Below are 40,563 nucleotides of genomic sequence, written 5' to 3' on the forward strand. Positions count from 1 at the left end.
TGATTGATAAGAGCCAATTGTTCCCAAAATCAACCAAGGAAGATACTTGTAATACTTATTTAGCATAAGAGCATACCTCCTATATTCTATTTCAATGTTATTATATTCCTTTGTCTAACACAATGCAAGCGATTACACAAAGGTGATGTAAAAATAGGACTCTTATCTAAAAAATTTTCTATTTTTCTGTTTTATTACGAATAGAAATAGTAGAGAGAAATTTTTTAAAATAGTTTCTCTAAATAGTTGACAGATTCAAGGCTCAATGTTACAATTATATTACAAAAAGATTTCCTAACATTTCAAAAATGTTACAAAGGAGTAGAAAAATGAAAAAGAAAACCTATATCAAATTGATGGCAGCGACTGTATTGGCTTCTACCTTGCTACTAGGAGCTTGTGGAAATAAAAACGAATCCACTCAAACCAGTAGCTCTGCAAAGACAAGTCAATCATCAAGTTCTAAAGCAGCTTCTTCTAGCAAAGAAAGCAAGACACAAAAATCTTCAAGCTCAGCTTCATCTGAAAAAGCTCAGGCATCTTCTGGTCAGTCTTCTACAACGGCAGATCAGTCACAAGCGAAACCAGCACCTGAATCAAGACAAGAACAAGCAGCTCCTAGTCAACAAGCCCCATCTCAGGCACCTTCAACTCAGCAAGACTCTCAAGCCCAGTCTAACCAGTCAGGCTATGATCCAACAACTGACCGCCAACTTCAAGACAAGCAAGCAGAACACAACAAACGCTACAAGGGTGTTTTAACCATGGTCGATGGTGACTTCTCAGCAGCTGCAGGCAACTGGAAGGGAGCAAATGGCGAAACTATTACGGTTTCATCAGGGGGCCAATTTACAGTAGAAACTGCAGATGGAAAGAAAGAAAACTATTCTATCAGAGGCTACTCTTACACCCTTGATGATGGCAAGTATAATGCCAAAATCGGTGGAGGAAAAATCATCCAAATTACAACAGGTGCGGATGGTAAAGTTTCGAGCGTTGCCTTGATTCAATAATAGTACCTAGGTTTTCCTAGGATCTAAAAAACCGTAAACTCCAAGTGAGTTACGGTTTTTTTGTGTATTATGCTTTGTCTAATTGCAAGAGGGCTTCAATCTCTGCTAGGGTGCTAGCTTGTGAAATGGCTCCACGAAGTTTGGCAGCGCCAGATGTCCCCCGGAGGTAGTGAGGAGCGAGGCCGCGGAATTCACGAACGGCTACGTTTTCTCCTTTGAGGTTAATCAAGCGTTTCAAATGTTCGTAGGCGATTTTCATCTTGTCTTCAAAAGTCAAATCAGGGAGAATTTCTCCTGTTTCAAAGTAGTGGTTGATTTGATTGAAGAGGTAGGGATTTCCCATGGCTGCGCGACCAATCATGACAGCGTCAGCACCGACTTCTTCGATACGCTGTTTAGCTTCTTGTACCGTACGGATATCACCATTTGCGATAAATGGAATCTTGGTCAGAGCTTGAGCGACCTTGTGAAGAGTCTCAAGGTCTGCGTGACCTGTGTACATTTGTTCACGGGTACGGCCGTGCATAGCGAGGGCAGAGACACCTGCAGCCTCAGCTGCGAGGGCATTCTCCACGGCTAGGGATGGATCAGACCAGCCAGTGCGCATTTTGACAGTGAGGGGGATATCAAGGACAGATTGGACCTTGTTGATAATAGAGTAGATCTTGTCTGGATCCTTGAGCCACATAGCACCAGCTTCGTTTTTCACGATTTTGTTGACAGGGCAGCCCATGTTGATATCAACGATATCAGTTTTGGTATTTTCTTGGATGAATTCTGCTGCGCGTGCTAGGCTGTCTTCATCGCTACCAAAGAGTTGGATAGAAACGGGGTTTTCGCCTTCATCGATGTGAAGCATGTGTAGAGTTTTTTCGTTGTTGTATTGGATTCCTTTGTCAGAGACCATTTCCATCACAACGAGTCCAGCCCCGAGCTCTTTTGCGATGGTACGAAAGGCTGAGTTGGTGACACCAGCCATGGGTGCTAAAACAGTACGATTGGGAATCTCAACATTGCCAATCATAAAAGGTGTATTAAGATTTGTCACGAATGAGTTCCTCCAGGTCGTTTTCATTAAAGTTATAAGTTGTTTGGCAGAATTGACAAGTGATTTCTGCCCCGTGGTCTTCCTCTTTCATTTCTTCAAGGTCTGAATTTGGAAGGCTGGCAAGAGCGTTCATAAAACGGTCTTTGCTGCAGTCACATTGGAAACGAATTTCTTCTTCAGATAGGCGTTTGTAAGATTCGTCACCATAGATGGCCTTGAGAAGGGATTCGATATGGTCATCGCTTTCTAGAAGGGTTGAGATGGCTGGCATTTCTTGGATGCGTTTTTCAAAGCGGGCAATCTCTTCTTCCTTGGCCCCTGGCAATACTTGGAGAAGGAAACCTCCGGCAACTTTGACCTTGTCGTCTTTATCCAAAAGAACATTGAGGCCGACTGCTGAAGGGGTTTGTTGGCTTTCAGTAAGGTAATAGGCCAAGTCTTCACCGATTTCCCCAGAAATGAGAGGAGTCATGGAGTTGTAAGGATTTCCAGTACCGTAGTCTGTGATAACGAGAAATTGACCGTTTCCAACAAAAGGTCCGACTAGGACTTCACCCGTTGCAGTCTTTTTGATGTCAACGCCTGGATTTTGAACGTAACCTTTGACGTTGCCCTTGGTATCTGCGACCGTGATGATGGCACCGAGAGAGCTGGTTCCAAGAACTTTAACAGTTAGTTTGGTATTTCCTTTTTCATTGGCTGCGAGAATTTGGCTAGCGATAAGGGTACGGCCAAGTGCAACGGTTGAACTGGCTTGAGTTTGATGTTTTTCTTGAGCAGTGCGGACGGTTTCAGTGCTATCAAGGACAAAAGCACGAAAGGCGCCGCTTTCTGATATAGTTTTAATAATTTTATCCATAGCTACTATTTTAGCATAAAAATGCCTAAAGGGGGAGTCGTGTGTTTGCTGTTTCTCTGGAATAATGACGAGGAAATCAACTTTAAAATAAAATGAGAAACAGATTATTTCCGCATTTCTAAGATTTATGCTATTCTTGTAGGAGAAAATGAAAGGGGTAACAAATGTATTTAGGCGATTTGATGGAAAAAGCAGAATCTGGTCAATTTTTAGTCCTTTCCTTTCTATTACAAGATTCGCAGACAACCGTCAAGGAAGCCATGGAAGAAACAGGTTTTTCAAAGGCGACCTTAACCAAGTACATTTCTCTGATTAACGAAAATGCCTTGGAAAGAGGTTTAGAGCTGACCATCCATTTGGAAGATGAAAATCTGCGTCTGTCGATTGGTGCAGCTACCAAGGGGAGAGAGATTCGGAGCTTGTTTCTAGACAATGCCATTAAGTACCAAATTTTGGTTTACCTTCTCTATCACCAACAGTTTCTAGCTCATCAGTTGGCTCAAGAATTGATGATTAGCGAGGCCACGCTTGGTCGCCACTTAGCTAGTCTAAATCAGATTTTGTCAGAGTTTGACTTATCCATCCAAAATGGCCGTTGGCGAGGTCCGGAGCATCAGATTCGCTATTTCTATTTCTGTCTTTTCCGCAAGATTTGGTCCAGTCAGGAGTGGGAAGGTCACATGCAGAAAGCTGAGAGAAAACAAGAGATTGCTACCCTAGAAGAAATCTGCGGTGCTAGCTTGTCTTCGGGGCAGAAATTGGACTTGGTTCTCTGGGCTCATATCAGTCAACAGCGTCTTCGGGTCAATGCCTGTCAGTTTCAGGTTATAGAAGAAAAAATGCGAGGGTATTTTGACAATATTTTCTATCTTCGTTTGCTTCGAAAGGCTTCGTCCTTTTTTGCTGGGCAACATATCCCTCTAGGAACTGAGGATGGTGAGATGATGGTATTCTTTTCATTTCTCCTTTCCCATCGTATTTTGCCCCTTCATACTATGGAGTATATCCTTGGTTTTGGTGGGCAATTAGCTGATTTGCTGACGCAATTGATTCAAGAGATGAAGAAGGAGGAGCTGCTGGGGGACTACACAGAGGACCATGTCACCTATGAACTCAGCCAGCTCTGTGGTCAAATTTATCTATACAAGGGCTATATTTTACAAGATCAGTACAGATACCAGACAGAGAATCGCCATCCCTATTTGCTGATGGAACATGATTTTAAAGGGACTGCAGAGAGAATTTTTCATATCTTGCCAGCCTTTCATCAGGGAACGGATTTGGATAAGAAAATTCTCTGGGAATGGCTCCAGTTGATAGAGTATATGGCAGAAAATGGTGGCCAACATATGAGGATTGGTCTGGATTTGACATCTGGTTTCCTTGTCTTTTCTAGGATGGCTGCCATTTTGAAACGGTATTTGGAATACAATCGTTTCATTACTATTGAAGCCTATGACCCCAGTCGACATTATGATTTGTTAATTACTAACAACCCTATCCATAAGAAAGAACAAACACCTATCTACTATTTGAAAAATGATTTGGATATGGAAGATTTAGCTACGATCCGTCAGATGCTATTTGCCTAAAAGACCTGAGTTTTCAGGTCTTTTTTGTGAAATTCGCACAATCTCCTCACATTTTTTTAAAATTTAAAAAAAATTGATAAACAAGAAAGCGCTTTATTTTGTATACTAGTTACTGTAAAGAGGAACCCCCTCAAGATTTTATCAGGAGGACAGCACATGTCACAAGAAAAATACATCATGGCCATTGACCAAGGAACTACCAGTTCTCGTGCCATCATTTTTAACAAAAAAGGAGAAAAGGTCAGCTCTAGTCAAAAAGAGTTCACTCAGATTTTCCCTCAAGCAGGTTGGGTTGAGCACAATGCCAATGAAATTTGGAACTCTGTTCAGTCAGTTATCGCGGGTGCTTTCATCGAAAGTGGTGTGAAACCAAGTCAAATCGAGGCCATCGGGATTACCAACCAGCGTGAAACAACTGTCGTCTGGGATAAGAAAACAGGTCTCCCTATCTACAATGCTATCGTTTGGCAATCACGCCAAACTGCTCCTTTGGCTGAACAACTAAAAAGCCAAGGTTATGTGGAAAAATTCCATGAAAAGACTGGTTTGATCATCGATGCTTACTTCTCTGCAACCAAGGTTCGTTGGATTTTGGACCATGTAGAAGGCGCTCAAGAGCGAGCTGAAAAGGGTGAATTGCTCTTTGGTACCATTGATACTTGGCTGGTTTGGAAATTGACTGACGGCGCAGCTCACGTAACTGACTACTCAAACGCAGCTCGTACCATGCTCTATAACATCAAGGATCTTAAATGGGATGATGAGATTTTGGAAATCCTCAACATTCCTAAGGCTATGCTTCCAGAAGTTCGTTCTAACTCTGAAATCTACGGCAAGACTGCTCCATTCCATTTCTACGGTGGAGAAGTGCCAATTTCAGGTATGGCTGGGGACCAACAGGCAGCCCTCTTCGGTCAGTTGGCCTTTGAACCAGGGATGGTCAAGAATACTTATGGAACAGGTTCTTTCATCATTATGAACACTGGTGAAGAGATGCAGTTGTCTGAAAACAACCTTTTGACAACCATTGGTTACGGAATCAACGGCAAGGTTTACTATGCCTTGGAAGGTTCTATCTTCATCGCAGGAAGTGCCATTCAGTGGCTTCGTGATGGACTTCGCATGGTTGAAAATTCACCAGAGTCTGAAAAATATGCTCTCAATTCTCACAACAATGACGAAGTTTATGTCGTACCTGCCTTTACAGGTCTAGGGGCTCCATACTGGAATCAAAATGCTCGTGGTTCAGTCTTTGGCTTAACTCGTGGAACAAGCAAAGAAGACTTTATCAAGGCTACTCTGCAATCCATCGCTTACCAAGTACGCGACATCATCGACACCATGCAAGTGGATGCGCAGACAGCTATCCAAGTCTTGAAGGTAGATGGTGGTGCAGCCATGAACAACTTCCTCATGCAGTTCCAGGCTGACATTTTGGGAATCGATATTGCCCGTGCTAAAAACTTGGAAACAACTGCCCTAGGTGCAGCCTTCCTGGCAGGATTGTCAGTGGGTTACTGGAAGGATTTGGATGAGTTGAAACTCTTGAATGAGACAGGAGAACTCTTCGAACCATCGATGAACGAATCTCGTAAGGAACAACTTTATAAGGGCTGGAAGAAGGCTGTGAAAGCAACTCAAGTCTTTGCGGAAATCGATGACTAATACTGGAAGAATAAAGCGACTCAGTTAGAAAGTGTGTAAATATGGAATTTTCAAAGAAAACACGAGAATTATCAATTAAAAAAATGCAGGAACGCACCCTGGACCTCCTGATTATTGGTGGTGGGATTACCGGTGCTGGGGTAGCCTTGCAGGCGGCAGCCAGTGGTCTTGATACTGGTTTGATTGAAATGCAGGACTTCGCAGAAGGGACATCCAGCCGTTCAACAAAATTGGTCCACGGAGGCCTGCGTTACCTCAAACAATTCGACGTAGAAGTGGTGTCAGATACAGTTTCTGAACGTGCGGTGGTTCAACAAATTGCTCCACATATTCCAAAACCAGATCCAATGCTCTTGCCAGTTTACGATGAGGATGGAGCGACCTTTAGCCTTTTCCGTCTCAAAGTAGCCATGGACTTGTATGACCTTTTGGCAGGTGTTAGCAACACACCAGCTGCTAACAAGGTCTTGAGCAAGGATCAAGTCTTGGAACGCCAGCCAAACTTGAAGAAAGAAGGTTTGGTAGGAGGTGGGGTTTATCTTGACTTCCGTAACAACGATGCGCGTCTCGTGATTGAAAACATCAAACGTGCCAACCAAGACGGTGCTCTCATTGCCAACCATGTTAAGGCAGAAGGCTTCCTCTTTGATGAAAATGGCAAGATTACAGGTGTTGTAGCTCGTGATTTGTTAACAGACCAAGTCTTTGAAATTAAGGCTCGTCTGGTGATTAATACAACAGGTCCTTGGAGCGACAAGGTGCGTAATTTGTCTAATAAGGGAACCCAATTCTCACAAATGCGTCCAACTAAGGGAGTGCACTTGGTAGTGGATTCAAGCAAGATCAAGGTTTCACAGCCGGTTTACTTTGACACAGGTTTGGGAGATGGTCGTATGGTCTTTGTTCTCCCACGTGAAAACAAGACTTACTTTGGTACAACGGATACAGACTACACAGGCGATTTGGAACATCCAAAAGTGACTCAGGAAGATGTAGATTATCTACTTGGTATTGTCAACAACCGCTTCCCAGAAGCCAACATCACCATTGATGATATCGAAAGTAGCTGGGCTGGTCTTCGTCCATTGATTGCAGGCAATAGCGCTTCTGACTACAATGGCGGAAATAACGGAACCATTAGCGACGAAAGCTTTAACAACTTGATTGCGACTGTCGAAGCTTATCTATCGAAAGAAAAAACACGTGAAGATGTTGAATCTGCTGTCAGCAAGCTTGAAAGCAGCACATCTGAGAAACATTTGGACCCATCTGCAGTTTCTCGTGGTTCGAGCTTGGATCGTGATGATAATGGTCTTTTGACCCTTGCTGGTGGTAAAATTACAGACTACCGTAAGATGGCTGAAGGAGCTATGGAGCGCGTAGTCGATATCCTCAAAGCCGAATTTGACCGCAGCTTTAAACTCATTAACTCGAAGACTTATCCTGTTTCAGGTGGAGAATTGAACCCAGCAAATGTGGACTCAGAAATCGAAGCCTTTGCTCAACTTGGAGTTTCACGTGGTTTGGATAGCAAGGAAGCCCACTATCTTGCAAATCTTTACGGTTCAAATGCACCGAAAGTCTTTGCCCTTGCTCACAGCTTGGAACAAGCGCCAGGACTCAGCTTGGCAGACACTTTGTCACTTCACTATGCAATGCGCAATGAGTTGGCTCTGAGCCCAGTTGACTTTCTTCTTCGTCGTACCAACCACATGCTCTTTATGCGTGATAGTTTAGATAGCATCGTTGAGCCAGTTCTGGATGAAATGGGACGATTCTATGACTGGTCTGATGAAGAAAAAGCAACTTATCGTGCGGATGTTGAAGCAGCCCTTACTAACAACGATCTAGCGGAATTGAAAAATTAAGAGAAACTAGAAGAGAGGGAGACAAGCCTTCCTTGCCTTCTCTCTCCTTCTTTTAAATGGAGACAAAGATATGATGAAAGAATTATTTGGAGAATTTTTGGGGACCTTAATCCTGATTTTCCTAGGAAATGGTGTTGTTGCAGGTGTGGTTCTTCCCAAAACTAAGAGCAACAATTCAGGATGGATTGTGATTACTATGGGATGGGGAATTGCTGTAGCCGTTGCGGCCTTTGTATCTGGCACGCTCAGTCCAGCCCACCTAAATCCAGCTGTGACGTTTGCTATGGCCTTAAAAGGAACACTCTCTTGGGGTTCTGTTTTCCCTTATATCCTAGCCCAATTCGCAGGAGCGATGGTGGCTCAGATTTTGGTTTGGTTGCAATTCAAACCACATTATGAGGCAGAAGAAAATGCAGGGAATATCTTAGCGACCTTTAGTACTGGACCAGCAATCAAGAATACAGTATCCAACTTGATCAGCGAAATCCTTGGAACCTTTGTTTTGCTCTTGACAATCTTTGCCTTGGGGCTCTATGACCTTCAAGCCGGTTTAGGGACCTTTGCAGTGGGGACCTTGATTGTTGGTATCGGTCTTTCACTAGGTGGGACAACGGGTTATGCCTTGAACCCAGCCCGTGACCTTGGACCTCGTATCATGCACAGCATCTTGCCAATTCCAAACAAGGGAGATGGAGACTGGTCTTATGCTTGGATTCCTGTTGTAGGACCTATCCTCGGAGCGGCCCTAGCAGTTCTCGTATTTTCACTTTTCTAAGATAAAAGAGTTATTGGCAACAGAGTTTGAGATGAAAATCTCAGGCTCTTTTTTGATGGCCAAAACATTAATATTTTAACTTATCTTAAAATAAGCTAAAACCAATTTTTAAGTTATGGTAAACAGTTGAAAAAAAGGTTGATAAAGTGGTAAAATGTTAGGAAGATAAGATACTAACAATACATACTGATAGTTAATAGAAATAATATATTAATGGATAGCTTATGAAAAAACAACGAAATTTACATGTATTCTTAGGCCGGACGGCTCTATATTTTGTAATCTTACTTGGTTTGCTTTATTTTTTTAGTTACCTTGGTCAGAGCCAAGGCACCTTTATTTATAATGAGTTCTAGTTTAAAGGAGAAGAGGAACAGTGTTTAATAAACCGATAAAAGATATGATTGAAACGATTGAGCACTTTGCTCAGACACAAGCCAGTTATCCAGTTTACAATGTTTTGGGGCAAGAGCATACTTATGGTGATCTGAAGGCTGATTCGGATAGTTTGGCTGCAGCTATCGACCAACTAGGCTTGCCTGAGAAATCTCCAGTCGTCGTTTTTGGTGGTCAGGAATATGAGATGTTGGCTACCTTTGTAGCGCTAACTAAGTCAGGCCATGCCTACATTCCAATTGATAGCCATTCGGCCTTGGAACGAGTTTCTGCTATCGTAGAAGTTGCAGAACCGAGCTTGATTATTGCTATTTCAGATTTTCCATTAGAGCAGACAAGTATACCAATACTGAATTTAGAGCAAGTCCATGAAGCCTTTGCTCAAGCTTCTAGCTACGAGATGACCCATCCAGTCAAGGGAGATGACAACTACTACATCATCTTTACTTCTGGTACGACTGGTAAGCCTAAAGGAGTGCAGATTTCCCATGACAATCTCCTCAGCTTTACCAACTGGATGATTACAGACAAGGAATTTGCGACGCCAAGTCGTCCACAAATGCTGGCTCAGCCACCTTATTCTTTTGACCTGTCTGTCATGTACTGGGCGCCGACCTTGGCACTAGGTGGTACGCTCTTCGCTCTTCCTTCAGCCATCACTCAGGACTTTAAGCAACTCTTTGCGACCATCTTTTCATTGCCAATCGCTATCTGGACATCAACACCATCCTTTGCGGATATGGCCATGTTGTCTGAAGACTTCAACAGCGAGAAAATGCCTGACATCACGCATTTCTACTTTGATGGGGAAGAATTGACAGTCAAAACGGCTCAAAAACTGCGCGAGCGATTCCCAGATGCCCGTATTATCAATGCCTACGGTCCAACAGAAGCGACAGTAGCTTTGTCAGCAGTTGCCGTCACTGATGAGATGTTGACGACTCTCAAACGCCTGCCAATCGGCTATACCAAGGCGGATTCTCCGACCTTTATCATTGATGAGGAAGGTAAGAAAGTTCCAAATGGTGAGCAAGGAGAAATTATCGTTTCAGGGCCAGCTGTTTCAAAAGGCTATATGAATAATCCTGAAAAAACGGCAGAAGCTTTCTTTGAGTTTGAAGGACTACCAGCCTACCACACAGGGGATGTAGGAACCATGACAGATGAGGGCTTGCTTCTCTATGGTGGACGCATGGATTTCCAGATTAAGTTTAATGGTTATCGCATTGAGCTTGAAGATGTCTCTCAAAACCTCAACAAGTCTCGCTTTATCGAGTCTGCTGTTGCTGTCCCACGTTATAACAAGGACCACAAGGTGCAAAATCTATTGGCCTATGTCATCCTAAAAGACGGTGTCCGTCAGCAGTTTGAACGTGATATCGATATTACCAAGGCTATCAAAGAAGACCTAGCAGATATCATGATGTCCTATATGATGCCTTCTAAGTTTCTTTATCGAGATAGTTTGCCGCTAACGCCTAATGGTAAAATTGATATCAAGAGCTTGATTAACGAGGTAAACAGTAGATGATGGAGCTTTATAAACAGCTACCTCATTTGGAACCTTATGGTGATCTTCAGTACTTTTTATACGTAATTGTTGCAACTTTACCTATCTTTATCGGTCTTTTTTTCAAGAAACGTTTTGCCTTGTACGAGGTGCTCGTTAGTCTCTTCTTTATCGTCACCATGTTGGTTGGTGGAAAGACGAATCAAATAAGCGCTTTGATCCTTTATGTTATCTGGCAAGTACTTCTTGTATCTTTCTACAAAAGGTACAGGAAACAACGGGATAGTAAATGGATATTTTACCTGGTTAGTTTTCTATCCCTATTGCCTATTGTCTTTGTGAAAGTATCTCCTGCTATTCATGGACCTCAATCTTTGTTTGGATTTTTAGGGATTTCTTACTTAACCTTTCGTGCAGTTGGGGTTATCGTTGAGTTGAGAGACGGTGTCATCAAGGATTTAACGATTTGGCAATTCTTACGTTTTCTTCTCTTTATGCCGACTTTCTCAAGTGGTCCTATTGATCGTTTTAAACGCTTCAATGAAAATTACGAGACCATTCCTGAGCGGGATGAGCTGATGGATATGCTAGAAGAGGCTGTCAAATATATCATGCTTGGCTTCCTCTACAAGTTTATCTTGGCTCACATTTTAGGAGAGACATTATTGCCTCCGCTGAAAAATTTGGCCTTGCAGACAGGTGGTTTCTTTAACCTCTACGCTTTAGCGGTCATGTACACCTTTGGTCTGGAGCTCTTCTTTGACTTTGCGGGCTACTCTATGTTTGCCTTAGCCATTTCAAACTTGATGGGTATTCATAGTCCTGTCAACTTTAACAAGCCCTTTTTGTCAAGGGATTTAAAAGAGTTTTGGAATCGCTGGCACATGAGTCTGTCTTTCTGGTTCCGTGACTTTGTCTTTATGCGGATGGTCATGGTGTTGACCAGAAAGAAGGTCTTTAAAAATCGCAATGTGACCTCAAGTGTAGCCTATATTCTCAATATGCTGATTATGGGATTTTGGCATGGTGTGACCTGGTACTACATCGCCTACGGACTTTTTCATGGGATTGGGCTGGTCATCAATGACGCTTGGGTTCGTAAGAAAAAAGCGCTCAATAAAGAACGGAAAAAAGCTGGAAAGGGTTCCTTACCTGAGAATCGCTGGATTCAGTTGCTTGGCATGGTTGTCACCTTCCATGTCGTGATGGTTTCATTCTTAATCTTTTCTGGATTTTTGAATGATTTATGGTTTAAAAAATAAAAGGATATAAAAAATGGATATCAAATCAGAAGTTATTGAAATTATTGATGAGTTGTTTATGGAAGATGTTTCTGACATGATGGATGAAGATCTTTTTGATGCCGGTGTCTTGGATAGCATGGGAACGGTTGAATTGATTGTGGAGATTGAAAACCGTTTTGACATTCGTGTTCCAGTGACGGAGTTCGGTCGTGATGACTGGAATACGGCTAATAAAATCGTAGAAGGTATTACGGAGTTGAAGAATGCTTAAACGCTTGTGGCTGATCTTCGGGCCTATCTTCATTGCTGGATTTTTGGTTCTTCTACTCATCTTTTTTTATCCAGGTACAACAAGCCATAATCTGACGGAGGAGAAATACTCGGCGGCTTCTGTTAGTGCAGAGAGTTTTAAAGAGAGAAGCCAAAAAGTAAGGGCTCTTACGGATCCAAATATGCGTTTTATTCCTTTTCTAGGGTCCAGTGAATGGATTCGATTTGATAGTGTCCATCCAGCTGTTTTAGCAGAAAAATACCATCGTCCCTATCGTCCTTACTTTCTAGGTCAAGCAGGAGCAGCCTCTCTCAATCAATATTTTGGTCTACAGCAAATTTTGCCAGAAATAGAGAATAAGCAGGCTGTATTTGTGATTTCGCCTCAGTGGTTTACGGAGACAGATTATGAACCCGCAGCGTTTCAGAGATTTTTTAACAGTGACCAATTAACAGCTTTTTTGGGAAATCAATCTGGTGACATTGCTGCAAAGCATGCGGCTATTCGATTGTTAAAGCAGAATCCTAATGTTGCATTGAAAGGCATTGTTCAAAAACTGTCAAAGGGTGAAGAATTATCAGATGTTGATCAGGTTGCTATTGATATTTTTGCGCGATTCAACGAAAAACAATCCGCTCTCTTTGGACAATTCTCCATTCGAGGACAACTCAAGTACAAGGAACACGTGGAGAACTATTTAAAAGATCTTCCGGATCAATTTTCTTATGATGAGTTAGAAAAAATTGTTCGTAAGGACGCAGAAGCAAATACGACCAATAACGATATGGGGATGGAAAATCATTTCTATACGAGAGAGATTCAAAAGGATTTAAAAAAATGGGAAGGGTATCAAAAAAATTACAACTTCCTCAAGTCCTCTGAATACAATGATTTGCAGCTGGTCCTCAATCAATTTGCTAAGTCGAATGTCAATGTGCTCTTTGTCATTCAGCCGGTTAACAAGAAGTGGATGGAGTACACAGGGCTCAGTGAAGAGATGTACCAGCATGCAGTGGAGAAAATTCGTTACCAATTAGAAAGTCAGGGTTTTACCAATATTGCTGATTTTTCAAAAAATGGAGGGGACCCTTATTTTGTTAAGGATACCATTCATCTAGGATGGTTAGGTTGGCTAGCTTTTGATAAGGTTGTCAATCCTTTCTTGACGGATCCGAAACCAGCTCCAGACTACAAGATGAATGACCGCTTCTTTAGCAAGGACTGGGCGACCTATGATGGGAACATCAAAGATTTCAAATAGAATGGTCTAAAAGTTTGGGAATTAAACCCAAGCTTTTTTGTTTAAATGGCGAATATTTAAGATGAAAATAGGTCAAAAGTTTCAAAATTTTTAGAAATAGCGTATAATATAAAAGAGAAAAAGAAAAGAAAGGGATTTTAAAATGAACAAACGTTCTTTATTACCTGTCTTATCGACAGCCCTGTTAGCTCCAGCCTTCTTAGCTGGACAGGTCTATGCTGAAGAAGCAACTGCCCCTGCAGAAAGTCCTGCAGTTATAGCAAATCCAGCAAATTCAGCAACTTCAGAAACTCCTGCAGCTCCAACAACAGAGGCGGCAAGTCCTACAAGTGCTGAATCGACGGAAGCAAAGGAAGCTCCTGTTGAATCTCCTAAAAGCGAAGAAAAAGACACCGTTATCTTACACACCAATGATGTTCATGGCCGTATTGTAGAGGAAAAGGGCGTAATTGGAGATGCCAAGCTAGCGACTGTCATTGAGCAGGAACGTGCGAAATCAACTCAAAATACTCTAGTTGTTGATGCGGGAGACGCTTTCCAAGGTTTGCCGATTTCCAACTCTACCAAGGGTGAAGCGCGTGCTGAAATTCTCAATCAGATGCAGTATGATGCCATGGCAGTAGGAAATCATGAGTTTGACTTTGGTTTAGACGAAGCTAAGAAATACAAGGAAATCTTGAAATTCCCATTACTTAGCTCAAATACTTATGTCAATGGAGCTCGTCTTTTTGAAGCTTCTACAATCGTTGATAAAGATAAGACTGTGGAAGGTGATGAGTTTGTTGTAATCGGCGTGACAACACCTGAAACAGCAACCAAAACTCACCCTAAAAATGTCAAAGGGGTAACTTTTACAGATCCAATCTCTGAAGTCAATAAGGTCATCGAAGAAGTTCAAGCCAAGGCTCGTGCAGAAGGTAAGGACTACAAACACTATGTTGTGCTGGCTCACTTGGGTGTGGATACCACAACCCCAGTAGAATGGCGTGGTTCAACTTTGGCAGAAGCTCTCTCTAAAAATCCTCGTCTCAAAGGCAAACGTGTGACAGTTATTGATGGGCATTCTCATACAGTAGCTTCCACAACTTATGGCGACAATGTTACCTATAACCAAACAGGAAGTTACCTTCATAATGTTGGGAAGGTTATCTACAAATCACGTCAGCTTTTGGGCAATCCAACTCAGATTCCGGCTGCTGATGCTAAAAAATTACCAGCCAATCCAACAGTTGAAAAACTAGTCAAAGACATTAAACAAAAATACGATGCTGAAAATGCAGTTGAGATTGTTTCAAACAGCCCTGTAGAACTAAACGGTGATCGTGAAAATGTTCGGGTCCGTGAAACCAACCTCGGAAACGTCGTGGCAGACTCGCTCTATCAGTATGGTCAAACAGGATTTAGCCATCCGACTGACATCGCTGTGACAAATGGTGGTGGCTTGCGTGAAACCATTGCAAAAGGCAAACCGATCACTAAAGGAAATGTCATTGCCGTTCTTCCATTTGGAAATACCATCTCACAAATACAAGTGACTGGGCAACAAGTATTGGATATGTTTGAAAAATCACTCGGATCTATCTTGCAGGTCGATAAGGATGGCAAGAAGGTCTTGGATGAGAACGGGCAACCATTGTTGGAGCCAAGTGGTGGTTTCTTGCAAGTTTCAGGTGTGAAGGTCTACTATGATACCAACCTACCATCAGGCAAACGTGTCTTGGCCATCCAGGTCAAAAACCGCACGACTGGTCGTTATGATCTTCTAGACCTTGCAAAGACGTACTATCTTGCAACCAATGATTTCTTAGCTGCGGGTGGTGATGGCTACACGATGTTAGGTGGTGCGCGAGAAGAAGGTCCTTCTATGGATGCTGCCTTTGAAGAGTATCTGAAAACCGCTGATTTGACCCAGTATGAAAAGATCAATCCGAACTCACGGACGATTTCTGTGGATTCTAAAAACTTTAGTCTACCAGTAGAAACGCCTCAAACGAATGCAGCTGCTAGCGATGCGACTACAAATGTGCCATTGACTTATGAGGTGGCAGGTCAATTTAGCAAGAAGGCAGTTGTCTCAGAAAAGGCCCTCCCAAATACAGGAAGCGAACAGTCCATCTTCTTGCTCTTGATGGGAATGGTAGCTGGTTTGGCAGGTATCTTATCGAGTCGAAAACCAAAGCAAAAATAGGTTAAATTTTACATCTAGAAGAGTCTAGGGAAACGTTTTTACGCCTTTTTCCCTTGACTCTTTTTTGGTTTATGATATAATTAACCAGTAAAGAATCGGTGGCTATCTATGTTTTTTTACGAAAAAGATAGCTAGGGAAGGAGTAACACATGAGACAGCTTGCGCAGGAAATCGATAACTTTTTAAACGAGGTGATCTTGAGATCTGAGAACCAGCATGAAATTCTAATCGGGCATTGCACGAGTGACGTTGCCTTGACCAATACTCAGGAACACATCCTCATGCTCTTGTCAGAAGAATCCCTAACCAACTCGGAGTTGGCCCGTCGCCTTAATGTCAGTCAGGCGGCAGTGACCAAGGCTATCAAATCTTTGGTCAAAGAGGGTATGTTAGAGACATCCAGAGATCCCAAAGATGCGCGTGTGATCTTTTATCAACTGACAGAGCTGGCTCGACCAGTGGCAGAGGAACACCACCATCATCATGAACACACGCTCTTAGCCTATGAACAAGTGGCAAGTCAGTTTACTCCAAATGAACAAGAAGTTATCCAGCGGTTTTTAACTGCTTTAGTAGGAGAAATCAAATAATGCGGTATATTACAGTAGAGGACTTGTCTTTCTATTATGACAAGGAACCTGTCCTCGAGCACATCAACTATAGTGTTGATAGTGGGGAGTTTGTCACCCTGACTGGTGAAAATGGAGCTGCCAAGACAACGCTTATCAAGGCGAGCCTAGGCATCTTGCAGCCAAGATTTGGTAAGGTAACCATCTCAAAGACAAACACTCATGGGAAAAAACTTAGGATAGCTTATCTTCCCCAGCAGATAGCCAGTTTTAATGCTGGTTTTCCAAGTACGGTTTATGAATTTGTCAAGTCGGGTCGTTATCCGCGAAAAGGCTGGTTCCGTCGCTTGAATGCTCATGATGAGGAGCATATCAAGGCTAGTCTAGACTCAGTTGGTATGTGGGAACATCGTGACAAACGAATTGGTTCCCTCTCGGGAGGGCAAAAGCAACGAGCAGTGATTGCCCGGATGTTTGCTTCTGACCCAGATATTTTTGTCCTGGATGAGCCGACAACAGGGATGGATGCTGGAAGCAAAAATGAATTTTACGAACTCATGCACCATAGTGCCCACCATCATGGTAAGGCTGTTTTGATGATTACCCATGACCCTGAGGAAGTCAAGGACTATGCGGATCGCAATATTCATCTAGTTCGTAACCAAGATTCGCCATGGCGTTGTTTCAACGTTCACGAAAGCGATCAGGAGGTGGAACATGCTTAGTTTGTTATCTTATGATTTCATGCAGCGTGCCTTCTTGGCGGTCATTGCCATGAGTCTCTTTTCTCCAGTTCTTGGGACCTTCCTTATCTTACGTCGTCAGAGTCTCATGAGTGATACCCTCAGTCACGTTTCTCTATCAGGAGTAGCCTTTGGTCTGGTTTTGGGAATTTCTCCAACCATTTCAACCATTGCCATTGTCTTGATCGCTGCGGTCTTTTTGGAGTATCTCCGGACAGTCTATAAGAACTTTATGGAAATCGGAACTGCCATCCTCATGTCAACAGGACTTGCAGTGTCTCTGATTGTCATGAGTAAGGGGAAAAGTTCGAGCTCCATGAGTTTGGACCAATATCTCTTTGGTTCGATTGTGACCATTAGCCAGGAGCAGGTGATTTTCCTCTTTGCCATTGCTGCGGTCGTTTTACTCTTGACTTTCTTATTCTTGCGACCAATGTATATCCTGACCTTTGATGAGGACACGGCCTTTGTGGATGGCTTGCCCGTTCGTACCATGTCTATCCTCTTTAACATGGTGACAGGGGTGGCCATTGCCCTTATGATTCCTGCAGCAGGAGCTCTTCTGGTATCGACCATTATGGTCTTGCCAGCTAGTATTGCCCTTCGTCTGGGGAAAAACTTCAAATCCGTTATGTTACTAGCCAGCGCTATTGGCTTTTTGGGAATGGTGGCAGGACTTTATATTTCCTACTATGCGGAAACCCCTGCCAGCGCTAGTATCACCATTATCTTTGTAGCTGTCTTTTTGTTAGTCAGTCTACTGAAACGTTTTATCAAATAGGAGAATGAAATGAAAAAACTGAGCTTACTACTAGCTAGTCTATGTGCCCTGTTTTTAGTGGCTTGTTCCAATCAAAAACAGGCAGATGGGAAGCTAAATATCGTGACAACCTTTTACCCTGTCTACGAATTTACCAAACAAGTCGCAGGAGATACTGCTAATGTAGAACTTCTCATCGGTGCTGGTACAGAACCCCATGAGTACGAACCGTCTGCCAAGGCAGTTGCCAAAATCCAAGACGCAGATACCTTTGTCTATGAAAATGAAAATATGGAAACTTGGGTTCCAAAATTGCTAGAATCCTTGGATAAGAAAAAAGTGAAAACCATCAAGGCAACAGGTGATATGTTACTTTTGCCAGGTGGTGAGGAAGAAGAGGAAGGGCATGATCATGGTGGTGAAGGTCACCATCACGACTACGATCCCCACGTTTGGCTTTCACCAGCACGCGCCATCAAACTGGTAGAGCATATCCGTGACAGCTTGTCAGCAGATTATCCTGATAAAAAAGAGACTTTTGAGAAGAATGCAGCTGCCTACATTGAAAAATTGCAAGCATTGGATAAGGCTTATACAGATGGCTTATCTCAAGCGAAACAAAAGAGCTTTGTGACCCAGCACGCTGCCTTTAACTATCTTGCCTTGGACTACGGTCTCAAGCAAGTATCCATCTCAGGTCTCTCACCAGATGCAGAACCATCAGCAGCACGTTTGGCAGAATTGACAGAGTATATCAAGAAAAACAAGATTTCTTATATCTACTTTGAAGAAAATGCTTCACAAGCCCTCGCCAATACACTCTCAAAAGAAACAGGTGTCAAACTAGACGTGCTCAATCCGCTAGAAAGTCTAACAGAAGAAGCAACCAAGGCTGGTGAGGACTATATCTCCGTGATGGAGAAAAACCTCAAGGCTTTGAAACAGACAACGGACCAAGAAGGACCAGAAATCGAACCAGAGAAGGAAGAAAATACCAAGACAGTTCACAATGGTTACTTTGAGGATGCAGATGTCAAGGACCGCACCTTGAGTGACTATGCTGGCAACTGGCAGTCTGTCTATCCTTTCCTTGAGGATGGAACTTTTGATCAAGTCTTTGACTACAAGGCTAAGTTGACTGGTAAGATGACCAAGGATGAGTATAAGGCTTACTATAGAAAAGGCTATCAGACAGATGTGACCAAAATCAACATCACGGATAACACTATGGAATTTGTTCAAGGTGGCCAAAGCAAGAAATTCACCTATAAGTATGTCGGCAAGAAAATCTTGACTTATAAGAAAGGCAATCGTGGTGTGCGCTTCCTCTTTGAAGCGACAGATGCGGACGCTGGACAGTTCAAGTATGTTCAGTTTAGTGACCACAATATCGCCCCAGTCAAGGCAGAACATTTCCATATCTTCTTTGGAGGCACAAGCCAAGAAGCCCTCTTTGAAGAAATGGATAACTGGCCAACCTACTACCCAGATAACCTATCTGGTCAAGAAATCGCCCAAGAAATGTTAGCGCATTGATGCAAGAGAGAATCCCGCAAATCTGCGGGATTTTTTGCTGGAAACGATTAGGTTGTTAGGTATTATAGTACCACAGTTGTGCTGTTCACAATGTGATAAAGAGGTCATTTTCTACTGGCTGATTCTCACTAGCTGGCGAATGCAAAAGCTACGATTGTACAAATTATAGAATCTTTTCAGGGGATTTAGGAAGGGATCTTAGTCATATTGACGTTGCTATCGATTTTTGTTATAGTCAAAGAGAGCAGTCTGGAACAATAGTTTATGCACAGTCTGTGGATAAGTCTAGGGGGAACAGGACATTTAGCTAATATCCTAGAGGGGTCTTGAGAATTGCCCCGGAAACTAGTAACGGGCTAGCTTTCTAGTAGAAATCTTAGTCTAGTAGGGATTTGAGCAGGTCTGCCTGAGGGTGACAGGTTCAAAGTCTAAGAGCTAACTTCTGGAGAAGCTGATTTTTAGGCATGTTTTCTTATCCACAAGTTGTGGATAACTGTAGAGAGTCAGCTTGTGAATCAACTTCAAGTCCAAGTTTCATAAAAGAAGAACCTTTGCGCGATGCAAAGGTTCTTTGGGTTAGGAGTGGTTTGGTAGCCAGCTGAGGGTGAAGGTCAGTTGCTCAGCTTTCAAGAGGTCTTGGTGTTGAATGCTAGATACTATGGTCTTGTCCAATCGACATTCTTTGACAAAGTTGAAGTGGCTGTGGTTTTGTTCAGCATGGATATCCAACCATTTATCTTCCTTAGCCAGGTAGATACGGAGATGGTCAAAGATAGGGATTCCGAGGTCGTAGCTGGGTTTGCCTGGACAGGTCGGGTAGAATCCAAGAGCTGACCAGATGTACCAAGCAGAGAGACTGCCATTATCCTCATCGCCAGGATAGGCTTGCCAGCTTGGGTGAAAGGCTTTCTGACTTATCGACTTGATGAGTAGGGCAGTGTAGTCAGGGTAGTCACTGTAGCGGAAGAGATAAGGGATGTGGAAACTAGGTTGGTTGGAAATAGCCATTTGCCCAAAAGGAGCTGTAGCCATCTCGCTCATCTCGTGAATCTCATAACCATAGCCAGTCGTCTCAAAGAGGGGAGCATCTTGACAGGCTTTCAAAAGATAGTGGCTAAAGGTTTCCTTTCCACCCATAAGCTGGATTAAGCCTGGGATGTCGTGGAGGACGCCTAAGGTCGCTTGAATGGCAGAGCATTCGGCGTAGTCGCGTCCCCAACTATAAGGAGAGAAGTCGGGGCGGAAGTTGCCTTGGCTATCTCGCGCACGCATGTAGCCCGTCGCAGTGTCAAATAGATGGTGGTAATTTTGTGACGAAGTTCTATAAGTTTCCGCGATGTCATTCTGACCAAGCTTTTCGGCACAGCTGGCGATACAAAAGTCGCTATAGGCATAGTCAAGGGTGTGGCTGACGCTTTCGTGGTGGTCGGTAGAGAGATAACCTAATTCTTGGTATTGTGCCAAACCGTGACGGCCATTGATGCCGAGAGGGTCGGACTTGCTGGCTGTTTCAAGCATGGCTTGGAGGAGTTTTTCTTCCAAATCGATAGCCATGTCCTTGCAGGCGCTATCTGCGATAATGCCGTCTAAAAGAGTACCAGGCATCATGCCATGCTCGTCTGGGGCCAGCCATTTTGGCAGGAAACCAGTATTGCGGTAGCTATTGAGGAAACCTTCTAAAAAGCGGTGATAGTGTTCTGGTATGACAAGGGCAAAGAGGGGGAAGGTGGTGCGGAAGGTATCCCAGAAACCATTGTTGCTAAAGAGGACGCCGGGCTTGACAGTACCAGTAGCCAGATCCATGTGGATGGCTTGCCCTGATTCGTTCACCTCATAAAAAGTCTGTGGGAAGAGGAAGAGTCTGTAGAGGCAGTGGTCAAAGAAGGTTCGGTCAGCTTCTCCTGTCTCCATGATATCAAAACGATGGAGGAGATTTTCCCAGTCCGCTTTCGCATTTACTTTACAGCTGTCAAAGTCCTTTTGAGGTAGATTAAGCAGAGCTTGAGAAGGCGATATGAAAGAAGTTGCTAGTTGAATCTCGGCTTGACTGCTTGCTAAGTCAATTCGCCAGTCTCTCTCTTCTTGTGTGATAGCAAGAATATCCGTATTCATTTGTAAAGCAGTAAACAGTATCAGAGGATTTTTGGTAGTCTCAGTTTTACCTTCTTGTCTTAGGGCAAGAGTCCGCTTATCTAATTGCTCTACGGTCAGTTCATCTGCTGCGTGAAGATAGAGGGAGAGGTCTTTGCCTTGCTTTTGCTCCAAACGAATAGAAGCGCCATAGCAAGTCGGTGTGAGCTGGGTTTCAATCTGATAGCGCAGGGAGAAAATCTTCAGATAGTGAGGTTGGAAGGAGGCCTTATCTAGGTCATAGGAAGACTGACGATGGAAGAGGCTGTCTCCACCTAGCTGGCCTGTAACAGGTGTCAGAAGGAGCCAAGAGTAGTCGCCAATCCAAGGACTGGGTTGGTGGGTTAATCGAATCCCTTGAAAGACGGGCAGATGCGGATCGAAGAACCAAGCTCCCTCCTGGTCACTGGTCTGGGGAACAAAATAATTCATCCCAAAAGGAACGCCCGTGTAGGGCAGGGTATTTCCTCGAGAAAAGGCATGCTTGCTAGCAGTCCCAAAGCGGGTATCGATGGTTTCAAGTAGTGGTTTCATAAAAAAGCTTCCTGTAGAGGTTTTTGTTTAGTATAACATGAAATTGCCAATAACCGAATTTTAAAAAGTAAATGCCCCTATAAATTTCGGTTAATAATTTACAAATATTCATTCTTTTGTTAGAATGGAGACAATAAAAAAGAAAAGGGGATTTTTTTATGAGTGATTCGGTAAATAATGTGAATAACGAAGAATCTGTAGAGAAGGTTGAAAACACGCCTGTAGAGGATGTGGAGTCAGTTGCTACTCAAGAACCAGAAACTGTGGAAGAAACGGCTTCTGAGCAAGCAAAAGATGACCAATCTGAAGAAGTGGTGGAAGAGAAAGATTCTAAGCCAGAACAGAAAGAAGATGCAAAAGCTTCAGCTGAGGCTTCGGCTCAACAAGTCGTTGAAAAAACCAAAGGATTGTTTGCAACGAAACGCAAAGAAATCATTGCAGCTCTTGTGGCAGTAGCCGTTATTATTGTGGCATTTGTGGGATACAATGTTATCCAGTCACAACCAAAAAGCTTAATTGGCGACGTCAAAGTTGAGTTTTCAGGTTATGAAGAATCTGGAACGGTAACTTATAATAGTCAAGATATTGCTGAGAAAGTAGCAGAAATAGCATACCAAAAAGTAGGCTTTAATAAGGATCAGGCAGCGGGTTTGGCTAAAAAAGACCCTATTATTTACGCAGAAGTGTCAAGAGATGGCAAGTTGGCGTCTAAATTGATGCAAGCAGAAGCGATGATTAGTAGTGTCCATTATGAATTTGACAAAACAAATGGTCTCAAAAATGGGGACGAAGTTACATTCACCGTAACTACAAGCTCAAAGAACTCACCATTTAAAGCTGAAAAGAAAACTTTCAAAGTTGAAAACTTGAAAGAATATGAGAAGGTATCAACGGCTGATTTGCTCAAAGAAACTCCTGTGACATTTACTGGATTTAATGGGTATGGCATAGCGTCTATTACAGAAAATCCTAATAAAGACGCCTATTTCAACTTTGAAGATAACAAACGTCCGACAAACTTGAAGAACGGAGATACAGTTACTCTTACTGTTAGTGCGACCTATATCAATGAGTTAAAATCAAAAGGAAAAGTTGTTGACAACAATAAGGTCGAGGTGACTGTTGAAGGGTTGAAAGACTTAAAAGATGTGAAGAACTTTGCGGATCTTCTGAAAAAGAATGATGACTACAGCAAGTCTGAAAATCAAAATAGTTCCTTTAGCACCTACACTTTAGAGTCACAAGGCAGTTATTTGAAAGTCATCCCAGAAGAGAATAAAAAATCAAATGGGAAAGTTTCGTTGATAACAGTTTATAAAGTAACTTGGTCAAGTGGCAATTCAAAAGAAGTTCGTTACAAATACTATGGTTATCAAGCTTACCTTTTGAAGGACAATAATCTTGATCTTGATGCTGCTTCTAAAGTATCAAGTTGGGGATCAAAAGATTTAGAAGGTCTAAAAGCTGAACTGGCTACTGAAGGTTATAAGGTTTACGAAGAAAAGAAAAGTGAATAGAAAAGTTGGGGAGAGCCCCAACTTTTTTTTCATAAGTTTGTTTCAAAACGCCTTTAGTTTGTGTATATCTTTTGGAGGCGTTTTTTTTTATACTGAACATGAAACTTGTTTGAAAGAGGAAAAAATACTATGGTTTATTCGAAAGAAATTGTTAGAGAATGGCTAGACCAAGTAGCGGAGCGGGCTAAGGACCATCCCGAGTGGGTGGATGTCTTTGAGCGTTGCTATACAGACACCTTGGACAATACGGTCGAGATTCTAGAAGATGGCTCAACTTTTGTCTTGACAGGGGATATTCCTGCTATGTGGCTTCGGGATTCGACAGCCCAACTCAGACCCTACCTGCACGTGGCTAAAAGAGATCCTCTCTTGCGTCAGACCATTGCAGGTTTGGTCAAGCGTCAGATGACTTTGGTGCTCAAGGATCCTTATGCCAATTCCTTCAATATTGAGGAAAACTGGAAGGGGCACCATGAGACTGATCACACAGAGCTTAATGGCTGGATTTGGGAACGCAAGTACGAGGTGGATTCGCTTTGCTATCCTTTGCAGCTGGCTTATCTCCTTTGGAAAGAGACTGGCGAGACCAGTCAGTTTGATGAGACTTTTGTCACAGCGACCAAGGAAATTCTTCATCTCTGGACAGTGGAACAAGACCACAAGAACTCTCCTTATCGTTTTGTTAGGGATACGGACCGCAAGGAAGACACCTTAGTAAATGATGGCTTTGGACCTGATTTTGTAGTGACAGGTATGACCTGGTCAGCTTTTCGTCCGAGTGATGACTGCTGTCAGTATAGCTATTTGATTCCGTCCAATATGTTTGCCGTAGTCGTATTGGGGTATGTGCAAGAAATCTTTGCAGAACTAGACCTAGCTGATAGCCAAAACATCGTGGCAGACGCTAAGCGTCTCCAAGCAGAGATTCAAGAAGGCATCGAAAACTATGCCTATACAACCAACAGCAAGGGAGAAAGGATTTACGCCTTTGAAGTGGATGGTCTAGGAAATGCTAGCATCATGGATGATCCAAACGTACCAAGTCTACTGGCTGCTCCATATCTTGGTTACTGTGCGATTGACGATGAGGTTTACCAAGCCACACGCCGTACCATTCTGAGCCCTGAAAATCCATATTTTTACCAAGGAGAATACGCTAGCGGTCTCGGAAGTTCTCATACCTTCTATCGCTATATCTGGCCGATTGCCCTTTCTATCCAAGGTTTGACAACAAGAGATAAGGCAGAGAAGAAATTCTTGCTGGATCAGCTCGTTGCCTGCGACGGTGGTACAGGTGTCATGCATGAAAGCTTCCACGTGGATGACCCAACGCTTTACTCACGTGAATGGTTCTCTTGGGCCAACATGATGTTTTGTGAATTGGTTTTGGATTATCTAGATATTCGCTAATACTCTTCGAAAATCTCTTCAAACCACATCAGCTTCGCCTTGCCGTATAGATGTTACTGACTTCGTCAGTTCTATCTGCAACCTCAAAACAGTGTTTTGAGCTGACTTCGTCAGTTTATCCACAACCTCAAAGCAGTGCTTTGAGCAGACTGTGGCTAGCTTCCTAGTTTGCTCTTTGATTTTTATTGAGTATAAGGAGCGCGCTTTAGTTTCACCGATTCGTGTCAGAATCACACCTTTACATTTAAAACGTTAAAATTTAAGTTAGAATGAGGTTTTACTTCATGGAAAATGTTGTTGTACATATTATCTCACATAGTCACTGGGACCGTGAGTGGTACTTACCTTTTGAAAGCCACCGTATGCAGTTGGTGGAATTATTTGATAATCTTTTTGACCTTTTTGAAAATGACCCTGAGTTCAAGAGTTTCCACTTGGATGGACAAACTATTGTCCTTGATGACTACTTGGAAATTCGCCCTGAAAATCGCGACAAAGTCCAACGTTACATCGACCAAGGCAAACTCAAAATTGGTCCTTTTTACATCTTGCAGGATGACTACTTGATTTCAAGTGAAGCCAATGTCCGCAATACCTTGATTGGTCAAGCAGAATGTGCAAAATGGGGCAAATCAACCCAGATTGGTTACTTCCCAGATACCTTTGGAAATATGGGACAAGCTCCCCAAATCCTTCAAAAATCAGGCATTCACGTGGCAGCCTTTGGTCGTGGTGTGAAGCCGATTGGATTTGACAACCAAGTTCTCGAAGATGAGCAGTTCACATCCCAGTTTTCAGAAATGTACTGGCAGGGTGCAGACGGAAGTCGTGTCCTCGGTATCCTCTTTGCCAACTGGTATAGTAATGGGAATGAAATCCCAGTTGATAAGGATGAGGCCCTGGCCTTCTGGAAACAAAAATTGTCAGACGTACGTGACTATGCTTCGACCAACCAATGGTTGATGATGAACGGATGTGACCACCAGCCTGTACAGCGAAATCTGAGTGAAGCCATTCGTGTGGCAAATGAACTCTTCCCAGATGTGACCTTTGTGCATAGTTCCTTTGATGACTATGTCCATGCAGTAGAAAGTGCTCTACCAGAGCAGTTATCAACGGTTACAGGTGAGTTGACAAGTCAGGAAACAGATGGCTGGTACACACTTGCCAACACTTCTTCATCACGGATTTACCTCAAACAAGCCTTCCAAGAAAATAGCAACTTGCTAGAACAAGTAGTGGAGCCATTGACTGTCATCACTGGTGGGCACAACCATAAGGAGCAGTTGACCTATGCTTGGAAAGTCCTTCTACAAAATGCGCCACATGATAGCATCTGTGGCTGTAGTGTGGACGAAGTTCACCGTGAGATGGAAACGCGTTTTGCCAAGGTCAACCAAGTTGGAAACTTTGTTAAGACCAATCTTCTCAACGAGTGGAAGGGCAAAATTGCAACTCACGAAGCGCAAAGCGACCATCTCTTTACTGTCATTAACACAGGTTTGCATGACAAGGTTGATACGGTCAGCACCGTGATTGATGTGGCGACTTGTGATTTCAAGGAATTGCACCCAACAGAAGGCTATAAGAAGATGGCAGCCTTGACCTTGCCAAGCTACCGTGTCGAAGACTTGGAAGGGCATGCTGTAGAAGCGAAAATCGAAGATCTGGGAGCTAACTTTGAGTATGATTTGCCAAAAGACAAGTTCCGTCAGGCTCGCATTGCTCGTCAAGTGCGCGTGACAGTACCTGTTCATCTGGCACCACTTTCTTGGACAACCTTCCAATTGCTCGAAGGAAAACAAGAACACCGTGATGGTATTTACCAAAATGGAGTAATTGATATGCCATTTGTAACGGTCAGTGTGGATGAAAACATCACGGTCTACGACAAGACAACTCATGAAGCGTATGAAGATATTATTCGCTTTGAAGACCGTGGTGACATCGGAAATGAGTACATCTATTTCCAACCAAAAGGAACAGAGCCTATCTACGCAGAGCTGAAAGGCTATGAAGTCCTGGAAAATACAGCACGTTTTGCTAAAATCTTGCTCAAGCATGAATTGACAATTCCAGTAAGTGCAGACGAAAAACTGGATGCGGAACAAAGAGGCATCATCGAGTTTATGACGCGTGAAGCAGGGCGCTCAGAAGAATTGACAACCCTTCCTCTGGAAACAGAGATGACCGTCTTTGTTGACAATCCACAAATCCGCTTCAAGACTCGCTTTACCAATACTGCCAAGGACCACCGTATCCGTCTCTTGGTTAAGACTCATAACACGCGTCCAAGCAATGACTCTGAAAGCATCTATGAGGTAGTAACACGACCAAACAAACCAGCTGCTTCTTGGGAAAATCCTGAAAATCCACAACACCAGCAAGCCTTCGTCAGCCTTTATGACGATGAAAAAGGGGTGACAGTGGCTAATAAAGGACTGCACGAGTATGAAATCCTTGGAGACGATACCATTGCTGTGACCATTCTTCGTGCCTCAGGTGAGTTAGGTGACTGGGGTTACTTCCCGACACCAGAGGCTCAGTGCTTGCGTGAGTTTGAAGTCGAGTTTGCTCTCGAATGCCACCAAGCAGGGGAACGCTTCTCAGCCTTCCGTCGTGCTAAAGCCTTCCAAACACCATTCACTAGTCTTCAAGTTGCTAAACAAGAAGGAAGTGTTGCTGCGACTGGCAGCCTCTTGTGCCATGCGGCGCTCAGCTTGCCACAAGTCTGCCCGACAGCCTTTAAGGTAGCTGAAAATGAAGAAGGATATGTACTTCGTTACTACAATATGAGTCAAGAAAATGTGCGTATATCAGAACACCAACAAACCATTTTGGACTTGCTTGAGCGGCCATATCCCGTTCATTCAGGACTCTTAGCACCACAAGAAATTCGCACAGAATTGATCAAAAAAGAAGACATTTAATAGTTTTAAAGTGTTTGATAACTAATACTATGAGATAGAAAGGAGGGGCGAAAGAGTAAGGACTAACTACTGATTCGCCCCTTTTTATGGGAAGAACAATGACCATTGCAACCATTGATATCGGAGGGACTGGGATTAAGTTTGCCAGTCTGACTCCTGATGGAAAGATACTAGATAAGACAAGTACTCCGACGCCAGAAAGTTTGGAGGATTTACTAGATTGGCTAGACCAACGCTTGGCAGAACAAGATTATAAGGGCATTGCCATGAGCGTTCCAGGCGCGGTCAATCAAGAAACAGGTGTGATTGAGGGAATCAGTGCCGTACCTTACATTCATGGCTTTTCTTGGTATGAGACGCTTGCTCATCATCAGCTACCTGTCCATCTAGAAAATGATGCCAACTGTGTTGGACTTAGTGAACTGCTGGCTCACCCAGAGATTGAAAATGCAGCCTGTGTCGTGATTGGGACAGGAATTGGCGGAGCTATGATAATCAATGGCAAACTTCACCGTGGTCGCCACGGCTTAGGTGGTGAGTTTGGCTATATGACAACCATTGAACCAGCTGAAAAACTCAACAACTGGTCGCTACTAGCCTCTACAGGAAACATGGTTCGCTACGTGATTGAAAAATCTGGTCAGACTGACTGGGATGGTCGCAAGATTTACCAAGAAGCTGCAGCAGGCAATGCCCTTTGCCAAGAAGCCATTGAACGTATGAACCGTAATCTGGCGCAAGGACTGCTCAATATCCAGTACCTCATCGACCCAGATGTCATTAGTCTGGGAGGATCTATTAGCCAGAATCCAGATTTTATCCAAGGCGTCAAAAAAGCTGTCGATGCATTTGTCAAAACCTACGAAGAATACACGGTCGCACCAGTTATCCAAGCTTGCACCTATCATGCAGATGCCAATCTCTATGGTGCCCTTGTCAACTGGCTACAGGAGGAAAATCAATGGTAATTTTTACAGGACTTAGTCCCAAACAAGAGCAAGCATTAGAGTTGCTTAAAAAGCATATTTCGCTAGCAGATGTAGAGGTAGTAGTCGCTCAGTCTGACCAAGCCTCTATCTCTATCAAGGGTGAAGGTGGACATTATCAACTAACTTATCGCAAACCTCACCAACTTTACCGCGCCTTGTCCTTATTGGCAACAGCTCTAGTAGAAGGTGATAAAGTAGCGATTGAGGAGCAGGCAGCTTATGAAGATTTGGCCTACATGGCAGACTGTTCTCGAAATGCGGTGCTGAATGTGGCTTCTGCCAAGCAGATGATTGAGGTCTTGGCTCTCATGGGTTACTCAACCTTTGAACTTTACATGGAAGACACCTATCAGATTGAGGGGCAACCTTACTTTGGTTACTTCCGTGGCGCCTATTCAGCAGAGGAGTTGCAGGAAATCGAAGCCTATGTCCAGCAGTTTGATATGACCTTTGTGCCTTGCATCCAGACCTTGGCCCACTTGTCAGCCTTCGTCAAATGGGGTGTCAAAGAAGTGCAGGAACTTCGTGATGTGGAGGACATTCTCCTTATCGGCGAAGAAAAGGTGTATGACCTGGTTGATGGGATGTTTGCCACTCTATCTAAACTGCAGACACGCAAGGTCAATATCGGGATGGACGAAGCCCATTTGGTTGGTTTGGGGCGCTACCTCATTTTGAACGGTGTTGTGGACCGTAGTCTCCTCATGTGCCAACACTTGGAGCGCGTGCTGGATATTGCAGACAAGTATGGTTTCCACTGCCAGATGTGGAGTGATATGTTCTTTAAACTCATGTCAGCGGATGGCCAGTACGATCGTGACGTGGAGATTCCAGAGGAAACTCGTGTCTACCTAGATCGTCTCAAAGACCGTGTAACCTTGGTTTACTGGGACTATTATCAGGATAGCGAGGAAAAATACAACCGCAATTTCCGCAACCATCACAAGATTAGCCAAGATATTGCCTTTGCAGGTGGTGCTTGGAAGTGGATCGGTTTCACACCCAACAACCATTTCAGCCGTCTTATTGCTCTTGAAGCCAACAAAGCCTGTCGTGCTAACGACATCAAAGAAGTCATTGTAACGGGTTGGGGGGACAATGGTGGGGAAACTGCCCAGTTTTCTATTCTACCAAGTCTGCAAATCTGGGCAGAACTCAGCTACCGCAATGACCTAGATCGTTTGTCTGCTCACTTCAAGACCAATACAGGTCTGTCAGTTGAGGACTTTATGCAGATTGACCTTGCCAATCTCTTGCCAGACTTGCCAGGCAATCTCAGTGGTATCAATCCCAACCGCTATGTCTTTTATCAGGATGTTCTCTGTCCGATTCTTGACAGACACATGACACCTGAACAGGACAAACCGCACTTCGCTCAGGCCGCTGAAACGCTTGCTGTTATCAAAGAAAAAGCTGGGAACTATGCCTACCTATTTGAAACTCAGGCCCAGTTGAACCAGATTTTAAGTAGCAAAGTGGATGTGGGACGACGCATCCGTGAAGCTTATAAATCCGGTGACAAAGTCAGCTTACAGCAAATCGCCATGCAAGAATTACCAAAACTTAGAAGCGAGATTGAAAACTTCCATGCCCTCTTTAGCCACCAATGGTTGAAAGAAAACAAGGTCTTTGGTTTGGATACGGTTGATATCCGTATGGGCGGACTCTTGCAACGCATCAAGCGAGCAGAAAGCCGCATCGAGGCTTATCTGGCAGGTCAGATTGTCCGCATCGAAGAATTAGAAGTCGTGATCCTACCATTTACTGACTTCTACGCAGACAAGGACTTCGCAGCAACTACAGCCAACCAGTGGCACACTATTGCGACCGCATCGACGATTTATACGACTTAGGCATTTTTTCCGAGTCAGAGTGTTTCTCGTGAAACCTATTTCTTATAAAAAACTTCTCCACAAAAAATAATTTGTGGAGTTTTTTCTATAATTAGTAGTTTAACCTAGCCTTCAAATAGGAGTATACTAATAATGTAATCGTTATCAAACCTAAAAATTCGATGAAATCAGTTTTTAGGAATAAAAAGGGAGGAAATTATGAAAAAGTTTTCAAAGACCTTGAGAGATAACTGGATCTTTCTCTTGATGGTTTTACCAGGGGCACTCTGGTTGATTCTATTCTTTTACATTCCAGTATTTGGGAATGTGGTCGCCTTTAAAGACTACCATATGACCAGTAATGGTTTCATAGATAGTATTGTGAATAGTAAATGGGTCGGGTTAGATAATTTCAGATTCTTGTTTAGTTCAAAAGATGCCTTTATCATCACTCGTAATACCGTTCTTTACAATCTCGGCTTTATCTTTATCGGTTTGATTGTATCAGTAGGGATTGCCATCATCCTCAGCGAGCTCCGCTCTAAGAGAATGGTTAAGATTTTCCAAACGTCTATGTTGTTCCCTTACTTCTTGTCATGGGTTATCATCAGTTTCTTTACAGATGCCTTCCTAAACATTGACAAAGGGGTTTTCAACCATTTCCTAACATCCATTGGCATGAAGGAAGTCAACTTCTACGCTGACTTAGGCATTTGGCCATACCTTCTCCTTTTCCTAGGTATTTGGAAAGGCTTTGGATATAGCAGTGTCATGTACTATGCGACGATCATGGGAATTGACCCAACCTACTACGAAGCAGCAACAGTGGACGGGGCGAGCAAGTGGCAACGTATTCGCAACGTAACCATTCCTCAGTTGACTCCGCTTGTAACAGTCTTGACCATCCTTGCAGTCGGAAATATCTTCCGTGCAGACTTCGGTCTCTTCTATCAAATCCCACACAATGCTGGTCAGCTCTACAATGTAACCAACGTTTTGGACGTGTATGTCTTTAATGGTTTGACTCAGACAGCAGATATCGGTATGGCTTCAGCAGCCGGTCTTTACCAATCCGTTGTCGGTTTGATTCTGGTTATCCTATCAAACTTGCTTGCAAGACGAGTCGATCCAAACTCAGCTTTGTTCTAGAAAGGAGGAGAATATGGCAGAAAAGAAAATTAAAAAAGAAAAAATCGATAATGTCGGCATTCACTCCTTCAGTAAGAAAGCAGATATCTTCTTTAGTATCATCTCTGGTTTGATTGCTCTTTCTTGTATCTTGCCCTTTATCTTCGTTATTATCATTTCGGTGACAGACGAAAAGAGCATCCTCCAGTATGGATATAGCTTTTTCCCTTCGAAATTTGGTGTAGATGGATTCCAGTTCCTAGCTCAGTTTAAAGATAAGATCCTCCAAGCGCTCTTTATCTCAGTTTTTGTAACCGTAGTCGGAACAGTGACCAACGTCTTCATTACAACCACTTATGCCTACGCCATCTCACGTACAACCTTTAAGTACCGCAGATTCTTTACAATCTTCGCTCTTCTTAGTATGTTGTTCAATGCTGGTTTGGTACCAGGCTATATCGTGGTCACTCGCCTGCTTCAACTTGGTGATACCGTTTGGGCCTTGATTGTTCCAATGCTCCTCTCACCATTCAACATCATCTTGATGCGTTCCTTCTTCAAGAAGACCATTCCAGAAGCCATTCTCGAATCCGCTCGTATCGATGGTGCCAGTGAAGCTCGGATCTTCTTCCAGATCTGTTTGCCCTTGTCACTTCCAGGTATCGCAACCATCACGCTTTTGACAGCTCTTGGTTTCTGGAACGACTGGTTCAACGCCCTTCTTTACATCAAGAGTGACAACTTGTATCCATTGCAATATTTGCTCATGCAAATCCAACAAAATATGGACTACATCGCAAAAGCAGTCGGCCTATCTGGTCAACTGGGAGTCGCTCTACCGAAAGAAACAGGTCGTATGGCCATGGTTGTTGTTGCAACCCTTCCAATCGCGATTCTGTATCCATTCTTCCAACGCTACTTTGTTAAAGGGTTGACGATCGGTGGTGTGAAAGAATAGCATTTGCTGAGAAACACCGTTTCTCCCTTCCCAACTTCATCATAGTGATTGAAGTTAAAAATCATTAAATCGTTTATAAGTTTAAAAATAAAAAAAGGAGTTTTTATCATGAAAAACTGGAAAAAATATGCTTTTGCATCTGCTAGCGTAGTCGCTTTGGCTGCTGGTCTTGCTGCTTGTGGAAACCTTACAGGTAACAACAAAAAAGCTGCCGATACTACTTCAGGTGAAAAACCTGTAATCAAAATGTACCAAATCGGTGACAAACCAGACAACTTGGATGAATTGCTAGAAAATGCAAACAAAATCATCGAAGAAAAAGTCGGTGCTAAATTGGATATCCAATACCTCGGATGGGGTGACTATGATAAGAAAATGTCAGTTATCACATCATCTGGTGAAAACTATGATATCGCATTTGCATCTAACTATGTCGTAAATGCTCAAAAAGGTGCTTATGCTGACTTGACAGAATTGTATAAAAAAGAAGGAGCAGAGCTTTACAAAGCACTTGACCCAGCTTACATCAAAGGGAACACTGTAAACGGTAAGATTTATGCTGTTCCAGTTGCAGCTAACGTTGCATCATCTCAAAACTTTGCCTTCAACGGTGCTCTTCTTGAAAAATATGGTATTGACATTTCAGGTGTCACTTCATACGAAACACTTGAACCAGTCTTGAAACAAATCAAAGAAAAAGCTCCAGATGTAGTACCATTTGCGGTTACGAAGAACTTTATCCCATCCGATAACTTTGACTACCCAGTACCAAACGGACTTCCATTTGTTATCGACCTTGAAGGAGACACTACTAAGATCGTAAACCGTTACGAAGTGCCTCGTTTCAAAGAACATTTGAAGACTCTTCACAAATTCTATGAAGCTGGATACATTCCAAAAGACGTAGCAACCAGCGACACTTCATTTGACCTTCAACAAGATACTTGGTTCGTTCGTGAAGAAACAGTAGGACCAGCTGACTACGGTAACAGCTTGCTTTCACGCGTTGCTAACAAAGACATCCAAATCAAACCAATCACTAACTTTATCAAGAAAAACCAAACAACACAAGTTGCTAACTTTGTCATTTCAAACAACTCTAAGAACAAAGAAAAATCAATGGAAGTGTTGAACCTCTTGAACACAAACCCAGAACTCTTGAACGGTCTTGTTTACGGTCCAGAAGGTAAGAACTGGGAAAAAGTTGAAGGTAAAGAAAACCGTGTCCGCGTCCTTGATGGATATAAAGGAAACACTCACATGTCAGGTTGGAACACTGGTAACAACTGGATCCTTTACATCAACGAAAACGTTACAGACCAACAAATTGCAGATTCTAAGAAACAATTGGCAGAAGCTAAAGAATCTCCAGCACTTGGATTCATCTTTAACACTGACAATGTGAAATCTGAAATCTCAGCAATTTCTAACACAATGCAACAATTCGATACAGCTATCAACACTGGTACTGTAGACCCAGATAAAGCTATTCCAGAATTGATGGAAAAATTGAAATCTGAAGGTGCTTACGAAAAAGTATTGAACGAAATGCAAAAACAATACGACGAATTCTTGAAAAACAAAAAATCATAAGATCGATTGATTTCGTGTATTCATTCCTAATTCCTAAAAATGTGATCGCTGCCTTCCCTAGTTCTCTAGGGGAGGTAGTGATTTTTAGGATGTAAACATGAAAAGAGTGGTTCTGAGGGTTTATGCGATGTGATACACATACATCTATAGGGGATTTATTATGAAAAAATATCGCCTTCTTTTCAAAATGAGTGCTGTCTTCTCTTACCTATTTTTCGTATTTGGTCTTTCTCAGCTGACGCTTATTGTCCAAAACTATTGGCAATTTTCTTCCCAGATAGGCAATTTCTTCTGGATTCAAAATATCTTGAGTTTGCTATTTATCGGAGTCATGATTTGGATTCTGGTTAAGACAGGCCATGGTTATCTCTTTCGCATTCCAAGAGAAAAATGGCTTTGGTATTCGATTTTGACAGTATTAGTGGTAGTGCTCCAGATCTCTTTTAACGTTCAGACAGCTAAACATGTTCAGTCAACTGCGGAAGGTTGGGCTGTATTGATTGGTTATAGTGGGACTAACTTTGCAGAGCTAGGTATTTATATAGCCCTGTTTTTTCTGACTCCACTGATGGAAGAGTTAATCTATAGAGGATTACTGCAACACGCCTTTTTTAAAGATTCGAGATTTGGTCTTGATTTGCTTCTTCCTTCTATTTTATTTGCTCTCCCTCATTTTTCAAGCCTGCCTAGTCTGTTAGATATTTTCGTTTTTACAACATCTGGAATCATCTTTGCTGGTTTGACCCGTTATACCAAGAGCATTTATCCTTCCTATGCGGTGCATGTAATCAATAATATTGTAGCGACCTTGCCATTTTTGCTGACTTTTTTACATAGGGTGTTTGGGTAAAATACTGGCTGGAGAGTTAGGAATTATAGTTTTTCAATTTATAAGCGAATTTCAGGAGGGAAATGAGTATGACACCATTAAAATGGTTTGCTGGAGGAAGTGAAAGACGTTGTGAAGCGATGACCATCATTGATCATCTATTGGAAGATATAAAGGTTGCGCCTCAACTTGCTCCCCTGAAAAATCAGTTAGTGATTTATCAAAAACGATTAAAGGACGATGGAACCTCTACTCCATTTATTCTGAGCCAAATGAACGTTGACATCTCACGTGTGTTGATTGATAACAAGCTGGGTTTGTCAGAAAGTCAAGCTAAGCAAATCAAAAAATTGAGAGAATTATCTGCGATTCGCTATGGTTACTGATGAAGTGCAGTGGTAGGTCTCTCTATATAATTTTCGGTCAAATAAATTGCATTCGTTTTCTCAAGTGGGTATACTAGAATAGTTGAATGAAAAATTCTGAAAATTTAAGAATAGAAAAGAGAACAAATCTTATGGCAAAAGATATTCGTGTCTTACTTTACTACCTCTATACTCCAATTGAAAATGCAGAGCAATTTGCGGCAGATCACTTGGCTTTCTGTAAATCAATCGGTCTCAAAGGCCGTATCCTCGTCGCTGACGAGGGGATTAACGGGACTGTTTCAGGTGACTACGAAACAACTCAAAAATACATGGACTACGTTCACAGCCTCCCAGGTATGGAAGACCTCTGGTTCAAGATTGACGAAGAAAGTGAACAAGCCTTCAAGAAGATGTTTGTTCGCTACAAGAAAGAAATTGTCCACCTTGGTTTGGAAGACAATGACTTTGACAACGACATCAACCCACTTGAAACAACAGGTGCTTACTTGTCTCCAAAAGAGTTCAAAGAAGCCCTTCTTGACGAAGATACAGTGGTTCTTGACACACGTAACGATTATGAGTACGACCTAGGACATTTCCGTGGGGCTATCCGTCCAGACATCCGCAACTTCCGTGAGTTGCCACAATGGGTCCGTGACAACAAGGAAAAATTCATGGACAAGCGTGTTGTGGTTTACTGTACAGGTGGAGTTCGCTGTGAGAAATTCTCAGGCTGGATGGTCCGTGAAGGCTATAAAGATGTCGGCCAATTGCACGGAGGAATCGCAACTTACGGTAAAGACCCAGAAGTCCAAGGTGAACTTTGGGATGGGAAAATGTACGTCTTTGACGAGCGTATCGCCGTTGATGTTAACCATGTCAACCCAACCATCGTAGGGAAAGACTGGTTTGATGGAACACCATGTGAACGTTATGTCAACTGTGGAAATCCCTTCTGTAACCGTCGTATCCTAACATCAGAAGAAAATGAAGACAAGTACCTTCGTGGATGCTCACACGAGTGCCGTGTTCACCCACGCAACCGCTACGTCTCAGAAAATGAATTGACACAAGCAGAAGTGATCGAGCGTCTAGCAGCTATCGGTGAAAGCTTGGATCAAGTCGCTACTGTATAAAGCAAACAGCCCTTAGGGGCTGTTTTTCTATGCTTTTTATCTAAAAATCTAAAATTTGTTTCTGTATCTTTCAGGAAAATAGGTTATACTATATGTAAACGATTTCAAAGGAGGCCAGTTATGGCGAAAACATTTTTTATCCCAAATAAAGAAAGCATTCTAGGACAACAGGAGGTCTTGACTGCCAAGTCTATCTTGGCCTTGGTGGAGGGCTTGGAGTCACACAGTTATGATGCGGTCTATCTCCGTCAGCCCCTCAATCGTCTCGAGTATATCGAGTGTGGGATTGTAGGTCAGTCGCAATTTCTCTTCAAGGTGAACTATGCGGATAGCCGAAAAGGCTATCAAGTGGTGATTCCAGACTTCCTTACCAGAGCGGACTGGGAGATTGTAGAAGCTCTCCTCCAAGCCCTATCAAACAAGTTGGGGCAAGTGGTAGAAGGGCTAGAAGGCTTTGATTTTGAAGCTTATTTCCGAGAAACGGTCAAGCATTATCTATCTGACAAAGCGGCTCGTCTAGTATATTGCCAAGGGCTCTTGGCCCCTATCTATCTCAATAAGGAATACCTCGAGAGCTTTTTGGCTGAGGATGGATTGGCACATTTTGAAGAGTTGGTCAAGAAGGTTCAAGGCTCTGATGCCTACCTTGCCAGTGTGAAATTTTACCCAGATGCTCAAGGCAAGGTGCACGGTATCTATCACCTAGCCCAAGGAGTCAAGACGATTTTGCCAAAGGAACCCTTTGTACCAGCTCCTTATACCGATCAGCTGGCAGGCAAAGAGCTTGTTTGGGAGATTGACCTAGTGACGATTTCTGGTGATGGGTCCAAAGCAGAAGACTATGAATCCATCGCTCGCTTGGACTATGCAAGATTCCTAGAGTCGCTACCAGAAGCATTTTATCAGCAACTAGATGCCAATCAATTAGAAGTACAAGCCATTTTGGGAAAAAATTTTGAGGAATTGGCAGCCGTCAAGTAGACACGGTTCAAAAAAAGAGTAAACATAAAAATCCCTGTCATTAACAAATGGCAGGGATTTTGGTTAAAAGAATGTCAGGATGCGAAGGTAGTCAACTGTCAGCGCGAGCTCTGCAATGAAGAAGGGTAAGAGAATAGCGCCATCAAGTAAGACAGCTAGCAAGAAACGATAAAATGGGTCAAGGCTACTAGCCTTACTTGGCTTGCTAATCACAAAGAGATTGCCAAGGGCAAAGATGGTCATGCTTAGAAGAGTGAGGATGCCAGCGAATCGCAAGCCGCCAAAAAGTGCAAAGAAACTTGCTAGAGCCGTTAAGACAAGCGGGATAGCAAAGAGTCGGCTGTAACGATCGCAAGCTTCTTGGAATGTGAAGTCGCTCTCCTGGTCCAGTACACGTCGGACAGTAAAGCCTCCCAAAATGATGGAAAAGTAAAATAGAGCGCTAGCGACCAAGATAGAAAGTCCAGCAAAGAGATCTAAAGGTGGGAGCTGGTTAGGTAAACTATTGGCAATAGAGGCCATATAGCCGTAGTAGAGGTGCTTGATATGATAGATACTAAAGAAAAGGTTGATTGACGACAGCAAGGTGAGTAGGGCAAAGACACTATAACGATGCTTTTGGTCCGTATTCTTGCTGGTAGTTGGTTCTTGGATAGCGTCCAGCAGCCAAGTCCAAAATAGTGCGATTTCTGCTTTTAATCTGGCTGTTTTACGAGGGTCAATATCTGGGATATAGGGGCTTTCTAAAGCCTTGCTGAGGATACTTTTCTCTTTTACAGGTTTTTCTTGCTTGTGTCCCTCTTCAGCTTTCCCTTCTCCCTCTTCCTCTGTTTGGGCTTCTTCTATCGTTTCGGGAGCTTCCTCCTCATGCCTTTCCGACTCTTTAGGTGAGATAGGAGTTTCTTGGCTTGCTTGTGGTTCGGTCTCTACAGTATCCGAAGTCTCTGGTTGGTCGGGCTGGATTTCCGATTTCGTCTGAGCTGATTTCTTCTCAAGATCGGCGCTTTCAAACCATTCTTGTGTCATGGTGGAACCTCCTTTTTTATGATCGTTTTCTATTTTTAGATTAGCAGATGAAAGCGTTTTTGTCAATGGTTTCTAGATGGAGAAGAGTACTCTTCTTTTGGTAGGTAGATATCTTGGTTGGCTTTTGCAATGAGTAGGTCCTTGATATCTGCTTTTTCCGTTTTATAAGGGTTGGCAAGTACATTCTCTTTTTGTCCACGATGTTCTTCTTTGGGTTGACGATAGATACCACCATGCTGAGAAGAAATTTCTAGATTGATACGGTCGGTCTCTTTCTGGGAGAGAATGAGTTGTAGAGTTGAATAAGCCTCTAGCTCGACCTTGCCGTGAACTTGGATATTTTCAGCATAGATGTGTGCTCCCTCCGTCTTGACCTGACTATCTGTCAATTCGGCATCAAAGATATTGATGATATGAGATGCCGTTAATGTGCTGTTCTTGATAGAACTTTCTGTTAGTCTTAAGAGATAGCCTTTTGTTTTGATGGTTGCATTTTCAAGGTTGGCTTGACGAATATTAGTTTGTCCACGATTGGCTGAGACGGTGATAGCTTGCAGCTTTCTTCCTTTGGGTAGGGAGAGAACGACTTCGTCAAAACGATTAGAATAGTTGCTGGCGATACGAAGTAGGCTTTCGATTCCTGAACCGAGAAAACGATGTTGGGAGGCTTGTTTGTCAGTGACGCTCAGTGTTTTGTCACTCATACCAGTAGTCAAATCGTGACGACCAGACACGGACGGATGATAGGTGATGTGGATCTTGTCATCTACAGACTCTGTGATGGTTAGGCTATGTTCCTCAAGGGCTAAATCAAGCTTTTCCACTTCATTTCCAAAGGTCACTTCTTCGATACGATTGTCATAGACGGGATCTTTTGACATGGCAAGTAAACTTTGAATACCATTGGACTGGGCGCCTACAATGATCATGATAAAACCGAGGATTGTAGAAACCACACCAAAAATGAGAAATCCTTTCGTCAATTTACGCATGTCTGTCACCTCTCTTTCCTTTTTTAAGAATCCATTGCACCAAGCGGACGATTAGGAGGCCAAAGAAACGAGCTACATAGGAGATACCTAGTAGAACAAGAGAAGAAGCACCGATAGAAAGCAAACCAGCCCCAAAAATCAAGATAAAGGCAGATTTGGCTTCGACTAGGACGCTAAAGCTCTCTACGATAAAGAGTCCGCCCAGTAGGATGCCCGTCACCGAAACGGTAAAAAAGGCTAAAATGACGGAGACAGCCGCGATAAAAATACCGATGATGGCCATGAGGATGCCGATTCCGACCGGAATTCCGATAGGAGCTACTAGCAGGGCCAGGAGGGCAATATGTAGCAGTTGGCGGTCATTCTTTTGAGCAGGTGCCTCATTGACCTTTTTATCGAGAAGATCAGAGAGGATATCATGGGCAGCTTCTTTTGGAGTTCCCAGACTGGCAATGAGTTCCTCTTCGCCCTCTGGGCCAGCATCGTCAAATAGTTCCTTAAAGTAGTCCATAGCTTCGATGCGGTCAGCTTCAGGCAGTTTATGGAGATAGGTTTCTAACTGAGTCAGATAGTCAGTTCTTGTCATGGCGGATACTCCCTTCTATGATGCCGTTGACGGTGTCGGTATAGAGCGTCCACTCTTCCTTTAGAGTAACGAGCTGCTCTACGCCCCGATTGGTCAAGGAGTAGTATTTGCGCATACGCCCCTGAAACTCTCTAGAGTAGGTGGTCAGAAAGCCACTGGCTTCCAATTTTTTGAGAATGGGATAGAGCGTAGATTCTTTGATATTGGCGATGAGCTTAATGGTTTGACTAATCTCATAACCATAAGAATCCCCCTGCTCCAGTACAGCCAAGATGAGAAACTCGATCAAGGCAGAGGATGTTGGGAAGTACATGGGAAACCTCCTT

General features: G+C 43.1%; 34 protein-coding genes. 27 read left to right on the forward strand and 7 right to left on the reverse strand.

Annotation, left to right across the window (positions count from 1 at the left end):
- Positions 1-329: 329 nt before the first annotated feature.
- A complete protein-coding gene (locus tag GMD4S_RS03120) occupies positions 330-1,013 on the forward strand; it encodes a hypothetical protein (protein WP_000730896.1) in 684 nt (227 codons plus the stop codon).
- 67 nt (positions 1,014-1,080) lie between these two features.
- On the opposite strand, the gene dusB is transcribed toward GMD4S_RS03120, so the two are convergent.
- Complete coding sequence (gene dusB, locus GMD4S_RS03125) at positions 1,081-2,061, reverse strand: tRNA dihydrouridine synthase DusB (RefSeq protein ID WP_000183317.1); 981 nt, start codon at positions 2,059-2,061, stop codon at positions 1,081-1,083.
- Complete coding sequence (gene hslO / locus GMD4S_RS03130) at positions 2,048-2,920, reverse strand: Hsp33 family molecular chaperone HslO (protein ID WP_000357863.1); 873 nt, start codon at positions 2,918-2,920, stop codon at positions 2,048-2,050. Before hslO ends, dusB begins: the two co-directional genes overlap by 14 nt.
- A 164-nt stretch (positions 2,921-3,084) precedes the next feature.
- Here hslO and GMD4S_RS03135 point away from each other — a divergent pair, with 164 nt between their 5' ends.
- From GMD4S_RS03135 to adcA, 14 genes are all read left to right on the forward strand, one after another.
- Entirely contained in the window at positions 3,085-4,512 is a 1,428-nt protein-coding gene (locus GMD4S_RS03135) for a helix-turn-helix domain-containing protein (protein WP_000280554.1), read from the forward strand.
- Between the two features lie 156 nt (positions 4,513-4,668).
- Positions 4,669-6,177 (forward strand): glycerol kinase GlpK, encoded by a 1,509-nt coding sequence (gene glpK / locus GMD4S_RS03140; protein WP_000076794.1) that lies wholly within the window; start codon positions 4,669-4,671, stop codon positions 6,175-6,177.
- A gap of 41 nt (positions 6,178-6,218) precedes the next feature.
- Positions 6,219-8,045 (forward strand): type 1 glycerol-3-phosphate oxidase, encoded by a 1,827-nt coding sequence (gene glpO, locus GMD4S_RS03145; RefSeq protein WP_000395889.1) that lies wholly within the window; start codon positions 6,219-6,221, stop codon positions 8,043-8,045.
- A 70-nt stretch (positions 8,046-8,115) separates the two neighbouring features.
- Complete coding sequence (locus GMD4S_RS03150) at positions 8,116-8,820, forward strand: MIP/aquaporin family protein (protein WP_000975167.1); 705 nt, start codon at positions 8,116-8,118, stop codon at positions 8,818-8,820.
- A gap of 224 nt (positions 8,821-9,044) precedes the next feature.
- A complete protein-coding gene (locus GMD4S_RS03155) occupies positions 9,045-9,176 on the forward strand; it encodes a teichoic acid D-Ala incorporation-associated protein DltX (protein ID WP_008276434.1) in 132 nt (43 codons plus the stop codon).
- A gap of 20 nt (positions 9,177-9,196) precedes the next feature.
- The gene (dltA, locus tag GMD4S_RS03160) at positions 9,197-10,747 is read left to right on the forward strand and encodes a D-alanine--poly(phosphoribitol) ligase subunit DltA (RefSeq protein ID WP_008276430.1); all 1,551 of its coding nucleotides are present in this window, start codon (positions 9,197-9,199) and stop codon (positions 10,745-10,747) included.
- Positions 10,744-11,988 carry a D-alanyl-lipoteichoic acid biosynthesis protein DltB gene (gene dltB, locus GMD4S_RS03165; RefSeq protein ID WP_000970394.1) on the forward strand — a complete coding sequence of 415 codons (1,245 nt, stop codon included), beginning with the start codon at positions 10,744-10,746 and terminating at the stop codon, positions 11,986-11,988. Before dltA ends, dltB begins: the two co-directional genes overlap by 4 nt.
- A 13-nt stretch (positions 11,989-12,001) precedes the next feature.
- Complete coding sequence (gene dltC, locus GMD4S_RS03170) at positions 12,002-12,241, forward strand: D-alanine--poly(phosphoribitol) ligase subunit DltC (RefSeq protein ID WP_000351972.1); 240 nt, start codon at positions 12,002-12,004, stop codon at positions 12,239-12,241.
- A complete protein-coding gene (gene dltD / locus GMD4S_RS03175; protein ID WP_000919834.1) occupies positions 12,234-13,502 on the forward strand; it encodes a D-alanyl-lipoteichoic acid biosynthesis protein DltD in 1,269 nt (422 codons plus the stop codon). The genes dltC and dltD overlap by 8 nt, the downstream gene beginning before the upstream one ends.
- A 142-nt stretch (positions 13,503-13,644) precedes the next feature.
- Positions 13,645-15,690 carry a cell surface ecto-5'-nucleotidase Nt5e gene (nt5e, locus tag GMD4S_RS03180; protein WP_001042691.1) on the forward strand — a complete coding sequence of 682 codons (2,046 nt, stop codon included), beginning with the start codon at positions 13,645-13,647 and terminating at the stop codon, positions 15,688-15,690.
- A gap of 149 nt (positions 15,691-15,839) precedes the next feature.
- A complete protein-coding gene (adcR, locus tag GMD4S_RS03185; RefSeq protein WP_001249328.1) occupies positions 15,840-16,280 on the forward strand; it encodes a zinc-dependent transcriptional regulator AdcR in 441 nt (146 codons plus the stop codon).
- Positions 16,280-16,984: a metal ABC transporter ATP-binding protein gene (locus tag GMD4S_RS03190; protein WP_001269483.1), complete on the forward strand. Its 705-nt coding sequence runs from the start codon at positions 16,280-16,282 to the stop codon at positions 16,982-16,984. Before adcR ends, GMD4S_RS03190 begins: the two co-directional genes overlap by 1 nt.
- On the forward strand, positions 16,977-17,783 hold the full coding sequence (locus GMD4S_RS03195) for a metal ABC transporter permease (protein WP_000950023.1): 807 nt from the start codon (positions 16,977-16,979) through the stop codon (positions 17,781-17,783). Before GMD4S_RS03190 ends, GMD4S_RS03195 begins: the two co-directional genes overlap by 8 nt.
- A 9-nt stretch (positions 17,784-17,792) precedes the next feature.
- Positions 17,793-19,298, forward strand: coding sequence for a zinc ABC transporter substrate-binding lipoprotein AdcA (gene adcA, locus GMD4S_RS03200; protein WP_000736541.1), 1,506 nt, complete (start codon positions 17,793-17,795; stop codon positions 19,296-19,298).
- A gap of 576 nt (positions 19,299-19,874) precedes the next feature.
- Here the strand turns inward: adcA and GMD4S_RS03205 are convergent.
- Positions 19,875-21,962 carry a GH92 family glycosyl hydrolase gene (locus GMD4S_RS03205; protein WP_000803426.1) on the reverse strand — a complete coding sequence of 696 codons (2,088 nt, stop codon included), beginning with the start codon at positions 21,960-21,962 and terminating at the stop codon, positions 19,875-19,877.
- Between the two features lie 158 nt (positions 21,963-22,120).
- On the opposite strand from GMD4S_RS03205, the gene GMD4S_RS03210 reads away from it, so the two are divergent.
- The 12 genes from GMD4S_RS03210 to GMD4S_RS03265 all read left to right on the forward strand — a co-directional run bounded on the left by GMD4S_RS03210 (position 22,121) and on the right by GMD4S_RS03265 (position 37,633).
- Entirely contained in the window at positions 22,121-23,479 is a 1,359-nt protein-coding gene (locus GMD4S_RS03210) for a hypothetical protein (protein ID WP_001285366.1), read from the forward strand.
- Positions 23,480-23,608: 129 nt separating this feature from the next.
- Entirely contained in the window at positions 23,609-24,889 is a 1,281-nt protein-coding gene (locus GMD4S_RS03215) for a glycoside hydrolase family 125 protein (protein ID WP_000263081.1), read from the forward strand.
- Positions 24,890-25,173: 284 nt separating this feature from the next.
- Positions 25,174-27,819, forward strand: a complete 2,646-nt coding sequence (locus GMD4S_RS03220) for an alpha-mannosidase (RefSeq protein ID WP_000432740.1) — start codon at positions 25,174-25,176, stop codon at positions 27,817-27,819.
- A 98-nt stretch (positions 27,820-27,917) separates the two neighbouring features.
- Positions 27,918-28,787, forward strand: coding sequence for an ROK family protein (locus GMD4S_RS03225; protein ID WP_000150731.1), 870 nt, complete (start codon positions 27,918-27,920; stop codon positions 28,785-28,787).
- The gene (locus GMD4S_RS03230) at positions 28,781-30,661 is read left to right on the forward strand and encodes a beta-N-acetylhexosaminidase (protein ID WP_000234381.1); all 1,881 of its coding nucleotides are present in this window, start codon (positions 28,781-28,783) and stop codon (positions 30,659-30,661) included. The genes GMD4S_RS03225 and GMD4S_RS03230 overlap by 7 nt, the downstream gene beginning before the upstream one ends.
- Positions 30,662-30,859: 198 nt before the next feature.
- Entirely contained in the window at positions 30,860-31,789 is a 930-nt protein-coding gene (locus GMD4S_RS03235; protein WP_000714584.1) for an ABC transporter permease, read from the forward strand.
- Positions 31,790-31,802: 13 nt separating this feature from the next.
- Positions 31,803-32,726: a carbohydrate ABC transporter permease gene (locus GMD4S_RS03240; RefSeq protein WP_000818344.1), complete on the forward strand. Its 924-nt coding sequence runs from the start codon at positions 31,803-31,805 to the stop codon at positions 32,724-32,726.
- Between the two features lie 108 nt (positions 32,727-32,834).
- Positions 32,835-34,319 (forward strand): ABC transporter substrate-binding protein, encoded by a 1,485-nt coding sequence (locus tag GMD4S_RS03245; RefSeq protein ID WP_000800396.1) that lies wholly within the window; start codon positions 32,835-32,837, stop codon positions 34,317-34,319.
- A gap of 160 nt (positions 34,320-34,479) precedes the next feature.
- Positions 34,480-35,169 (forward strand): CPBP family intramembrane glutamic endopeptidase, encoded by a 690-nt coding sequence (locus GMD4S_RS03250; protein ID WP_000760776.1) that lies wholly within the window; start codon positions 34,480-34,482, stop codon positions 35,167-35,169.
- 68 nt (positions 35,170-35,237) lie between these two features.
- On the forward strand, positions 35,238-35,534 hold the full coding sequence (locus tag GMD4S_RS03255) for a bacteriocin immunity protein (RefSeq protein WP_000188106.1): 297 nt from the start codon (positions 35,238-35,240) through the stop codon (positions 35,532-35,534).
- A gap of 131 nt (positions 35,535-35,665) precedes the next feature.
- Complete coding sequence (gene trhO / locus GMD4S_RS03260; RefSeq protein WP_001030023.1) at positions 35,666-36,652, forward strand: oxygen-dependent tRNA uridine(34) hydroxylase TrhO; 987 nt, start codon at positions 35,666-35,668, stop codon at positions 36,650-36,652.
- Positions 36,653-36,772: 120 nt separating this feature from the next.
- On the forward strand, positions 36,773-37,633 hold the full coding sequence (locus tag GMD4S_RS03265) for a DUF4299 family protein (RefSeq protein WP_001140326.1): 861 nt from the start codon (positions 36,773-36,775) through the stop codon (positions 37,631-37,633).
- A gap of 63 nt (positions 37,634-37,696) precedes the next feature.
- Here GMD4S_RS03265 and GMD4S_RS03270 read toward each other — a convergent pair whose 3' ends face one another.
- The 4 genes from GMD4S_RS03270 to GMD4S_RS03285 all read right to left on the reverse strand — a co-directional run bounded on the left by GMD4S_RS03270 (position 37,697) and on the right by GMD4S_RS03285 (position 40,550).
- Positions 37,697-38,659 carry a DUF6574 domain-containing protein gene (locus GMD4S_RS03270; protein WP_000191318.1) on the reverse strand — a complete coding sequence of 321 codons (963 nt, stop codon included), beginning with the start codon at positions 38,657-38,659 and terminating at the stop codon, positions 37,697-37,699.
- A gap of 62 nt (positions 38,660-38,721) precedes the next feature.
- The gene (locus GMD4S_RS03275) at positions 38,722-39,651 is read right to left on the reverse strand and encodes a DUF4097 family beta strand repeat-containing protein (RefSeq protein ID WP_001229034.1); all 930 of its coding nucleotides are present in this window, start codon (positions 39,649-39,651) and stop codon (positions 38,722-38,724) included.
- Entirely contained in the window at positions 39,644-40,237 is a 594-nt protein-coding gene (locus GMD4S_RS03280; protein WP_000198644.1) for a DUF1700 domain-containing protein, read from the reverse strand. Before GMD4S_RS03280 ends, GMD4S_RS03275 begins: the two co-directional genes overlap by 8 nt.
- Complete coding sequence (locus GMD4S_RS03285; protein WP_000273860.1) at positions 40,224-40,550, reverse strand: PadR family transcriptional regulator; 327 nt, start codon at positions 40,548-40,550, stop codon at positions 40,224-40,226. Before GMD4S_RS03285 ends, GMD4S_RS03280 begins: the two co-directional genes overlap by 14 nt.
- Between the last annotated feature and the right edge of the window lie 13 nt (positions 40,551-40,563).

This window comes from Streptococcus sp. GMD4S, from assembly GCF_000296955.1.

Bases quoted from the DNA above. Each gene is read 5' to 3' on its own strand.
- GMD4S_RS03120 (WP_000730896.1), top strand. From the start codon at position 330: ATGAAAAAGAAAACCTATATCAAATTGATGGCAGCGACTGTATTGGCT.
- hslO (WP_000357863.1), bottom strand. From the start codon at position 2,920: ATGGATAAAATTATTAAAACTATATCAGAAAGCGGCGCCTTTCGTGCT.
- GMD4S_RS03135 (WP_000280554.1), top strand. From the start codon at position 3,085: ATGTATTTAGGCGATTTGATGGAAAAAGCAGAATCTGGTCAATTTTTA.
- glpK (WP_000076794.1), top strand. From the start codon at position 4,669: ATGTCACAAGAAAAATACATCATGGCCATTGACCAAGGAACTACCAGT.
- glpO (WP_000395889.1), top strand. From the start codon at position 6,219: ATGGAATTTTCAAAGAAAACACGAGAATTATCAATTAAAAAAATGCAG.
- GMD4S_RS03150 (WP_000975167.1), top strand. From the start codon at position 8,116: ATGATGAAAGAATTATTTGGAGAATTTTTGGGGACCTTAATCCTGATT.
- GMD4S_RS03155 (WP_008276434.1), top strand. From the start codon at position 9,045: ATGAAAAAACAACGAAATTTACATGTATTCTTAGGCCGGACGGCTCTA.
- dltB (WP_000970394.1), top strand. From the start codon at position 10,744: ATGATGGAGCTTTATAAACAGCTACCTCATTTGGAACCTTATGGTGAT.
- dltC (WP_000351972.1), top strand. From the start codon at position 12,002: ATGGATATCAAATCAGAAGTTATTGAAATTATTGATGAGTTGTTTATG.
- dltD (WP_000919834.1), top strand. From the start codon at position 12,234: ATGCTTAAACGCTTGTGGCTGATCTTCGGGCCTATCTTCATTGCTGGA.
- nt5e (WP_001042691.1), top strand. From the start codon at position 13,645: ATGAACAAACGTTCTTTATTACCTGTCTTATCGACAGCCCTGTTAGCT.
- adcR (WP_001249328.1), top strand. From the start codon at position 15,840: ATGAGACAGCTTGCGCAGGAAATCGATAACTTTTTAAACGAGGTGATC.
- GMD4S_RS03190 (WP_001269483.1), top strand. From the start codon at position 16,280: ATGCGGTATATTACAGTAGAGGACTTGTCTTTCTATTATGACAAGGAA.
- GMD4S_RS03195 (WP_000950023.1), top strand. From the start codon at position 16,977: ATGCTTAGTTTGTTATCTTATGATTTCATGCAGCGTGCCTTCTTGGCG.
- adcA (WP_000736541.1), top strand. From the start codon at position 17,793: ATGAAAAAACTGAGCTTACTACTAGCTAGTCTATGTGCCCTGTTTTTA.
- GMD4S_RS03205 (WP_000803426.1), bottom strand. From the start codon at position 21,962: ATGAAACCACTACTTGAAACCATCGATACCCGCTTTGGGACTGCTAGC.
- GMD4S_RS03210 (WP_001285366.1), top strand. From the start codon at position 22,121: ATGAGTGATTCGGTAAATAATGTGAATAACGAAGAATCTGTAGAGAAG.
- GMD4S_RS03215 (WP_000263081.1), top strand. From the start codon at position 23,609: ATGGTTTATTCGAAAGAAATTGTTAGAGAATGGCTAGACCAAGTAGCG.
- GMD4S_RS03220 (WP_000432740.1), top strand. From the start codon at position 25,174: ATGGAAAATGTTGTTGTACATATTATCTCACATAGTCACTGGGACCGT.
- GMD4S_RS03225 (WP_000150731.1), top strand. From the start codon at position 27,918: ATGACCATTGCAACCATTGATATCGGAGGGACTGGGATTAAGTTTGCC.
- GMD4S_RS03230 (WP_000234381.1), top strand. From the start codon at position 28,781: ATGGTAATTTTTACAGGACTTAGTCCCAAACAAGAGCAAGCATTAGAG.
- GMD4S_RS03235 (WP_000714584.1), top strand. From the start codon at position 30,860: ATGAAAAAGTTTTCAAAGACCTTGAGAGATAACTGGATCTTTCTCTTG.
- GMD4S_RS03240 (WP_000818344.1), top strand. From the start codon at position 31,803: ATGGCAGAAAAGAAAATTAAAAAAGAAAAAATCGATAATGTCGGCATT.
- GMD4S_RS03245 (WP_000800396.1), top strand. From the start codon at position 32,835: ATGAAAAACTGGAAAAAATATGCTTTTGCATCTGCTAGCGTAGTCGCT.
- GMD4S_RS03250 (WP_000760776.1), top strand. From the start codon at position 34,480: ATGAAAAAATATCGCCTTCTTTTCAAAATGAGTGCTGTCTTCTCTTAC.
- GMD4S_RS03255 (WP_000188106.1), top strand. From the start codon at position 35,238: ATGACACCATTAAAATGGTTTGCTGGAGGAAGTGAAAGACGTTGTGAA.
- trhO (WP_001030023.1), top strand. From the start codon at position 35,666: ATGGCAAAAGATATTCGTGTCTTACTTTACTACCTCTATACTCCAATT.
- GMD4S_RS03265 (WP_001140326.1), top strand. From the start codon at position 36,773: ATGGCGAAAACATTTTTTATCCCAAATAAAGAAAGCATTCTAGGACAA.
- GMD4S_RS03270 (WP_000191318.1), bottom strand. From the start codon at position 38,659: ATGACACAAGAATGGTTTGAAAGCGCCGATCTTGAGAAGAAATCAGCT.
- GMD4S_RS03275 (WP_001229034.1), bottom strand. From the start codon at position 39,651: ATGCGTAAATTGACGAAAGGATTTCTCATTTTTGGTGTGGTTTCTACA.
- GMD4S_RS03280 (WP_000198644.1), bottom strand. From the start codon at position 40,237: ATGACAAGAACTGACTATCTGACTCAGTTAGAAACCTATCTCCATAAA.
- GMD4S_RS03285 (WP_000273860.1), bottom strand. From the start codon at position 40,550: ATGTACTTCCCAACATCCTCTGCCTTGATCGAGTTTCTCATCTTGGCT.